The organism is Thermohalobaculum sp., assembly GCF_058622915.1.
The window spans coordinates 1-44,375 of sequence record NZ_JBZSYN010000056.1 but is presented as its reverse complement, the minus strand read 5'-3'; the positions used below and the strand labels follow the sequence as shown (position 1 = coordinate 44,375).

At 69.8% G+C, this 44,375-nt stretch carries 46 protein-coding genes and 1 pseudogene; 32 read left to right on the top strand and 15 right to left on the bottom strand.

Annotated features, from left to right (window positions below):
• The 8 genes and pseudogenes from AC32QD_RS04970 to AC32QD_RS04935 all read left to right on the top strand — a co-directional run.
• A partial coding sequence (locus tag AC32QD_RS04970) for a winged helix-turn-helix domain-containing protein (RefSeq protein ID WP_492009378.1) occupies positions 1-494 on the top strand: 494 nt, incomplete at its 5' end.
• A 294-nt stretch (positions 495-788) separates the two neighbouring features.
• On the top strand, positions 789-1,304 hold the full coding sequence (locus AC32QD_RS04965) for a hypothetical protein (protein WP_492009377.1): 516 nt from the start codon (positions 789-791) through the stop codon (positions 1,302-1,304).
• 224 nt (positions 1,305-1,528) lie between these two features.
• The gene (locus AC32QD_RS04960; RefSeq protein WP_492009376.1) at positions 1,529-2,623 is read left to right on the top strand and encodes an ABC transporter ATP-binding protein; all 1,095 of its coding nucleotides are present in this window, start codon (positions 1,529-1,531) and stop codon (positions 2,621-2,623) included.
• Between the two features lie 121 nt (positions 2,624-2,744).
• Positions 2,745-3,890, top strand: a complete 1,146-nt coding sequence (locus AC32QD_RS04955) for an extracellular solute-binding protein (RefSeq protein WP_492009375.1) — start codon at positions 2,745-2,747, stop codon at positions 3,888-3,890.
• Between the two features lie 79 nt (positions 3,891-3,969).
• Positions 3,970-5,271, top strand: a complete 1,302-nt coding sequence (locus AC32QD_RS04950; protein WP_492009374.1) for an ABC transporter permease — start codon at positions 3,970-3,972, stop codon at positions 5,269-5,271.
• A gap of 19 nt (positions 5,272-5,290) precedes the next feature.
• Positions 5,291-6,136, top strand: a pseudogene (locus AC32QD_RS04945) (ABC transporter permease); the annotation flags it as partial.
• 7 nt (positions 6,137-6,143) lie between these two features.
• Positions 6,144-6,905 carry a hypothetical protein gene (locus AC32QD_RS04940; protein WP_492009373.1) on the top strand — a complete coding sequence of 254 codons (762 nt, stop codon included), beginning with the start codon at positions 6,144-6,146 and terminating at the stop codon, positions 6,903-6,905.
• 146 nt (positions 6,906-7,051) lie between these two features.
• Positions 7,052-7,681, top strand: coding sequence for a DUF1523 family protein (locus tag AC32QD_RS04935; RefSeq protein WP_492009372.1), 630 nt, complete (start codon positions 7,052-7,054; stop codon positions 7,679-7,681).
• On the opposite strand, the gene AC32QD_RS04930 is transcribed toward AC32QD_RS04935, so the two are convergent.
• The gene (locus AC32QD_RS04930; RefSeq protein WP_492009371.1) at positions 7,659-8,306 is read right to left on the bottom strand and encodes a transglycosylase SLT domain-containing protein; all 648 of its coding nucleotides are present in this window, start codon (positions 8,304-8,306) and stop codon (positions 7,659-7,661) included. The two genes, AC32QD_RS04935 and AC32QD_RS04930, sit on opposite strands and share 23 nt — an antisense overlap.
• A 97-nt stretch (positions 8,307-8,403) precedes the next feature.
• Complete coding sequence (locus AC32QD_RS04925; protein ID WP_492009370.1) at positions 8,404-9,288, bottom strand: AEC family transporter; 885 nt, start codon at positions 9,286-9,288, stop codon at positions 8,404-8,406.
• 76 nt (positions 9,289-9,364) lie between these two features.
• Here AC32QD_RS04925 and hspQ point away from each other — a divergent pair, with 76 nt between their 5' ends.
• The 3 genes from hspQ (at position 9,365) to AC32QD_RS04910 (ending at position 11,080) form a co-directional block, all read left to right on the top strand.
• Positions 9,365-9,724 (top strand): heat shock protein HspQ, encoded by a 360-nt coding sequence (gene hspQ, locus AC32QD_RS04920; protein ID WP_492009369.1) that lies wholly within the window; start codon positions 9,365-9,367, stop codon positions 9,722-9,724.
• A gap of 59 nt (positions 9,725-9,783) precedes the next feature.
• Positions 9,784-10,125: a DUF2794 domain-containing protein gene (locus tag AC32QD_RS04915; protein ID WP_492009368.1), complete on the top strand. Its 342-nt coding sequence runs from the start codon at positions 9,784-9,786 to the stop codon at positions 10,123-10,125.
• An 82-nt stretch (positions 10,126-10,207) separates the two neighbouring features.
• The gene (locus tag AC32QD_RS04910) at positions 10,208-11,080 is read left to right on the top strand and encodes an SDR family oxidoreductase (RefSeq protein WP_492009367.1); all 873 of its coding nucleotides are present in this window, start codon (positions 10,208-10,210) and stop codon (positions 11,078-11,080) included.
• Here AC32QD_RS04910 and ygfZ read toward each other — a convergent pair.
• Entirely contained in the window at positions 11,068-11,886 is an 819-nt protein-coding gene (ygfZ, locus tag AC32QD_RS04905) for a CAF17-like 4Fe-4S cluster assembly/insertion protein YgfZ (protein ID WP_492009366.1), read from the bottom strand. The two genes, AC32QD_RS04910 and ygfZ, sit on opposite strands and share 13 nt — an antisense overlap.
• A 95-nt stretch (positions 11,887-11,981) precedes the next feature.
• On the opposite strand from ygfZ, the gene AC32QD_RS04900 reads away from it, so the two are divergent.
• From AC32QD_RS04900 to AC32QD_RS04875, 6 genes are all read left to right on the top strand, one after another.
• Positions 11,982-13,202, top strand: coding sequence for a multidrug effflux MFS transporter (locus tag AC32QD_RS04900; protein WP_492009365.1), 1,221 nt, complete (start codon positions 11,982-11,984; stop codon positions 13,200-13,202).
• Between the two features lie 9 nt (positions 13,203-13,211).
• On the top strand, positions 13,212-13,904 hold the full coding sequence (locus AC32QD_RS04895) for a TIGR04283 family arsenosugar biosynthesis glycosyltransferase (RefSeq protein ID WP_492009364.1): 693 nt from the start codon (positions 13,212-13,214) through the stop codon (positions 13,902-13,904).
• A gap of 190 nt (positions 13,905-14,094) precedes the next feature.
• Positions 14,095-15,642, top strand: a complete 1,548-nt coding sequence (locus AC32QD_RS04890) for a TrkH family potassium uptake protein (protein ID WP_492009363.1) — start codon at positions 14,095-14,097, stop codon at positions 15,640-15,642.
• Positions 15,643-16,188: 546 nt separating this feature from the next.
• On the top strand, positions 16,189-16,503 hold the full coding sequence (locus AC32QD_RS04885) for a DUF1127 domain-containing protein (RefSeq protein WP_492009362.1): 315 nt from the start codon (positions 16,189-16,191) through the stop codon (positions 16,501-16,503).
• Between the two features lie 154 nt (positions 16,504-16,657).
• Positions 16,658-18,028 carry an amidohydrolase family protein gene (locus tag AC32QD_RS04880; protein ID WP_492009361.1) on the top strand — a complete coding sequence of 457 codons (1,371 nt, stop codon included), beginning with the start codon at positions 16,658-16,660 and terminating at the stop codon, positions 18,026-18,028.
• 87 nt (positions 18,029-18,115) lie between these two features.
• Positions 18,116-18,733, top strand: coding sequence for a cation diffusion facilitator family transporter (locus AC32QD_RS04875; protein ID WP_492009360.1), 618 nt, complete (start codon positions 18,116-18,118; stop codon positions 18,731-18,733).
• 81 nt (positions 18,734-18,814) lie between these two features.
• Here AC32QD_RS04875 and AC32QD_RS04870 read toward each other — a convergent pair whose 3' ends face one another.
• Positions 18,815-21,004 (bottom strand): polysaccharide biosynthesis tyrosine autokinase, encoded by a 2,190-nt coding sequence (locus AC32QD_RS04870; RefSeq protein ID WP_492009359.1) that lies wholly within the window; start codon positions 21,002-21,004, stop codon positions 18,815-18,817.
• Positions 21,005-21,527: 523 nt separating this feature from the next.
• Between AC32QD_RS04870 and AC32QD_RS04865 the strand changes: the two genes are divergently transcribed.
• On the top strand, positions 21,528-22,118 hold the full coding sequence (locus tag AC32QD_RS04865; protein WP_492009358.1) for a TIGR04282 family arsenosugar biosynthesis glycosyltransferase: 591 nt from the start codon (positions 21,528-21,530) through the stop codon (positions 22,116-22,118).
• On the opposite strand, the gene AC32QD_RS04860 is transcribed toward AC32QD_RS04865, so the two are convergent.
• Together AC32QD_RS04860 and AC32QD_RS04855 are read right to left on the bottom strand one after the other, a co-directional pair.
• A complete protein-coding gene (locus tag AC32QD_RS04860; protein WP_492009357.1) occupies positions 22,109-22,693 on the bottom strand; it encodes a hypothetical protein in 585 nt (194 codons plus the stop codon). The two genes, AC32QD_RS04865 and AC32QD_RS04860, sit on opposite strands and share 10 nt — an antisense overlap.
• Positions 22,694-22,765: 72 nt before the next feature.
• Positions 22,766-23,257 (bottom strand): RidA family protein, encoded by a 492-nt coding sequence (locus AC32QD_RS04855; protein WP_492009356.1) that lies wholly within the window; start codon positions 23,255-23,257, stop codon positions 22,766-22,768.
• 254 nt (positions 23,258-23,511) lie between these two features.
• On the opposite strand from AC32QD_RS04855, the gene acs reads away from it, so the two are divergent.
• Positions 23,512-25,458, top strand: coding sequence for an acetate--CoA ligase (gene acs, locus AC32QD_RS04850; RefSeq protein ID WP_492009355.1), 1,947 nt, complete (start codon positions 23,512-23,514; stop codon positions 25,456-25,458).
• A 129-nt stretch (positions 25,459-25,587) separates the two neighbouring features.
• On the opposite strand, the gene AC32QD_RS04845 is transcribed toward acs, so the two are convergent.
• The 3 genes from AC32QD_RS04845 to AC32QD_RS04835 form a co-directional block, all read right to left on the bottom strand.
• Positions 25,588-26,886 (bottom strand): tetratricopeptide repeat protein, encoded by a 1,299-nt coding sequence (locus AC32QD_RS04845; protein WP_492009354.1) that lies wholly within the window; start codon positions 26,884-26,886, stop codon positions 25,588-25,590.
• 136 nt (positions 26,887-27,022) lie between these two features.
• Positions 27,023-27,436 carry a VOC family protein gene (locus tag AC32QD_RS04840; RefSeq protein WP_492009353.1) on the bottom strand — a complete coding sequence of 138 codons (414 nt, stop codon included), beginning with the start codon at positions 27,434-27,436 and terminating at the stop codon, positions 27,023-27,025.
• 6 nt (positions 27,437-27,442) lie between these two features.
• Positions 27,443-27,919 (bottom strand): hypothetical protein, encoded by a 477-nt coding sequence (locus AC32QD_RS04835; protein ID WP_492009352.1) that lies wholly within the window; start codon positions 27,917-27,919, stop codon positions 27,443-27,445.
• 150 nt (positions 27,920-28,069) lie between these two features.
• Here AC32QD_RS04835 and AC32QD_RS04830 point away from each other — a divergent pair, with 150 nt between their 5' ends.
• Positions 28,070-28,702: a class I SAM-dependent DNA methyltransferase gene (locus AC32QD_RS04830; RefSeq protein WP_492009351.1), complete on the top strand. Its 633-nt coding sequence runs from the start codon at positions 28,070-28,072 to the stop codon at positions 28,700-28,702.
• A gap of 242 nt (positions 28,703-28,944) precedes the next feature.
• Here AC32QD_RS04830 and ahcY read toward each other — a convergent pair whose 3' ends face one another.
• Entirely contained in the window at positions 28,945-30,336 is a 1,392-nt protein-coding gene (gene ahcY / locus AC32QD_RS04825) for an adenosylhomocysteinase (RefSeq protein ID WP_492009350.1), read from the bottom strand.
• A gap of 160 nt (positions 30,337-30,496) precedes the next feature.
• Here ahcY and AC32QD_RS04820 point away from each other — a divergent pair, with 160 nt between their 5' ends.
• Entirely contained in the window at positions 30,497-31,090 is a 594-nt protein-coding gene (locus tag AC32QD_RS04820) for an HD domain-containing protein (RefSeq protein ID WP_492009349.1), read from the top strand.
• Positions 31,087-32,025, top strand: a complete 939-nt coding sequence (locus AC32QD_RS04815) for an NUDIX hydrolase (protein WP_492009348.1) — start codon at positions 31,087-31,089, stop codon at positions 32,023-32,025. The genes AC32QD_RS04820 and AC32QD_RS04815 overlap by 4 nt, the downstream gene beginning before the upstream one ends.
• 63 nt (positions 32,026-32,088) lie before the next feature.
• Here the strand turns inward: AC32QD_RS04815 and AC32QD_RS04810 are convergent, their stop codons facing one another.
• The 3 genes from AC32QD_RS04810 to folP form a co-directional block, all read right to left on the bottom strand.
• Positions 32,089-32,427: a hypothetical protein gene (locus AC32QD_RS04810; protein ID WP_492009347.1), complete on the bottom strand. Its 339-nt coding sequence runs from the start codon at positions 32,425-32,427 to the stop codon at positions 32,089-32,091.
• Between the two features lie 95 nt (positions 32,428-32,522).
• Positions 32,523-33,866, bottom strand: a complete 1,344-nt coding sequence (gene glmM, locus AC32QD_RS04805; RefSeq protein ID WP_492009346.1) for a phosphoglucosamine mutase — start codon at positions 33,864-33,866, stop codon at positions 32,523-32,525.
• A gap of 30 nt (positions 33,867-33,896) precedes the next feature.
• Positions 33,897-34,931, bottom strand: a complete 1,035-nt coding sequence (gene folP, locus AC32QD_RS04800; protein WP_492009345.1) for a dihydropteroate synthase — start codon at positions 34,929-34,931, stop codon at positions 33,897-33,899.
• A gap of 159 nt (positions 34,932-35,090) precedes the next feature.
• On the opposite strand from folP, the gene AC32QD_RS04795 reads away from it, so the two are divergent.
• From AC32QD_RS04795 to AC32QD_RS04770, 6 genes are read left to right on the top strand one after another with little or no spacing between them, the layout of a single operon-like run.
• The gene (locus AC32QD_RS04795; RefSeq protein ID WP_492009344.1) at positions 35,091-36,143 is read left to right on the top strand and encodes an NAD(P)/FAD-dependent oxidoreductase; all 1,053 of its coding nucleotides are present in this window, start codon (positions 35,091-35,093) and stop codon (positions 36,141-36,143) included.
• Complete coding sequence (locus tag AC32QD_RS04790) at positions 36,143-36,454, top strand: 2Fe-2S iron-sulfur cluster-binding protein (protein ID WP_492009343.1); 312 nt, start codon at positions 36,143-36,145, stop codon at positions 36,452-36,454. The genes AC32QD_RS04795 and AC32QD_RS04790 overlap by 1 nt, the downstream gene beginning before the upstream one ends.
• Positions 36,455-36,470: 16 nt before the next feature.
• On the top strand, positions 36,471-36,788 hold the full coding sequence (locus tag AC32QD_RS04785) for a DUF2849 domain-containing protein (RefSeq protein ID WP_492009342.1): 318 nt from the start codon (positions 36,471-36,473) through the stop codon (positions 36,786-36,788).
• Between the two features lie 11 nt (positions 36,789-36,799).
• Positions 36,800-38,461: a nitrite/sulfite reductase gene (locus tag AC32QD_RS04780; protein WP_492009341.1), complete on the top strand. Its 1,662-nt coding sequence runs from the start codon at positions 36,800-36,802 to the stop codon at positions 38,459-38,461.
• Positions 38,445-38,963, top strand: coding sequence for a DUF934 domain-containing protein (locus AC32QD_RS04775; RefSeq protein ID WP_492009340.1), 519 nt, complete (start codon positions 38,445-38,447; stop codon positions 38,961-38,963). Before AC32QD_RS04780 ends, AC32QD_RS04775 begins: the two co-directional genes overlap by 17 nt.
• A gap of 19 nt (positions 38,964-38,982) precedes the next feature.
• Positions 38,983-39,786 carry a phosphoadenylyl-sulfate reductase gene (locus tag AC32QD_RS04770; protein ID WP_492009339.1) on the top strand — a complete coding sequence of 268 codons (804 nt, stop codon included), beginning with the start codon at positions 38,983-38,985 and terminating at the stop codon, positions 39,784-39,786.
• Between the two features lie 186 nt (positions 39,787-39,972).
• Here AC32QD_RS04770 and AC32QD_RS04765 read toward each other — a convergent pair whose 3' ends face one another.
• Positions 39,973-41,175, bottom strand: coding sequence for a pyridoxal phosphate-dependent aminotransferase (locus AC32QD_RS04765; protein ID WP_492009338.1), 1,203 nt, complete (start codon positions 41,173-41,175; stop codon positions 39,973-39,975).
• 153 nt (positions 41,176-41,328) lie between these two features.
• Entirely contained in the window at positions 41,329-42,276 is a 948-nt protein-coding gene (locus AC32QD_RS04760; RefSeq protein WP_492009337.1) for a DMT family transporter, read from the bottom strand.
• Positions 42,277-42,423: 147 nt separating this feature from the next.
• On the opposite strand from AC32QD_RS04760, the gene AC32QD_RS04755 reads away from it, so the two are divergent.
• The 4 genes from AC32QD_RS04755 to AC32QD_RS04740 form a co-directional block, all read left to right on the top strand.
• Entirely contained in the window at positions 42,424-42,828 is a 405-nt protein-coding gene (locus AC32QD_RS04755; RefSeq protein WP_492009336.1) for a helix-turn-helix domain-containing protein, read from the top strand.
• A gap of 34 nt (positions 42,829-42,862) precedes the next feature.
• Entirely contained in the window at positions 42,863-43,816 is a 954-nt protein-coding gene (locus AC32QD_RS04750) for an ROK family protein (protein ID WP_492009335.1), read from the top strand.
• The gene (locus AC32QD_RS04745; RefSeq protein WP_492009334.1) at positions 43,813-44,073 is read left to right on the top strand and encodes a succinate dehydrogenase assembly factor 2; all 261 of its coding nucleotides are present in this window, start codon (positions 43,813-43,815) and stop codon (positions 44,071-44,073) included. The genes AC32QD_RS04750 and AC32QD_RS04745 overlap by 4 nt, the downstream gene beginning before the upstream one ends.
• Before the next feature lie 25 nt (positions 44,074-44,098).
• Positions 44,099-44,375, top strand: a 277-nt coding sequence (locus AC32QD_RS04740; RefSeq protein ID WP_492009333.1) for an NAD(P)-binding domain-containing protein, incomplete at its 3' end; no start/stop codon positions are given.

Here is a 44,375-nt window from a genome sequence, read left to right as displayed (position 1 = left end):
TCCGGTCGCGACCCGCCACCCGCGACCTGCCGGTGATCATCGTCACCGCCCGCGGCGAGGAGGAGGACCGCGTGCGCGGGCTCGACATCGGGGCGGACGACTACATGACCAAGCCGCTCTCGGTGGCCGAGCTCGGGGCCCGGATCAAGGCGGTGCTCAGGCGCGTCCACCCCGCGGTTGCGGGCGACGTGGTGCGCTTCGGCGACATCCATCTCGACCGCGAGGTGCGCCGCGTGAAGCGCGCGGGGCGCGAGATCCGGCTCGGGCCGACCGAGTTCCGCCTGCTCGAATGCCTGCTCGAGCGCCCCGGCCGGGTGTTCAGCCGCGAGCAGCTGCTCGACCTGGTCTGGGGCCGGGAGGTCTATGTCGATGCGCGCACCGTGGACGTGCATGTCGGCCGCTTGCGCAAAGCGCTCAACAGGCCCGCCCAGCGCGACCCGATCCGCACCGTCCGCGCCGTGGGCTACGCCCTGGACGAGACCTATACCGGCTGAGGCGGCCGGCAGCTTCACGCTTTTTTACCCCCGTTCGAATATCATCGCGCCCGCGGCCGCAAGGCCGCGACGAGCGGAACGGGTGGCCCGAGGCTGGGGCTGCCTCGCGCCCGTCTGCAACCAAGAAAAGCACAATGCTGCAGGGACCGGGGAGCGTCCGTCGGAAGCTTCTCCCGGGAAGCTTCCTCGGGCCGAAACCCTGGCCCGGAAGGGGGCAAGATGACAGCCGAGATGGCAGGGAAGGCTGCAGTCGGTGGCGTCTGGGCGACGCTCAGGCGCCTGAAGGAGCAATGGATGCTCATCACGTTCTTCGCCGGGGCCGCGATCTGGGCCCGCGATACCTATCACGAGTTCGCCGCACTGCCCGCGATGGTCCGCGAGCAGACGCGCGGGCTCGCCGCGCTCGAGGCCACGGTGACGCGGCTCGAGGGCAAGGTGACGCGGGGCCTCGCGGCTGACCGTTCGCCGGTGCTCGGCTTTCCGGGCAACCGGCATTCGGTGGACGATGCCGCGCGGGGGGCCTGGACGGTGCTGCACTGGCGGCCCGTCAGCGCCCTGCGCGGCGACTGCGTGCCCGGTGCGTTGGCCGCCTGGATGGTCGACGCAAAGGGCACCTGGTTTGCGGCGCAGACTGCGCTGGCACCGATGCCGGCGCTCAAGGGCGAGCAGAACCTCGCCTTCCGCCTTCGGGTCGATCCCGGGATGACGCCGGGCCGCGCCCGGGCGATGGTGCAGGTCACCTTCGACTGCGGCGACCACCGGCAGGTGGAGACCGCGCCCTGGCTGCAGTTCCGCGTGCTGGCCGACTGAGCGCGCGCCTGACCAAGACCTTGCGGACCGGCCTGGCCGGTCCGCTTTTTCTATTCGGCCACGGCGGATGTGTGCGCGATTCCAGCCCGTTAGGACAAGGTCGCTGACCTGTTGCGTCGCGAATGGCAGACGATTCGCCGTAAGCGGGACTTGTATCCGGTGAAAGTTCTGTGCTTAGGTCCGGCTAGGTACGGAGAAGAAAAAGCAAAACTGCGGGGGAGCGCATGACCGCCGATTCCGCCAATGGCGCCTTCGTCGAATTCGAGCGCGTCCAGAAGAGCTACGATGGCGAGACGCTGGTCGTCAAAGATCTCAACCTCGGCATCGGCAAGGGCGAGTTCCTGACGATGCTGGGCCCCTCGGGCTCGGGCAAGACCACCTGCCTGATGATGCTGGCCGGCTTCGAGACAGCCACCCATGGCGAGATCAAGCTGGGCGGGCGCGCCATCAACAACATCCCGCCGCACAAGCGCGGCATCGGCATGGTGTTCCAGAACTACGCCCTGTTCCCGCACATGACGGTGGCGGAGAACCTGGCCTTCCCGCTCGAGGTCCGCAAAATGGGCAAGGCGGATATCAAGCAGAAGGTGCAGAAGGCGCTGGACATGGTGCAGATGGGCGCCTTCGGCGGCCGGCGGCCGGCGCAGCTCTCGGGCGGCCAGCAGCAGCGCATCGCCTTGGCACGGGCGCTGGTGTTCGAGCCCGACCTCGTCTTGATGGACGAGCCGCTCGGCGCGCTCGACAAGCAGCTGCGCGAGCACATGCAGTTCGAGATCAAGCACCTGCACCAACGCCTGGGCGTCACCGTGGTCTACGTCACCCACGACCAGACCGAGGCCCTGACCATGTCGGACCGCATCGCCGTCTTCGACGACGGGCGCATCCAGCAGCTGGCGGACCCGCCCACGCTCTACGAGAAGCCGGAGAACGCCTTCGTCGCCCAGTTCATCGGCGAGAACAACAAGCTGTGGGGCACCGTGACCGAGGTCAACGGCGAGGTCGCAGGTGTCGACCTGGGCGGCAATATCCGGGTCCAGGCCAAGGCGGTGCGCTGCGGTTCGGCCGGTGAGAAGACCATGCTCTCGATCCGGCCCGAACGCGTGATCCTCGGCGACGAGTCGGCGCCCAACCTGATGGAAGGCAAGGTGGTCGAGCTGATCTATCTCGGCGACCACATCCGCTGCCGGATGGAAGTGGCCAGCAACGACGAGTTCATCGTCAAGGTTCCCAACAGCCACGCCCGCGCGGCGCTCCAGGTGGGGGCGACCACACCGATCGGCTGGGTCACCGATGATTGCCGCGCGCTCGACGCCCGTTGAGGCAGGCGCGCGGCCAAAGATCGGCGGGCTCCGGAGGCGGAGCCACCGTGTAACCGGCCCGGCCTTTCGCGGTGCCGGGTCAGTGGAGCCGGGGCAACCCGGCGGAATCAGGGAGGAGAAGATGCTTCCAAGGATCACCGTGTCGGTCATCGGCGCGCTGGCTGCCGCCGTGCTGATGCACGCGTCGCCGGCCAGCGCTGCCGATTCGGGGCCGAAGTGCCCCCAGGGTAACTACCAGCTGACCATCGTTTCCTGGGGCGGCGCCTACGAGAACAGCCAAAAGAAGGCGTATTACGAGCCCTACATGAAGGCCTGTCCCAACGTGACGATCGTGCAGACGAGCGCCTCGAACGAGGCGGTTGCCAAGATGCGCGCCCAGGCCGAGGCCGGGAACGTCACCTGGGATATCGTCGACGCCGTGATCTCGGACGCGATTCGTGCCTGCGACGAAGGTCTCGCGATGGAGATCGACATCAACAAATGGGCCAAGCCGGCGCCCGACGGCACCCCGGCCAAGCAGGACTTCGGCAATACACTGCAGTCGCCCTGCTTCATCCCCGAGATCGTCTACTCGACGCTCATCGGCTATCGCACCGACGTGAAGGACTGGCACGGCAAGACGCCGAAGGACATCTGCGCTTTGTTCGACACCAAGGACTTCCCGGGCAAGCGCAGCCTCGAGAAGCGGCCGATCAACAACCTGGAGTGGGCACTGGCCTGCGCCGGCGTGCCGCGCGACAAGATCTATGACGTGCTCGGCACCGATGCGGGCCTCGCCAAGGCGTTCAAGGAGCTGGACAAGATCAAGAAGGACACGATCTGGTGGTCGGCCGGCGCCGAGACGCCGCAGCGGCTCGCCGACGGCGAGGTTGTGATGGGCTCGACCTACAACGGCCGCATCTTCAATGCCGCAGTGGTCGACAAGCAGCCGATCGCCACGCTGTGGGACATGGAGATGATGGATCTCGACGGCTGGATCATCCCCCAGGGCGTCAAAAAGAAGGATCTGCCGGCGATCAAGTCGTTCATCCGGTTCGCCACGGACACCCAGCGGCTGGCCGACCAGGCCCAGTACATCTCGTACGGCCCGGCCCGCGCCTCGTCGCAGCCCCTGGTCGGGTACAGCAAGGTGTTCAAGATCGACATGAAGCCGTGGATGCCGACGAACCCGGAGAACGCGAAGACCGCCTTCCACTATGACTACAAGTGGTGGGCAGATCATCGCGACGATCTCGACGCCAAGTTCCAGGCCTGGCTGATCCAGTAAGGACCTGAGTGCGACCGGCGGGGGCGCGGCCGCGCCCCCGCTCTCCGGCCCGCCGGGCCGACCGGAAGGGAGTGGTGCGATGACCAGTGCGGACGTGACCGGTGGCACGGCGGCGGGCGGCGAAGGGCCTACGCAGGACAGCGGGCCGCTGCGGGCCGCGGACGGGACACCGCTGCGCGTCAGCCTGGCGCGGGCGCTGCGCCGCGAGAAGATGCGCGCGCTGTTGCTGATCGCGCCGCTGCTGCTGTTCATCGTTCTCACCTTTCTCGCCCCGATCGCGGACATGCTGTTCCGCTCGGTCCAGAACACGATCGTGCCGGAGACCCTGCCGAAGACTGTCGCCGCGCTCTCGAACTGGAATCCGGACAGTGGCAAGCTTCCGAGCGAGAAGGTTTACGCCGCGCTGCATGACGACCTCGTGCAGGCCGCCAAGGACAAGACCAATACCAAAGTGGGAACGCGCCTGAACTATGAGTCCTCGGGCATGTCCAGCCTGTTCCGCAAGGTGCGACCGGTCGAGCGGATGACGCCCGGCAACTACAAGGAGCAGTTCATCAAGGTCGACAAGGGCTGGGGCAAGATCGGCACCTGGCGGGTCATCAAGCACTTCGACGGCTACTATACCGCCGGTTACTTCCTCGACGCGATGGACCTGCACTACGGGCCGAACGGTCTCGAGCAGAAGCCGGCCTTCGAACGCATCTATCGCAAGCTGTTCGCGCGCACCTTCATCCTCTCGGTGCTGATCACCGTGCTGTGCATGGTGCTGGGCTATCCGGTGGCGTGGCTTCTGGCGAACCTGCCGCTGAGGACCTCGAACCTGTTGATGATCATGGTGCTGCTGCCATTCTGGACCTCTCTGCTGGTGCGCACCTCGGCCTGGATCGTGCTGCTGCAGCAGCAGGGCGTGATCAACGATATCCTGGTCAAGATCGGGCTGGTCAGCAACGACCACCGACTGCAGATGATGTTCAACGCCACCGGAACGGTGGTGGCCATGACGCACATCCTGCTGCCGTTCATGATCCTGCCGCTCTACTCGGTGATGAAGACCGTGCCGCCGGCCTATGTCCGTGCGGCGAAGTCGCTGGGCGCAACGAACTGGACCGCGTTCTGGCGGGTCTACTTCCCGAACACCGTGCCCGGCATCGGGGCCGGCTCGATTCTCGTCTTCATCCTGGCGGTCGGCTACTACATCACGCCGGAACTGGTCGGCGGCACCTCGGGCATCTTCATCTCGAACCGGATCGCATACAATATCTCGACCAGTCTTAACTGGGGGCTGGCGGCGGCGCTGGGCGTGATCCTGCTGTTCGTCGTGATGATCCTCTACTGGGTCTACGACCGCATGGTCGGCGTCGCCAACGTGAAGCTCGGTTAGGAGGAAGACGATGGCCGCGCTGCCGCCATATGCAACCAAGGGCGAGGTCGCCTGGTATTACGGGTTCCGCGTGATCTGCGCGCTGGTCTTCCTGTTCCTGATCCTGCCGATCATCGTCATCATCCCGCTGAGCTTCAACGCCGAGGACTACTTCACCTTCACCGCGAAGATGCTGGCGCTGGATCCGTCGGGCTACTCGCTCAAGCACTACCGGGACTTCTTCACCAACCCCAGCTGGCAGCAGGCGCTGTGGAACTCGGTCCGCATCGCGCCGATGGCCACTCTGCTCGCCACCAGCCTGGGCACCGTCGCGGCGATCGGCCTGAGCCAGAGCCACGTGCCCTATCGCGGCGCGATCATGGCGACGTTGATCTCGCCGATGATCGTTCCGCTGATCATCTCGGCGGCCGGGATGTACTTCTTCTACTCGCGCATCGGGCTTCAGGGCACCTATTGGGGCGTCGTGCTCGCTCATGCGGCGCTGGGCACCCCATTCGTGATCATAACGGTGACGGCGACGTTGGTGGGCTTCGACCGATCCTTGGTGCGCGCCTCGGCCAGCCTGGGGGCCGGGCCGGTGACCACCTTCTTCCGGGTGCAGATGCCGCTGATCATCCCCGGCGTCATCTCGGGCGCGCTGTTTGCCTTCATCACCTCGTTCGACGAGGTCGTCGTCGTGCTGTTCGTCGGCTCGGCGGCGCAAAGGACCTTGCCCTGGCAGATGTTCACGGGGCTGCGAGAGCAGATTTCGCCGACCATTCTGGCGGTGGCAACGATCCTGGTGACGATCTCGATCATCATGCTGACCACGCTGGAGCTGTTGCGGCGCCGGTCCGAGCGGATCAGGGGGATGTCGCCCGGATGAGGGCGGGATGATCCTTCGCCTTGCGGCGCTGGCACTGCTGCTCACGCTGATCGCCCGACCCGCTGAGGCAGCCTGCCCGGCGGCGGGCGGAGGGCTCCTGTTCCACAGCTGCTGGGGCGCGGCGCGCATCTCGCTGAAGCTTTTGCCCGACGACCTGCCGCTGTCCCGGCCCCCGGCCGAAGGGCTGCGGCTGGTGGTAACAGGGACCTACACAGGCACCGGGACGCGGACGAGCGGGGCGCACAAGCCCGTGGGCCTGTTCCTGCGCCGGGGCGAGGTGATCAACCGCAACCTCGCGCACATGGACGGGGTTCTGGTGATCGATCCCGAAAGCGGTCAGCCCGATCTGCAGCACCGCGAGCGGGTGCGCCTTGGCGCAACCGTCTATGATCTGCGCGAGCTGGACCAGCGCAGCGCCTTCATCAAGGCGGCCGCCGCGCGCGGCCTCTCCGTGATGCAGAGCCATCTGCTCATCTCAGACGGCCAGGTCGACGTGACGCAGCAGGAGAGCGCGCCGGCCCATGTCCGGCGCTTGCTGTTCGCCAATGCCGATGGCTTCGGGGTGTGGCAGACGCCGGTGGCGATGACGCTGCGCGACGCGGCTGTTGCGATCGACGCGGCGCTTGCGCCCGACATGGCGATCAACCTCGACATGGGTTCCTACGACTTCTGCCGGCGCACCCAGGCCGGCGCCGAGACCAACTGTGGCGCGCTTTCTCCCGAGGCGACGGGAAAGCTGTCGAACCTCTTGTTGCTGACCCTGCGATGAGCGGGCCGAGGCATCGCGAAAGTCCGCCGTTTGCGCCGGGCAATCCCGGCCCCTAGATTGCCGGGCGAGAAGGAGCGACCGATGCATACAAGGCAGCTGCGAGTCCTATCGGCGCGATTGCGCGCGATGGGCCGGGGGTGTCCCGCATGACGCTGGGCCGCGTGAAGATCGCAGTCTGGATCGTGGCGCTCGCGGTGGTCGCGGGGTTCCTCGACTACAACCTGCCCCAGCGCGACGTGGTCCGGATCGTCGGCACTGACGTGGTGCGCCAGGACGTGCAGGCGACCGACGCCCAGGGCAAGCCGGTCACCCGCAGCCGTGACGTGCGGTTCATCTATGCCAAGACGCCCGGCGGCGCCGCCAGGGTCTATCGCAACGAGGACACCGGCTGGGGCTGGCCACCCTATTTCAAGTTCGACACGGCGGATCTCGCGGCGAAGGCGAGCGACCTTGCTTCGACCGCGGACAAGCCAAAATGGGTCGTGCTGCGCCATTACGGCTGGCGCATCCCGATGTTCTCGATGTACCCCAATGCCCTGTCCTTACGGCCGGCCACCGGCCCGCACGAGAAGCTGTTTCCCTGGTTCGACCTGATCGTGGTGACACTCCTGGTGCTGGCCGTGCTGCTCGCCTGGCGGCTGCTGGTCCTGGCCTTCCACACCCATGTCGACCCGGCGGTGGATGAGATCGAGCGGCGCATCGACGAGCGCTCGGGCCGCGTGCGCCGCGCCGCCAGACGCAGCCGGCGCTGGGTTAGGCACCACCTCGGGGTGTGAGAAGCGCAGCATAGGTGCCGGGGCAGTTGCGCAGCTGGCCGCGGTAGTGCGCGGCCTGGTCTGCGACCCGGCTGGCCACGGCCTGGATCGCCGGGTTGTCCCGCCAGGCGCCGCGCAGGAAGCCGGTGTGGCCTTCGTGATAGGCGATGTAGTGGCTGAAGGCGTCGAACTTCGAGACGCCGTCCATCTGCACCGTCTTGGCCATGTACCAGCCGACGAAATCGGCCGCGTCCTTGAAGTTGTCGCGGTCGGCGCTGCGGTTGCCGGTGTCGCGCCGGTACCAGTTCCAGGTGCTGTCGATGGCCTGCGGATAGCCGTAGGCCGAGGAGGCGCGCCCCGCCGGGATGAAGCCCAGCGTATAGCGCTCGGGCGGGCGCGCCTGGGCGCGGAAGCGGGACTCGTACCACAGGATCGCCATCTGCACCTCGATCGGCGCGCCCCAGCGCAGGGCCGAGGCGACGACCGCATCGCGCCAGTCGGGGCGCTGCTCGAAGATGGCGCAGATGTCGTTGACGGCGCTGGGCGGGCCCTTCGGCGCCGACGAGCACGAACTGACCAAGAGCGCCAGCAACACGGCGCCCACAACCGGCCGCAACGCAGGATTGAACTGCCCGAACGCCTTCACTGCCCCAGCTTCGTCCGCCTGTTACGATCTCTGCCCGATGTTCATCTTTTCCAACAGGATAGCAGAAAAACTTCGAGCAGGGGAGCAAAATCTTTGGTTAAAGCAGCAAGGCGAGGGCGACGGGCACGGCAACGGCCGCGATGAGGGTTGAGATCACGACGGCACCGGCGATGCTCTCGGGCTCGGCACGGTAGCGCTCGGCCAGCAGATAGCTGGTCACCGCCACCGGCATGATGAGCTGCAGAACCAGGCTGCCGCGCGCCGCGCCGTGCAGCCCGAAAGCCCAGGCGATGGCGACGGCGACCGCGGCGGCCGCGGCCAGTTTTGCCAGCGAGAACTGCATGGCGCGCCCTACCTCGCTGACCGAGAGGTTGGCAATCGAGAACCCCAGCGTCAGCAGCATTGCCGGGATGGCGATCTGGCCCGCGAGGTCGAGCGAGTTCAGCGCCCAGGCTGGAACCTGCCAGCCCTCGAAGGCGAACAGCCCGCCCAGCACCGCGCCGTAGACCAGGGGCTGCTTGAGCACGTGGAGCAGCTGGCCCGTGCCGGCCACCACGTAGACCCCGACGGTGAACTGCAGGATTGCCATGATGGCGAAGACCACGATGGCGAAGGCCAGCCCGGACTCGCCATAGGCGAACAGCGCCACCGGCAGGCCGATATTGCCTGTGTTGCCGAAGGTGCCGGGCACCAGGAAGGTGCGCAGCCGCCATCCCGCGGCGCGCAGGCCGAGGCCGAGCACGAGCCCGAGCGCCGCATAGGCTGCCAGCGCCGCCAACGCGATGTCGCGAAAGGCGTTCGGGTCGATCTTCACCTTCACCAGCACGGCGAAGATCAGGCACGGCATGGAGAAGTTCACCGCGAGCCGGGTGACGAACTCGAGGTCGAAGTTCAGCTTCAGCCGCCCCCAGACATAGCCCGCAAGGGCCACCAGGAAGACCGGCGCGATAACCTGGAGAACCTGCAGAAACTGCTCGACCATGCCCCTCGTCCCGCGTCGAAATCGCACCGTGCCGCAATATGGACACTGTGCTATGTTCGCGATAGTAGGCACGGCCATGAAATGTCAGGACAGAGGATACCGCGAGGTGCTGCGGGCGCAGGCGAAATTCCGGATCGGCCAGGTGGTGCGCCACCGCATCCACCCCTTCCGCGGGGTGATCATCGACGTCGATCCCGAGTTCGCCAACACCGAGGAATGGTGGCTGTCCATTCCCGAGGAGGTGCGCCCGCGCAAGGATCAGCCCTATTACCACCTGCTGGCCGAGAACGAGACCAGCTACTACATGGCCTATGTCTCGGAGCAGAACCTCGAGGCGGATCAGTCGGGTGACCCGGTCGAGCACCCGGATGTGCCGGACTATTTCGTCGAGCTGCAGGGCGACCATTACACCATGCCGCCGGAGCGGCATCACTGAGACCGGCGCCGCGCAGTTCGTGCTTGCAATCCGCGCGAGGCGAATGTCATCCTGTTGTCATGAGCTTCGAGCGGATCTTCCCGAGCCTCGGCGGCGCGCGCCTCGCCGAGGTCACATTCGATCGCCGTGAGCTCGCATTGATCCTGGACGTCTATGGCCGGATGGTCGCCGCGGGCGACTGCCGCGACTATGCCATCGACCATCGTCGCGACCGGGCGGTATTCTCGATCCTGCGCGGGTCGAGCGAACAGCCGGTCTACCGGGTCGAGAAGGCCCGCGGCGAGGGCCAGCTTCCGGGGTACTCGGTGGTCGGCATGGACGGGCGCATCCTCGAGCGCGGGCGCGATCTGCGCCGCGTGCTGCGGGTGCTCGAGCGCAAGCTGATCCGGCTGGTGCAATAGCGCAATGCTTGGCCAAGTGCCTGGGCGCCGCCGAGGGCGCGACGCCGGCGATTGCGTCGCCTGGGCCGGCTTGAGGTGACGGATGCCGGTTCTGCTCTGCATCGGATATGGCTATTCGGCCCGGGCGCTGGCGCGGCGGCTGATCCCGAAAGGCTGGCAAGTGATCGGCACCACGCGCCAGCGCGACGGCGTCGAGGCGATCCGCGCCACGGGGGCTGAAGCGGCGCTGTGGCCGCCCGCGCGTTGCGGGCGCGTGCTTGATCTCGCCACCCATGTGCTCATCTCGGCCCCGCCGGGCGAGGGCGGCGACCCGGTGCTGATGCATTGCGCCGGGGCGCTCTCGGCGCGGTCCGAGGAGTTCGACTGGCTCGGCTATCTCTCCACCGTCGGGGTCTACGGCGACCGGGGCGGCGCCTGGGTGGACGAGACCTCCGAATGCCATCCCGAGACGACGCGCGGCAAGGCGCGGGTCGCCGCCGAGCAGGAATGGCTGGGCTACCGGCACGACACCGGCCTGCCGGTGCACGTCTTCCGCCTCGCCGGCATCTACGGGCCCGGGCGCGGCCCGTTCGCCAAGGTGCGCGCCGGGACGGCGCGACGCATCGTCAAGTCGGGGCAGGTGTTCAGCCGCATTCATGTCGAGGACATCGCCCGCGTGCTCGAAGCCTCAATCATCCGGCCGCATCCGGGCGCCATCTACAATGTGTGCGACGACGAGCCGGCGCCGCCCCAGGACGTGATCGCGTATGCGGCCGAGCTTCTCGGCGTGCCGGTGCCCCCGGAGGTGCCCTTCGCGGAGGCCGATCTCTCGCCCATGGCGCGCTCGTTCTACGCCGAGTCCAAGCGCGTCTCGAACGCGCGGATCAAGAACGAGCTGCGGGTGGAGCTGGCCTATCCCAGCTATCGCGAGGGCCTCAGGGCGCTGCTCGACGCCGAATCCGGTCACCCTTCGTAGATCACCCGGGCCGCGCCGGCCGCGAGCGGTCCGCGGGCGCGGTCAAGGCGCAGGTGCGCCAGCCCATGCCCGCCTTCCTGGGTGAACAGCGTTCCGGCTGGCTTGCCGTCCGCCGTCACCGGAGTGCCCGGCGGGGCCACGCCCTCGACGCGCACCCGCACCAGACGGCGGCGCAGCTCGGTCTTGTGCTTCATGCGTGCCGTGACCTCCTGCCCGACGAAGCAGCCCTTGCGCAAGTCGACGCCATTCAGCGCCTCGAGGTTTGCCTCGAGGATGAAGGTCTCCTCGGGGACCAACTCGACACCGGACTCGGGGACCACGTGCTCGATGCGCAGCCTGCGCCAGGCCGCGCGCGAAATCGGGGTAACGCCGGCTGCCGCCATCGCGGCGGTTGGATCGGCCGCATAGAGGCGCCATCCGAGCGCGGGGCTGCGCGGGTCGCGGACGACGAGCCCGTCGCCTGCGGCGGGCGCGCCGTCGCCGCCCCAGGCCAGAGCGACGCCAAGTCCCGCTGCGCCGACGATGCGCGCGTCGCGGCGCAGGCTGTACAATTTCAGCCGCTGCGCCAGCGTTTCCGCGCTGGCCGAGGGCGTGTCGATCAGGATCGCGCCGCCCGGCGCTTCGACCAGGAAGAAGTCGAACAGATACTTGCCCTGCGGCGTGAGCAGCGCCGTGTACAGCGCCCCGCCACGCGACAGTTTCTCGATGTCGCTGGTGACGGTGTTCTGCAGCACGCTTCGCGCATCTCGTCCGTCCATGCGCAGGACGCTGCGCTCGGTATCGACGAAGCCTTGCAGTTCGGTCATCCTTGCCTTCCGTTTCTGTCCCTGCCTCAAATATAGGCATCGCGCGGCGAGCGTCACGCCGCTATAAGGCCGCGTTCGTTGACGGATCGATAGCCATGAGCCTGCCCAGCCCCGCCGAGCGCGCCGAGGGACGCGCGCCGCCCGGCTTCGTCGTGTTCCTCGCGCTGATGACCTCGGTCGTCGCGATGACCATCGACGCGGTCTTGCCGGCGCTCGATTCCATTGGCACCGATCTCGGCTTCGCCAGTGCCAACGAAGGGCAGCTCGTGGTCATCACGGTGTTCCTCGGCATGGGGCTTTCGCAGGTGGCCTATGGGCCGCTGGCCGACAGCATCGGCCGCAAGCGCACGGCGATGCTGGGCTGGGCGGTGTTCACCGCGGGTACCCTGATTGGCATGTTCGCCACCACGCCCGAGGCCATGTTCGCCGGCCGTTTCCTGCAGGGGCTGGGCGCCGGGGGGCCGCGGATCGTGGCCATGGCGGTGGTGCGCGACCTCTACGAGGGCCGCCCGATGGCGCGGATCCTGTCGCTGGTCATGACCGTGTTCATGGTGGTGCCGATGTTCGCGCCGCTCTTGGGCCAGTGGGCCGAGATGCTGGCCGGCTGGCGCGCGATCTTCGGGCTCTATCTGGCGATGGCGCTCGTCTCGGGCGGCTGGTACGCGCTCGCCGTGCCCGAGACCCTGAGCGCGGAGCAGCGCCGGCCGCTGAGCCCGCGGCCGGTCATCGCCGCGTTCGCGGAGGTGCTGGGGACGCGTCCGACCATGCTGTACACGTTTGCGGCGGCGCTGGTGTTCGGGGCCTTCGTGGTCTACCTCTCGACGGCGCAGCAGGTGCTGGGGGATGGCTACGGGCTGGGCCGTCTGTTCCCTTGGGCCTTCGGCGGGCTGGCCTTTGCCTTCGCGCTGGCCAGCGTCGGCAACAGCCGGCTGGTGATGCGGGTGGGCATGCGGACCCTGGTGCGGCTGGCGCTGATGCAGATGATCGCGGTCGGTGCCGTGGCCACGGTGATCGCGCGTGGCGACGGGTTGCCGCCGTTTTGGGTGTTCATGGGCCTGATGGCGCTGATCTTCTTCTCGGTCGCGGTTCTGTTTCCCAACCTGAGCGCGCTGGCGCTCGACTCGCTGGGCCATCTGGCCGGCACGGCGGCTTCGGTCGTGAACACGATCTCGATGCTCGGGGCGATGCCGGTGGGATACGTGATCGCGCAGTCCTATGACGGCTCGGTCGAGCCGCTGTTCCTCGGCTTCGCGGTGCTGGGCGCCGGCGCGCTGGCCCTGGTCGAGCTGGCCGAGCGCGCCCGCGCGGCAGCCTGAGGCTCGCGGATGCGCGCGCCGGTCTCGGTGGTGATCCCGACGCTGGAGGCGGCCGGGCGGCTCGCGCCATGCGTCGACGCGCTGGCGGAAGGCCTGATGGCGGGCGTCGTGCGCGAGCTGGTGTTCGCCGACGGCGGCTCGTCGGACGGGATCGCCGAGGTCGCAGAGGCGCTGGGGGCGCGGCTGGTCACGGCGCCGCGGGGGCGGGGCATGCAGCTTGCCGCCGGGGCGCGGGCGGCGCGCGGAGAATGGCTGCTGTTCCTGCACGCCGACACCGTGCTGGCGCCCGGTTGGTCCGGCGTCGTGCTGTCCCATATCGGCGCGCGGCCGGGACAAGCCGGCTATTTCCGTCTGCGCTTCGACCGCGCCGGGCCGGGGCCGCGGCTGGTGGCTGCCTGGGCCAACCTGCGATCGCGGTTCCTCGGGCTGCCCTATGGCGACCAGGGACTGTTGCTCAGCCGCTCGGTCTACCAGGCCGCGGGCGGCTTTCCCGACATCCCCCTGATGGAGGACGTGGCGCTTGCCCAAAGGCTGGGGCGCGCGCGGCTCGCGCCGCTGCCGTGCGATGCTGTCACCTCGGCCGAGCGATACGCTGCCGCGGGGTGGCTCAGACGCGGGGCGCGCAATCTCTCGACGCTGGCGCTCTACCTTCTCGGAGTGGCGCCCGAGCGGCTGGTCCGCCGTTACGAGCGGGGCGGCTAGAGACCGGTCGCGATCCTGTCTCCGAGATGCTTGGCATGGCGCGCGAGACGGGATCCTTGCCCGCGCGGCGCTTGTCTTGGTGGCGCGGCCTTGGCTGGGCGGCCTCCTCGCCTTCGGCCAGCGGAGGTCGTCCAGCCGCCAAGCCCGCCGGCTATCTGGATCGATTGCTGTTGCCAGCAGCCCGGAGCCTGTGAAGAATGCGCTCCTGCCGCGCGCTCGCGAAGCGACGCGCGGCAGTCTGTTGCGGGGATCATCGAAGCACTGGGACGGGAAGGTGTCGATGCAGCGCGACTCGTTGCGATTCGTCACGTTTATCAATGGGATGCTGCTCCTTGTCCTCGCGTCCGCCATGCTGATTCCGATGCTGGTAGACGCTGTGAGCGGCAACCCGGACTGGCTGACATTCGCGACCTCGGCGGCCCTGACCGGGTTGTCCGGCGGCTGCCTTGCGATCATCTGCCGCGCGCGGGACTGGCGCGTCGAGCGGCGCGCCGGCTATCTGCTGACCGTGACGGCGTGGCTGACGATCTGTGCTTTCGCTTCGGTGCCGTTCGTGCTCTCGAGCCTGCATCTGGGCATTACCGATGCCGTCTTCGAGACCATGTCGGGCCTGACCACGACCGGATCGACGGTGCTCGTCGGGCTCGATCGCATGCCGCCGGGAATCCTGCTGTGGCGCTCGCTGCTTCAGGGCATCGGCGGTGCGGGCATCGTGGTAACCGCGATCGTTCTGCTGCCGGCGCTCGGCATCGGCGGCATGCAGCTCTTCCACACCGAGTCGTCCGATATCTCGGGCAAGCCGACCTATTCCGTCTACGAGATGGCGGTGCTGACCGTGGGGGTCTATGTCGCCCTGATTGCAGCCTGCGCCGTCGCCTATGCGATTGCCGGCATGAGCGCCTTCGACGCGATCAATCATGCCCTAGCGACGATTTCGACGGGCGGCTTCTCGACCCACGATGCGTCGATGGGATACTTTCATTCGCCGGCGATCGAGGTTGTCGGCATTGTTTTTATGGTGAGTGGTGCTGTTCCGTTGATCTGGTATGGGGTGTTGTTAACGCGGCCGCGCGGGTCGATCGACCAGGAACGCCAGGTGCCGGCGCTCCTGGGGATCCTGGCGGTGTTCGTGGGGCTGGTCACGCTGTGGAACGTGCTCGAAAACGGCATGCCGGTCTGGACCGCGCTGCGGGTCTCGGCGTTCAATGTCACCTCGGTTCTCACCGACACCGGCTTTGCCTCGGCCAACTATTCTGCCTGGGGCAGCTTCGCCGTGGGCATGTTCTTCGCGCTGATGTTCGTCGGCGGCTGCGCCGGCTCGACCTCGGGCGCGATCAAGATCTTCCGCTGGCAGCTTCTGGTCTCGGGCGTGAGCCACAACCTCAAGCTGGTGCTCTCGCCCAACCGGACGCTGGCGATCCGTTTCGGCGGGCGCCGCGTCGAGGACGACTCCATGCGCTCGGTGCGCAATTTCTTCTTCATGTACCTGATGACGTTCATGATTCTCTCGGCGATGGTGATGGCGACCGGGCTCGATTTCCTCTCCTCCACCAGCGCCGTCGCGCAGGCGATGGCGAATGCGGGTCCCGGCCTGGGGCCGGTGGTGGGACCGGCCAGCACCTTCGCCTCGGTCTCCGTCGCGGCGAAGTGGATCCTGACCGCGGCCATGCTGCTGGGCCGGCTCGAGCTTTCCACGGTCTATGTGCTGTTCCTGGCCGAGTACTGGAGCTGGCGCTGAGCGCGGAGCGCCGGGGCGATGCCCGACGGCGCCGGACCGGCTTCCTCTGTGCCCCTTGGTCGCTGCCCGGTCTTCCCAAGCCTCTCCCGGGCCTCTGCCGGTCTCTCCCGGTCTCTCCGGGCGCGGGCCGGAGGCGGCGGCGACCGCCCCGGCCAGCCGAGGGGGCGCGTTAGCGCCTGCTAACGCCGTTAACGCGGGGGGCCGTGTTAATAACGGTTGGCAGCAAATCCGTTAATCCTACGAAAGTCGCGCGCGACGCCTGCGCGGCCTGAAAGACGGTTAACTCTTATAGTCGGACTGTAGGAGTTAACGGGTCCGGCGCGGACCCCCCCGAAGCGCCAGCCGCGGCGCGCGACTCATGCCAAAAGCGCAAAGCTGGATTGCCTTGCGCCGCAGTTCTCCGGCTGCCGCCGCGAGCTTATCTACTGCATTGCAACAAATCCTGGTGCGCCGCGCCAGACGGGCCGGTCCCGCCCAGACGGGCCGATCCCGCAAGGGGGCGCATCGCTGACGGCCACGGGCCGTCGATACGAACGGAGACTGACCATGAACATGAGACACACCTGGAGTTATGCCACGCCAACAGCACCGCAGCAGGCGCCGCGCCGGGGACCTGCCGACGTCCTGGGCGATTCGATCCTCGGGGTCGGGCACGCGGTTGCCACCGCCTTCGCCCGGCACGCCGCGCGCGTGCGGCGAGAGCGCCGGGCGCGCGAGACCTATCGCGAGCTCAGCCGCCTGAGCGACCGCGAGCTCAACGACATCGGCCTCTTGCGCGGCGAGATCGCGACCATCGCGGACGCGGTGACCTCGCAGCCGCCGCGTACCGGGGTAACGCTCGCCGATCTTCGCGGCAGTTGAGCGGCCGGGCCGGCGGCCCCTCCCCCGCGACATTGCACTGGCTGATCCGCCGCGGCCGGGCTAGGGTTCCGGTGCCACCGGTTCCCAGCCCCGCGACGGTCCGCCAGTGCCCTCCGCAGCCGCGAAAGATCCTGCCGAGCAAGGCCCCGAGCCCGTGGACCTTCTGGTGCGCGCGGGCTTCGTCTATCCGGTCGACGGCACGCACGAGGTGATCCCGGACGGCGAGGTCGCGGTGCGCGAGGGCCGCATCGTGCATGTCGGCCCCGCCCGGGCCGGCCGCTGGGCGCCGCGCGAGCGCATCGAGCGGCCCGGCCAGGCGCTGCTGCCTGGCTTCGTCAACTGCCATTGCCACACGGCCTCGACCGTGTTTCGCAGCCAGACCGATGACGGCGCGGGCGGGGCTGCGCTCTACACCATCGCCTTTCGCGGCGAGGGGCGGGTCTCGGCCGACGACTGGCGCCGGCTTGCGGTGCTCGGCTGCGCCGAGATGATCCGCGCCGGCATCACCACGCTCAACGACTTCTGGTACGCCCCCGACGCCATGGCCGAGACGGCGCTGGCCACCGGGCTGAGGCTGGAGCTGGCCACCGAGATCGTCGATGTGGACAAGGCGCGGCTGGCCCGGGGCGACTACCGCCGCGACGCGGCACTGGGAGAGCGCCGCCTGCGCCAGGGCGCGGATGTCGTGCGGCGCTGGCACGGGGCAGGGGACGGCCTGATCACGGCGCGCCTGGGGCCGCACGCGGCCGACACCTGCTCGGGCGGGCTGCACCGCGAGGCGGCGGCCGAGGCGCGGCGCCTGGGCGTCGGGCTGCACTGCCATGTCGCCCAGTCGCCCAGCGAGGTCGAGACGATCCGCGCCGCGCACGGGCTGGGGCCGGCGGCGTGGCTGGCCGAGCTGGGCGTGCTCGGCCCCGACTGGGTGCTGGCGCATCTGACCTTCGCCGACGCGCACGACCGCGCGGCGGTGGCCGAGAGCGGTGCGGGCTATGCGCATTGCGCCACGATCTATCCGCGCCGCGGCGTCTACCCCGATCTGTGCGCCATCCGGGGTGCGGGAATCCGCACCGGACTGGCCACCGACTGGATGCTCAACGACCCGTTCGAGGCGATGCGCGGCGCGCTCAATGCGGTGCGCCTGCGCGAGCGCCGCCACGACGCCCTGACCACGGCGCAGGCGCTGGAGCTGGCGACCGCGGGGGCGGCCGAGGCGATGGGGATGGGCGCGCGGATCGGCCGGCTGACGCCGGGGCGCGAGGCCGACATGATCCTGGTCGACCTGGACCGGCCGCACCTGCAGCCGTTCTATGGCGGCATCGCCTCGCTGGTCTATTACGCCCGCGCCGGTGACGTCTCGACCGCGATCGTGCGCGGCCGCGTGGTGATGCGCGATGGCGAGATCCCCGGAATCGACTGCGCCCAGGCCCTTGCCGCGGTCAGGGTGCGGGCGCCGCACTGGGGCGCGCTGATGCGCGAGCTCGGCGGCCTGAGCCACCTGCCGCACTGTCCCTGCGGGGCCCATTGAGGGCTGGCTTGCCCTGGGGCTGCTTGTGGGCGCGAGCGACGGTATACGCGGGCAGGGAAGCAGCCGGGCGAGGGAGCGCCGAGGACCTTGATTGCATCGAGCCAAGCACAGCTTCATCGGCGGGCCTTGCGCCTTGAATGGTTCAGCGTCTGTTGGAACGTGGTCGAGGCCGCCGTGGCGATCGGCGCCGGGCTGATCGCCGGCAGCACGGCGCTGGTTGCCTTCGGGTTCGACAGCCTGATCGAGATCGTGTCGGCGGCCGGCCTGCTGTGGCGGCTGTACCGTGCCACGCCCGGCGCCGCGGCGGCCGAGCACGGCGCCGCCGAGCGAAAGGCGCTCTATGCCGTCTCGGCCACCTTCTTCGCGCTTTGCGCCTATGTGCTCTATGGCGCGCTCTCGAGCATCGCGCTGCGGGAGGCGCCCGAGCAGTCGCTCGTCGGTCTGGTTCTGGCCTGCGCGTCGCTGGTGGTGATGCCGATGCTGGCCCGGGCCAAGACGCGAGTCGGGCGCCGGATCAACAGCCGCGCGCTCGAGGCCGACGCGGCGGAGACCTGGGTCTGCGCCTGGCTCTCGTTCTCGCTGCTGCTGGGCGTGGGCCTGTATTCGGCGTTCGGCTGGTGGTGGGCCGATCCGCTGGGCGCGCTGCTCATGGTGCCGGTGATCTTGTGGCAGGCCCGGGAGACCCTTTCGGAGGCCCGCGAGTAGGCTGTGACGCGGTGCCCCGCCGCTGTCCCTGCCCGGCGGACCGGGGCGCCGCGGGTCCGGCCGGCGCGATCGCAGGTGAGGCTAGGTGTAGCTGCCGCCGTAATAGCCGTACTGCTCGGAACCGCTTGCCTTCATGCGGTTCAGCACCAGCCCGCCGACCTCGACATTGACGTGGCGCAGCGCCTCGAGCCCGGCGCGCACCATGCGCAGCTTGGTGGCGTTCCAGCGCACGAGATAGACGATCGCGTCGGCGTGCTGGGCGACGATGCGCGTGTCCGACACGGCCAGCACGGGCGGCGTGTCGATGACGATGATGTCGTAGACCCGGCGCATGTCGCTCAGGAACGACACGAAGCGGCGCGACCCGAAGATGTCGCCCGCGGTCACGCTTCCCTCGTCGGCGAAGAGGATGTCCATCTGGGCGGGCTCGTCATGGACGATCGCCTCGTCCAGGGACGCGGCCCCGCTCAACAGCGACAGAAGACCGACCGGTTTGTCCGAGTGGAAGAACTGGCTCAGCGTGCGATGGCGCAGGTCGGCGTCGATCAGCAGCACGCGCTTGCCCGACGCCGCGTTGGTCTGGGCCAGGGCCGCCGACAAAGTGCTCTTGCCCTCGCCCGGCACCGATGAGGTGGTCATGATCACCTGCGGCGGCGCGTCGATATTGGACAGCTGCAAGGTCGTGCGCAGATTTCGGACGGCTTCCGCTGCCGGGGAGGCGGGCTTTTGAATGATGTGCCTGAGTGGTCCGTCGGGGCGGCGTGAGCGCGCCTCGGGGATGATTCCGATCACCGGCAGCCCGGTCGCCGCTTCCAGCTGTTCCGACGACTCGATGGTGCTGCGCAGCGATTGCGAAAGGAAGGCAATGAACAGGCCGACGAGGGCGCCGAAGACGCCTCCCGCCCCCAACGCCAGAGCCTTGTGCGGATGCGAGGGCGCGAGCGGAACCTTGGCCGCGTCCAGGATCCGCGCGTCCGCCTGCTGCACGCCCTGCTGCACCGAGATATCCTTCATGCGCGCCAGGGTGTTCTCGTAGATGAGCTTGTTGGCTTCGGCGTCGTGCTGGAGCTGATTGAGCTTGACGAAATCGCTGGAGTTCGTCTGCAGGTCCGACTCGAGGCTGGTGATGCCGTCCTTGAGCGAGGCGATCTGCCGCTGCACCCGATCGACGTCCGCTCCGAGCTGCCGGACGCGCTGCTCGAACACCGCGGAGAATTGCTCCCTCAGGGCGGTATTGCCACCCTGCGCCAGCTGCCCGGCGAGGCTGCTGAGCCGCGAGTCCACGGCAAAGCTCGCCAGTTCGTCGAACTTGTCCTGCGCGCGCAGGGTCTCCAGGCGATCAATGCGGGCATGCAGCTGTGTCGCCTTGTCGGTCTTGGACGCCAGCTCGTCTTTCAGGCGCTTCAGCTTCTCGATTTCCAGAGCCAGGCCCTGTTCCGTCATGACCGTCGATTTGGCGGAATAGTTCCGGACCTTGCTTTCGGACGCCTGGAGCTGATTCTTCAGTTCGGCAACGCGCTTGCCGAGCCAGACCAGCGCATGGTCCCCCGCGACGAGCTTGTCGTCCCGTTGCTGCGTGATGTAGAGCTGCGCGATCTTGTCGGCGATGCGTGCCGCCTTTGGCCCGCTGTCCGCCGCCACGGAGACCTCAATTGCGTAGGTGTCGGACACCAGGTGCACGTCGAGCAGCTGGCCGAGGATGTCGACCGCGACCGCGCGCGGACCCTCGGTCGCGGGAGGAGCACCGGACTTCTTGCCCGAACCGAACGTCTTGTCGATCAGATTGCTGATGTGATTTTCGACGTAATTGTACCCGGTCCAGTCCTTCCACGCCGGCTTGGGGCGGAGTCCGGGATTGAATTCAGGGTCCTTGGTCAGCGACAAGGTGTCGACGACATGGCCGAGCAGCGTGCGCGACTCCAGCACCAGCACTTCGGTGTTCATGGTCTGGAAATCGGTCGACAGTCCCGGAACCACCTCCTGCAGGTTCAGCAGGTTTTGCTGCTTCGGCGTGATGACGAGATTTGCCGTCGCCGTGTAGAGGGGTGTCGCAGTATAGGCGTAGACCCCGGCGAGCAGGAGGAACGCGGCCATGCACGCCAGCACCGTGCCCTTGCGCGACGACACGACCCGCAGAAGCGTCGCGAAATCGATCTCGTCGCCGTCGCCCGATTTAATCGGCGCGTGCACCAACTGGGATTTGCGGACCGGAACTCGCAGCCGACGATCCTCGGCGTCGGGCGACGAGCCGTCCTGGGAGTGAAGGTTCAATCTGCCGGTCCATCCCTTTGAAGTTGAACGTACGCGCACGTCTAGAACAAATTTGGATTACGTGAGACGTGCCAATGCGTCAACTCAGATTTGATTTGGCCTGCTGCGGTGCGAGAGACCATGTTGCCCGCGGCGGCGCGGCCCGAGCCGCCTTGACGCAGGGTCGATCGCATGGGCAACTTTCGGCACGTCTTGCGAAGCTGCTCAAGATGAAATGTGCCGCCTTTCCCTCGTGCACGTCATTACCGGCCCCGGCCCGATACACGGAGGTCCGTCGTATTGTGTGCCGCAACTGTGCGACTCGCTGCATGCGCTCGACGTCGCGACCCGGTTTGTGACGGTCGAGGAGCCCGATAGGCCGGACGCCGCAAACATCGCGGCATCTGCGAACGCTTTGGCGCGGCGGAGCGTCCGTCCTTCATGCAAGCGGACCGAGCGCCTCGAGCCGGGCCGGCCGGGCGGGCCGGACGGGGCGCAGTCCTTGCAGGCGGGGCGATACGCGCCCGCCCTGTGGTGAGATCCGGTGCAGCGCACGCTGGTCGTCTTCCTCAAGGAGCCGCGGCCCGGGCGGGTCAAGACGCGGCTGGCGCGCGGCCTCGGCCCGGTCGGGGCCGCATGGTGGTTCCGCCGCCAGGCGGCACGGCTGATCCGCGCGGTCGGGCGCGATCGCCGCTGGCGCACCGTGCTGGCCGTGACGCCGGACCGCGCCGGGCTGGCCAGCCGCGTCTGGCCGCCGAGGCCGGCGCGCTGGCCGCAGGGGCCGGGCGATCTGGGGGCGCGCATGGGCCGGGCCTTCGCCGCCATGCCGCCCGGCCCGGTGTTGATCGTCGGCGCCGACATCCCGGGCGTGAGCGCGGCGCACATCGCCCAGGGCTTTCGCCTGCTCGGCCGCAACGAGGCCGTGCTCGGCCCCGCCGTCGACGGCGGCTACTGGATGATCGGGCTGAGGCGCGGCGCGCGCGCCACCCCGGCCGGCCTGTTCCGCGGGGTCCGCTGGTCCTCGCCGCATGCGCTCGCGGACACGCTGCGCACGCTGGCGCCGCTCGAGGTCGGCTTCGCGCCGACGCTGGCCGACGTGGACGAGGCGGCGGACCTCGGCCCGCCTCACGCGTGACCGATCACCATGCTCTGGGCGCCGGTGCGGGCCAGGGCCTGCACCAGCTCGGTGACGCAGGCCACCGGGGCCGAGCCGAAGTCCACGGTGAGCGACCAGCCGCCGCTCACCCGGCGCGGCCCACCGATGCTGTGCACGGCGCCGAGCAGCTCGGGCGCCAGCTCGGTGTGCCGGCTGAGGAACCATTCGAGGAACCAGCTGCGCAGCGGCGTCCAGTTCAGCTCGGCCTGCGCCGCGCGCAGCGTGACCTCGGCCGCCTCCCAGCGGAAGGTCCCGATCTCGGCGGAGAACCCGTCCGCGGTGCGGACCACCGTGGCATCGCCCGGCGGGCCGAGCCGGCTCTCGACGCGGCAGAACAGGGTGCGCCCGCCCTCGGCCAGCGACAGGTCGGCGCGGCGCGGCAGCCTGAGCGGGCCGCTGCGGATCACCCGGGTGGCGGCGTCGCGCCGCTCGGGCTCGGGCTCGACCTCGGCCCCGGCATCCAGAGCGCGCGCCATCGCCTCGAGGATGGCGGCGACCGAGCGGTCGCGCGGATCCTCGACGAGGCGCGTCAGGATGAGGTTGGGCGTGGTCATCGATGTGGCCCGGCTGCTGCGTCTCTCCCCGCTAGGATGGCACGTTTCGGCCCGCTTGCCAGTGCCGTGATGTCACGCGATCTCGAAGATGCCTTCCACCTCGACCAGGGCGCCGCGCGGCAGCCCGGCGCAGCCGACGGCCGAGCGGGCGTGTCGCCCCGCCTCGCCGAACACCTGCCCCATCAAGGCCGAAGCGCCGTTCACCACCATCGGCTGCTGCGCGAAGGTGCCGTCGGAGTTGACGTATCCGGCGAGCCTGACGACGCGGCGCACCCGGTCGAGCTCGCCCGTCGCCGCCTTCACCTGCGAGATCAGGTTGACCCCGCAGATGCGCGCCGCCTCGATTGCCTCGGCGAGCTGCGAGCCGGGAGCGGGCGGGCCCTCGGAGTGGTCGGCGGCGGAGAGCTGACCGGCCATCACCCGGTCGCCGCCGAGCGGAAGCTGGCCGGAGACGTAGAGCAGGCTGCCCACCTGCACATAGGGCACGTAGTCCGCCAGCGGCGCCGCCGGCGCCGGCAGCAGGATGCCCAACTCCTCGAGCCGCGCCTCGATTTCTCCGGCCATGATTCGCTTCTCCCTCTTCGCTGTTGGACCGTGGCCGAGTATCGGGGCTCGGCCGCCTGACCGCAAAACCGAAATCGCCCATGGCGGCGAATTCTGCGCAGTGGCCTTGCATGGGAACCGATCTCCGGCCAGATTGAGGGCCGGAAAATCCCGCGCTGCGCAAAGCGTTGCACGGATGGTGGGCGCAGCGGCGCCCCGCCCTAGGTTTCCGTCAAAGAATGGCCATCGAAGCAAGCGCTGGCTGGGAGGAAAGCATGAACGAGGCTCACACGCATCCCGTCCCCGAGAAGGTGAAGGCGCGCGCCCTGATCGACAAGAAAAAGTATCAGGAGATGTACCGCGCCTCGGTCGAGGACCCGGAGGCCTTCTGGCGCGAGCACGGCAAGCGGCTCGACTGGATGAAGCCGTACTCGAAGGTCAAGAACACCTCGTTCGCCTTCGAGAACGTGTCGATCAAGTGGTTCGAGGACGGCACCCTGAACGTCGCGGCCAACTGCATCGACCGCCACCTCGACAAGCGCGGCGACAAGACGGCGATCATCTTCGAGCCCGACGACCCCTCGGCCCAGGCCAAGCACATCAGCTTTCGCGAGCTGCATGGCGAGGTCTGCCGCTTCGCCAACACGCTGAAGAAGCTGGGCGTGGCCAAGGGCGACCGGGTGATCATCTACATGCCGATGATCCCCGAGACGGCCTATGCCATGCTGGCCTGCACGCGCATCGGCGCGGTCCACTCGGTGGTGTTCGGCGGCTTCAGCCCGGATTCGCTGCGGACCCGGGTCGAGGACTGCGGCGCCAAGCTGGTGATCACCGCCGACGAGGCGCCGCGCGGCGGAAAGCGCACGCCGCTCAAGGCCAACACCGACGAGGCCATCGCCAAGCTTGCCGGCGTGAAGACCCTGGTGGTGCAGCGCACCGGCGGCAAGGTCGCCTGGGACGCCGGCCGCGACACCTGGTACCACGAGGCCGCGAAGGACGTCCCGACCGACTGCCCGGCCGAGGAGATGGGGGCCGAAGACCCGCTGTTCATCCTCTACACCTCGGGCTCGACCGGCAAGCCCAAGGGGGTGCTGCACACCACCGGCGGCTATCTCGTCTATGCCTCGATAACCCACCAGTACGTGTTCGACTGCCACGAGGACGACGTCTACTGGTGCACCGCCGATGTCGGCTGGATCACGGGCCACAGCTATATCGTCTACGGGCCGCTGGCGAACGGCGCCACGACGCTGATCTTCGAGGGCGTGCCGACCTGGCCCGACGCCTCGCGCTGCTGGCAGGTGTGCGACAAGCACAAGATCAGCATCTTCTACACCGCGCCCACGGCGCTGCGCGCCCTGATGGGCAAGGGCGACGAGTGGGTGGACAAGTGCGACCTGTCGAGCTTGCGCATCCTCGGCACGGTCGGCGAGCCGATCAACCCGGAGGCCTGGGAGTGGTACTACCGCGTGGTCGGCAAGGGGAAGTGCCCGATCGTCGACACCTGGTGGCAGACCGAGACCGGCGGCATCCTGATCACGCCGCTGCCCGGGGCCACCGACCTCAAGGCGGGCTCGGCGACGCTGCCCTTCTTCGGCGTGCAGCCCGCCGTGCTGGAGGCCCAGTCGGGCGAGGAGATCAAGGAGACCGAGTGCTCGGGCGTGCTGGCCATGAGGGACTCCTGGCCCGGCCAGATGCGCACCGTCTACGGCGATCACGACCGCTTCATCGAGACCTACTTCACCCAGTACAAGGGCTACTACTTCACCGGCGACGGCTGCCGCCGCGACGCGGACGGCTATTACTGGATCACCGGGCGCGTGGACGACGTGCTGAACGTGTCCGGGCACCGGCTGGGCACGGCCGAGGTGGAGTCGGCGCTGGTCGCGCATCCCAAGGTGGCCGAGGCCGCGGTGGTCGGCTATCCGCATCCGGTCAAGGGGCAGGGCATCTACTGCTATGTCACGCTGATGGAGGGCGCGGAGTACACCGACGCGCTGCGCGACGAGTTGCGCAAGTGGGTCAGGAAGGAGATCGGCCCGATCGCCTCGCCCGACCTGATCCAGTGGGCGCCGGGGCTGCCCAAGACCCGCTCGGGCAAGATCATGCGCCGGATCCTCAGGAAGATCGCCGAGAACGACCAGTCGAACCTCGGCGACACCACGACGCTGGCCGATCCCTCGGTGGTCGAGCACCTGGTGGAGAACCGGCAGAACCGGTAGCGCGGCGCCGCCCGAACGCGCCCATTGGCCCCGGCCGCGACGCCGGGGCTGTGGCGGTATCCGTCGGCAGATATCTGCGGCAGGACAGCGCCCGCCTGCCGCGCCCCCCTGCCGCGCCCCCCTGCCGCGTCACCCCATGATCAGGTCGGAGGCGATGGAGATGCGCCGGCCTCCGCCCTCAAAGGGGATGGTGCGGTGCCAGAAGAACGAGGGAAACAGCACCAGAAGCCCGGGTTGCGGGCGGATCAGCATCACCTCGGGCTCCGCGGGTGCGGTGAAGGGCGGCGCAGGCCGCCCGAACTCGATGTCGCCGCCCTCGCCCGCGTCGGGCAGCTGCACGTAATAGACGCCGCTGAGCACGCCGCTTGGATGGTTGTGCGAGTCCTGGTAGCCGCCGGTGTCGAGCACGGTGGCCCATGCGTCCAGGTGTCCCGGCGCCGAGCGGCGCGGACAATAGGGGTGCCGGGCGCGCTCCGGGTCGGCGAAATAGGCGTCGATCGCGCCCCGGATCATCCCTTCCAGCACCGCGATCGGGCCGCTGTCGGGGCCGATCAGCTGACCCGTGTGGCCGCCGCCCCGCGTCGTCCTGCCCAACGGGTCGGCCATCAGGGTCGGATGATTGACCGCGTGATCGGCGAGCGCGCGGTTGAAGGCGGCCATGTCGCTGTAGCCGGGGGCCGCGGTGAACTGCCTGGTGGCGATCAGAGCGTCGTGATCGAAGATCCGCGCCGCGTCCTCGCGGCGGCCGAGCGCGACCAGCGCCGAGCCCTTGAGCGCGAGCGTGCGGGCATCGCGCGGCGCAAGCCTGAGCGCCTCGTCGTAATGCGGCAATCCGGCCTCGGGGCCATGCACTTCGTGCAGGACGACGCCCAGATGGGTGTGCAGCGACGCCCGCCCGGGCGCCAGCTTCAGGGCTTGCCTAAAGCAGGCGATGGCCTTTTCCGACTCTCCGATCTCGTGCAGCGCGCCGCCCAGATTCGATTGGATCTCGGGATCCCTCGGCGCCAGCGACGCCGCCTTGCCGAAGGCGTCGACGGCGTCTGCCAGGCGATGCTGGCGCTGGCGCACCACGCCCAGTCCGGCGTGGGCGTCGACCAGCCGGGGGTCGGCCTCGGCGGCCTTGTGGAAACAGTCGCCCGCCTCGTCGATGCGGTCGGCGCGCAGCATCAGGATGCCGAGGTTGAGCAAGGCCGGGACAACGGCGGGGTCGATTTTCAGGCAGCGCCGGTAGGTCTCGATGGCGGCGGATTCATCCCCGGTCATGAGCTGGACCTGGGCCAGGTCGGCCAGGTAGCGCACCGAGGTTGGCTCGCGGGCGGCGGCGCTTTCGAGCATCGCCCGCCCCTCGGCGAGCTGGCGCCGCTGGATTGCCTGGATGCCCGAGCGATGCAGCGTCGCCGCGTCCGCCCCTGTCTTCGAACCTGTCAAGGCAACCCTCCATTGGGCGTCGTCGCACGACCCGGTTGCGCGGCCCGGCGTGCCGGCCTCTCGCACGCCGTCGCCCGGACAGTCTTCTGGGCGGGCGAACCGGTGTCAATCGGCTTCGGGCCGCGCCGCCGCCGGGCTAGAGGCCCCAGATGCGCGGCTCGGCAAATTCAAGCGAGTTGCCCGCCGGGTCGCGGAAATAGATCGAGCGCCCGCCCTGGGGCCATTCGAAGGCGCTCTCGATCGCAACGCCGTGGTTGGTCAGCTGCCCAACCCAGCCGTCCATCTCGGCGGCGCTGGCGGCGAAGCAGACATGGCCCGCACCGTCGGTACCGTGCGGCGGCACCGGCAGGCTGGCGTCGGGCGGGGGCGGCTGGCGCGTGGCCGAGGGCCGGAACAGGAGCAGCACCTGGCCCGCGGCGCGGAAGAAGACGTGCCGGCCGGGGACCTCGGCGAAACGCTCGAGCCCCAGCACGTGCTGATAGAAATCCGCCGTCTCTTCCAGGTTCTCGGCGTAGAGCGCCGTCTCCAGGATCCCTATCGCGCCGGCCATCGGTTGCTACCTCTCGAGCGTTCCCTGCCAGTGCAGCACCGCGCGCCAGTCCGGGCCCTGGAACAGCGCCCTGGTGGTGCCGCCCCCGGTCATGCGGGCATATTTGCCGGTGCCGTCGATCACCTTCCAGATATCCCCCCTGGGCCCGTTCTCGTACCACAGCGCCCAAGTGTCGCCGTCGTGGTCCATCACCTGACACAAGCCGGTCTCGATGCCGGGCTTGCCGTCGGCGCCGATGATCAGCGAGCCGGTGCAGTCCACCGGCGAGAGATTGACCGGGCTCTTGGCGTTGTCGTCGAGCAGCACCCCCTTGGACTCGACGCGCATCACCTTGCCGCCGTTGGCGAGGTCGGTCGTCCGGGCGGGGCCGCTGACGAAGGTCACGGTGCCCGAGGCATGCTCGGTGGTGGTGGCGCCTGCGGGCGCGGCGATCAGCGGCAGGGCAGCGGCGAGGGCGAGGGCGAGGGGGGTCCGGCGGGTCACGGGGGCTCCTTTCCCGATGCACGGCCCTGCGCGCCGGTCGGCGCAGGGCCGAAATCCGCGCCATCCTGCCAGAACGCAGCTGCGCTGACGAGGCAGGGCTTACGGCCTCGGGCCGCCTGCGCTACTGTGGCGCAGGCAGGGAGGCGGCGCATGACATCGAAGGGCACGGACAGGCTGGAGGGCGCCTACCGGCTGAAGACCCCCGACGACAATGCCGGCTACTACCGCGACTTCGCCGAGACCTATGACAGCGAGTTCGCGGCCGGGCTGGGCTATGTTTATCCGCGCGAGGTGGCGCGGGTCTTCCGCGCCGAGGCGGGGCCCGGCAACAGCCCCGTGCTCGACATCGGCGCGGGCACCGGGCTGGTGGCCGAGCACATCGGCGAGGGGCCGGTGGACGGCATCGACATCTCGCCCGAGATGCTCGCCAGGGCCGAGGCGAAGGGGCTCTACCGCCGGCGCATCGTCGCCGACCTGACGCGGCCGCTCGACATGCCCGAGGGCAGCTATGGCGGCTTCGTCTCGGCGGGCACCTTTACGCATGGCCATGTCGGCCCTCAGGTGCTGGACGAGCTTTTGCGCGTGGGCCGGCCCGGGGCGCTCTACTGCATCGGCATCAACCTCGCCGTGTTCGACGGCGCGGGCTTCGGCTCGGCGTTTGCCCGGCTGGTGGCGGCGGACCGGGTGACGCCGCTCGATTTCCGCGAGGTGCCGATCTATGAGGGCAAGGCGCACGAGCACGCCGCGGACCGTGGCGTGGTGGCGGTGTTCAGGCGGCTGTGAGGCGGGCGGCCGGGGACCGGGCGGGCGTGCGCGCTGGACGGTGTGCACATTGCACAAAAGCGTAAGCCATTGATATAAAGTGATGTTATGAATCGCCTTGCGAATGCGCACGCCTCTGCGCGCAGGCCCGGCGGGGGCCATGCCGGCTCATGCGACAGCCTGAGACGTGGCGGACGCCTGAGACGTGGCGGACGCCTGAGACGTGGCGGGCTGAAGCCCGCCCTACGCGGTCCTGGCCCCGGTCAGTACCTGTAGTGCTCGGGCTTGAAGGGGCCCTCGGGCGTGACGCCGATATAGGCGGCCTGCTCGCCGGTGAGCTCGGTCAGGTGCACGCCGAGCTGGTCGAGGTGCAGCCGCGCCACCTTCTCGTCGAGGTGCTTGGGCAGCACGTAGACCTGGTTTTCATACTGCTCGCCCCGGGTCCACAGCTCGATCTGCGCCAGCACCTGGTTGGTGAAGCTGGCCGACATGACGAAGCTGGGATGGCCGGTGGCGTTGCCCAGGTTCAAAAGCCGCCCCTCGGACAACAGCAGGATGCGCCGGCCGCCGGGGAACTCGACCATGTCCACCTGCGGCTTGATGTTGGTCCATTTCATGTTCTTCAGCGCAGCCACCTGGATCTCGTTGTCGAAGTGGCCGATGTTGCCCACGATCGCCATGTCCTTCATCGCCCGCATGTGCTCGAGCCGGATCACGTCCTTGTTGCCGGTGGCGGTGACGAAGATGTCGGTGCTCGCGACCACGTCGTCGAGCCGCACCACCTCGTAGCCGTCCATCGCCGCCTGCAGCGCGCAGATCGGGTCGGCCTCGGTCACCCTGACGCGCGCGCCCGCGCCCCTGAGCGAGGCCGCCGAGCCCTTGCCGACGTCGCCATAGCCGCACACCAGCGCGGTCTTGCCCGCCATCATCACGTCGGTGGCGCGCCGGATGCCGTCGACCAGGCTCTCGCGGCAGCCGTAGCGGTTGTCGAACTTCGACTTGGTCACCGAGTCGTTGACGTTGATCGCGGGGAACGGCAGCTGCCCCTTCTCCATCAGCCGGTAGAGCCGGTTGACGCCGGTGGTGGTTTCCTCGGTCACGCCCCGGAGCGCGTCGCGCTGCTTCGTGAACCAGCCCGGGCTCGCCGCCATGCGCCGCTTGATGCGGGCGAACAGGACCTCCTCCTCCTCCGAGCCGGGGTCCGACAGCACGTCCTCACCCGCCTCGGCGCGTGCGCCGGTGAGAATGTACATGGTGGCGTCGCCGCCGTCGTCGAGGATCAGGTTCGAGGGCGCGCCATCGGGCCACTGGAAGATGGCGTCGGTGTAGGACCAGTAGTCCTCCAGGCTCTCGCCCTTGACCGCGAACACCGGCGTGCCGCCCGCCGCGATCGCCGCGGCGGCGTGGTCCTGGGTGGAGAAGATGTTGCACGAGGCCCAGCGCACCTGGGCGCCCAGCGCCTGAAGCGTCTCGATCAGCACCGCGGTCTGGATCGTCATGTGCAGCGAGCCCGAGATGCGCGCGCCCTTCAGGGGCTTGGCCTCGCCGAACTCCGCCCGCGCGGCCATCAGCCCGGGCATCTCCGTCTCCGCAATCGCAATCTCCTTGCGGCCGTACTCCGCCAGAGAAATGTCCTTCACAACGTAGTCGCTCATGCCCTTGCTCCCCTGAGACGCGCGCCGGATCGACGGGATCGGGAGGCCAGATAGCATCGCCGGGCCTGCTCGACAATGCAGGGCGGGCCGATTAGAGAGGCGGCGGACGACGCGGGGGGCGGACGGGGCGCGAGGTGGCGAGGCGGCAAGCGGGCAAGGCATGGCGGCGCGGGCGTGGCAGCGGATGCTCTCGGGGCGCAGGCTGGACCTGCTCGATCCCTCGGCCCTCGATGTCGAGATCGAGGACATCGCGCACGGGCTGGCCCGGGTCGCGCGCTGGAACGGGCAGACCGTGGGCGACCACCCGTTCTCGGTGGCGCAGCACTCGATGCTGGTCGAGCAGCTGGTGCGCCGGCTGAAGCCCAGGGCGGGGCCGGCCGAGCGGCTGGCGGCGCTGTTGCACGACGCGCCGGAATACGTGATCGGCGACATGATCTCGCCCTTCAAGGCGGCGATCGGCCTCGACTACAAGGCATTCGAGGCGCGGCTCAGCCACGCCATCCACATCCGCTTCGACCTGCCGCCCGAGCTGCCCGCGGCAACCGAGACCCTGGTCAAGCGCGCCGACCGGCTGGCGGCCTGGTTCGAGGCGACCCAGCTCGCGGGGTTCTCCGAGGCCGAGGCGCGCAGGTACTTCCCCCGCCCGCGCTTTGCAGGCGCCGGCGATGTGGCGCTGAAGCCGCAATCGACCAATGCGGTGGAGCGCGCCTTCCTGGCGCGCTTCCGCCAGCTTTACCTGCAGGTGCGCAGGTGACCCGGCCGGTCAAGGTCGAGCTTTCGGCGGTGGTGGTCACGCTGGAGGCGGACGGGCGGCGCATGCGGCCGATGGCGCTGACGCCCCAGGGCGGCGAGGGGCGCGACCTGCCGACCGCGGCCTTCGACCCCGACCGCGACCGCACGCTGCACGAGGCGCTGGCGGGCTGGGTCGAGGCGCGCACCGGCATCGGGCTGGACTATATCGAGCAGCTCTACACCTTCGGCGATCCGCGCCGCTCGGCCGTGCGCGGGCCCGACGAGCCGCATACGGTCTCGATCGGCTACCTGGCACTGGCGCGCTGGGAGGCGGCGCGGCTGGCGAGCGACTGGACGCCCTGGGCGCACTGGTTTCCGTGGGAGGACCGGCGCGACGGCGTGCCGAGCGTGCTGGACGAGGTCATCGGGCCGGGGCTGAGCGCCTGGGCGGGCGCCGACCCGTCGCGGCACGAGCGGGTCGCGGCGCTGTTCGGCACCGGCCCCGCGGGCTGGCGCGACGAGCTGGTGCTGGAGCGCTACGAACTGCTCTACAGCGCCCGGCTGGTGCGCGAGGCCTGGCGCGATCGGGGCGAGGCGGCGCCGGCCGCGCTGCCGGCGCTGGGGGCCGCGGCGCCGCGCGACCACCGGCGCATCCTGGCCACCGCCATCGGGCGGCTGCGCGGCAAGCTGAAATACCGCCCGGTGCTGTTCGAGCTGGTGGGCGAGACCTTCACGCTGTTCGAGCTGCAACGCGCCGCCGAGGCGGTCTCGGGCGTGCTCTTGCACAAGCAGAACTTCCGCCGCATGGTCGAGCGCTCGGGGCTGATCGAGCCGACCGGCACGCACTCCACCCGGCACGGCGGGCGCCCCGCGGCCGAATACCGCTTCGGCGCCGAGGCCGCCTGGGAGCGGCGCGCCCAGGCGGTGCGCTTCGGCGGCGCGCGAAGGGGGGCGTGATTGGGGGCGTGATTGGGGGCGTGATTGGGGGCGTGATAGGGGCGCAGGGCGCGGGCCGGGGCCTCAGTCGAGACCGCCGGCGCGGGCGACCAGCATCACCATGGCTGCCACGGCCAGCGCCACCCAGACCTGGGTCGGCCAGGGCGCATTGCGCCCGAGCTTGCGCGCGCGCAGCCAGTGGAAGACCGCCTGCTCCACCGCCACGACGACCGCGGCGATGGCCGCCCAGGGGCTGGCCAGCGCCAAGAGGACCCCGGCGGCCACCGTGAGCGCGCCGCCGGCGAGCACCCAGCGCGACTCAACCGAGCGGCCCATCTGCATGGCGTTGCCGACGATGAACAGGCCGCCGATGGCCCAGACCGCGCCGATCACGCGAAGGGCCGTGGTGATGATCTCGATCATGGCGCACGCTCCGCAGGGGCTGACTGCGCCCGCCTCATAGCGGCCCGCGCGCCCGGCTTCAGCCCGGTTTTCCGCCTGTCGGAAGCGGGGCCGGCCTAACCGGCCGCACGTTCCACCGCGGCGCAGATTCCCTCCACCACCTCGGCGAGCAGGCCGGCATCGGTGCCCTCGCCCATGACGCGGATCAGGGGCTCGGTGCCCGAGTTGCGGATCACCAGCCGTCCGCCGGTGCCCAGCCGCGCCTCGCCCGCGGCGATGGCTTCGCGCACCGGCGCCGCCTCGAGCGGCCTGGTGCGGCCGTTGTAGCGCACATTGCGCAGAAGCTGCGGCACCGGCTCGAACACGTTGAGCACCTCGGAGGCGGGGCGTGCCTCGGCCACCAGCGCGTCGAGCACCTGCAGCGCCGCCAGGAGGCCGTCGCCGGTGGTGACGTAGTCGCCGAGCACGATGTGGCCCGACTGCTCGCCGCCCAGGTTGTAGCCGCCCGCGCGCATCGCCTCGACCACGTAGCGGTCGCCGACCGTGGTGCGCAGGAGCGTGATGGCGTGGCTGGCCAGCAGCCGCTCGAGGCCAAGATTGGACATCACGGTGGCGACCAGCGTGTTTTGCGCCAGCCGGCCCTCGGCGGCCCAGCGCGTCGCGATCAGGCCCATGATCTGGTCGCCGTCGATCACGCGCCCGGTCTCGTCGATCAGGTGCACCCGGTCGGCGTCGCCGTCGAGCGCGATACCGAGGCTCGCGCCGTTCTCGACCACCGCGCGCTGGCAGGCGGCGGGGTGGGTCGAGCCGCACTCGCGGTTGATGTTCTCGCCGTTGGGGCTGGTGCCCAGCCGGATCACCTCGGCGCCCAGCTCCCACAGCACCTGAGGGGCGGTGGCATAAGCCGCGCCGTTGGCGCAGTCGACCACCACCTTGAGGTCGGCGAGCGTGCGCCCGCGCGGGAAGCTGGCCTTGCAGAACTCGATGTAGCGGCCGCGCCCGTCGTCCAGCCGGCGCGCATGGCCGATGCGCGCGGGCGGCGCCAGCTCGGGCGGCTGGTCCATCAGGCGCTCGATCTCGGTCTCAACCTGGTCGGAGAGCTTGAAGCCGTCGGGGCCGAACAGCTTGATGCCGTTGTCCTCGAACCGGTTGTGCGAGGCGGAGATCATCACGCCCAGATCGGCGCGCACCGAGCGCGTGAGCATGCCCACCGCCGGGGTGGGCATGGGCCCGAGCTGAACCACGTCCATGCCGACCGAGGTGAAGCCCGCGGTCAGCGCCGTCTCGATCATGTAGCCCGAGCGCCGCGTGTCCTTGCCGATCACCACGGTGTGCCGGTGCTCGCCATTGGTGAAATGGCTCCCCGCCGCCATGCCGAGCCGCAGGGCAACCTCGGCGGTCATGGGCCAGGCGTTCGCCCGGCCGCGAATGCCGTCGGTGCCGAAATAGCTGCGGCTCATCTTGGGCCCCTCAACGTCCCCTCGCACGCGTCACTGCTCGATGGCGATCGCCCGCCACACCTCCAGCGCCTGCCGCGTCTCGGCGACGTCGTGGACGCGCAGGATCTGCACCCCGTGCGCCAGGCCGCACAACCCGGCCGCCACCGAGCCCGAGACCCGCTCGCGCGCCTCGGACACGCCGGAGAGCACGCCGATGAAGCGCTTGCGCGAGACGCCGAGCACCAGCGCGCAGCCCAGCCCGTGATAGAGCGAGAGCCGGCGCAGCAAGGCCAGATTGTGCCCCAGATTCTTGCCAAATCCTATCCCCGGGTCGATTGCGATGCGGGCGCGGGGGATGCCGGCCGCCGCCATGGCGGCGAGGCGCAGCTCGAGGAAGTCGTAGACGTCGAGCAGCACGTCGGCATAGCGAGGGTTGTCCTGCATGGTGCGCGGGTCGCCCTGGGCATGCATCAGGCAGATCGCCGGGGCCCTGGTCGCCACCGCGGGGCTGGCGGGGTCGTGTGTCAGCGCCGAGACGTCGTTGAACATCTTGGCGCCGGCCGCCAGCCCCTCCCTGGCGATCGCGGCCTTGCGCGTGTCGACCGACACGGGAACCGGGCAGCCGGCGGCGATCAGGCCCTCGATCACCGGCAGCACGCGCTCGCGCTCCTGCCCGAGGGGGACCGGCTCGGACCCGGGCCGGGTGGATTCGCCGCCGATGTCGAGGATGTCGGCGCCGGCCTCGGCCAGCGCCAGGCCGTGCGCCACGGCGGCCTCGGCGTCGGGCAGCAGGCCGCCGTCGGAGAAGCTGTCCGGGGTGACGTTGACCACCCCCATGATGCGCGGCCGGGCGAGGTCGAGGCCTGCCAGCGGGGGGCGCGGCGCCGAGATCAGCGCCATGGTCTCGGCCTCCTCGGGGCAGAGTACCTCGGCGGCGGCGGCGGGGATGATCTCGGGCTCCTCGCCGCGGCGCAGGAGCTCGACCTCGGCGAACCCGAACAGGCCCCCGGCCAGCGGCCGGGCGTCCGGCCGCGATGGCGGGCAGGGGATCGGTCGCAGATAGGCACGGCGCGGTCTGCTCGACATTGAGGCCGCATAGCGCAGGGGGAGCGAGGGAGCAACGGTTATATTAAACATACAAAACATGTTAATTATGCCGACATAAAATTTTTTGGTGTGGATTATTGCTTTGCACAGGTGCTCGCGCTATTTCTGCCCCAACACGTCGTGTCGGAGTGAATCGCGATGAGCCCTGCCGAGTTCGTCTCGCCGCTGAAGAGCCAGGAAACCGACGTCCTGATCGTCGGGGCCGGCCCCGTCGGGCTGTTCGCGGTGTTCGAGCTGGGGCTTCTGGGGCTCAGGGCGCGGCTGATCGACACGCTGGATCGCCCCGGCGGGCAGTGCGCCGAGCTCTATCCGGAGAAGCCGATCTACGACATCCCGGCCTGGCCGCGAATCAGCGGCCAGGAGCTGGTCGACCGGCTGATGCAGCAGATCGCCCCGTTCGAGCCCGACTTCCGCCTCGCGCAGCGGGTCGAGCGGCTGGGCAGGCGCGCCGACGGCCGCTTCGAGCTGGTCACGGATGCAGGCGAGGTGCACGTCGCCCCGGTGGTCTTCATCGCCGCCGGGGCGGGCTGCTTCACGCCGCGCAAGCCGCGGGTCGAGGGGCTGGCGCCCTATGAGGGCCGGTCGCTTTTCTATGCCGTGCGCCGGCGCGCCGATTTCGAGGGCCGCGACGTCGTCGTCGTGGGCGGCGGCGACTCGGCGCTCGACTGGACGCTCGACCTGCTGCCCTCGGTGCGCTCGATGACGCTGGTGCACCGGCGCGCGAGCTTCCGCGCCGCGCCGCACGCGGTCGCGGCCATGGAAGCGGCGGTGGCCGCAGGCCGCATGCGCTTCGTGCTGGGCGAGCTCGACCGGCTCGACGGTGCGGACGGCCGGCTCGCCGCCGTCACCGTGCGGGGCAAGGACGGGACCGCCACCATCGCGGCCGACCGGCTGCTGACCTTCTTCGGGCTCAATATCGAGCTCGGGCCCATCGCCCAATGGCAGCTCGCCCTCGAGGACGGCAAGCAGGTGCGCGTCGACACCCGGGCGTTCCAGACATCGACGCCCGGCGTCTTCGCCATCGGCGACATCAACTCCTATCCCGGCAAGCTGAAGCTGATCCTGTCGGGCTTCCACGAGGCGGCGCTGGCGGCGCAGGAAGCATTTCGCCTCGCAAGGCCTGACGAGAAGCTTCGATTCCAGTACACCACCTCTTCGTCCGAACTTCAGAAGAGGCTCAAGGTGGCTTGATGGCTGTGTTTCATGTGACGACCAGATCGGGAGAGACCCATACGCTCGAAGGCATCGACGGCTGGCGCCTGATGGAGATGCTCCGCGACTACAAGATGGGGGTCGAGGGGCTGTGCGGCGGGATCTGCGACTGCGCGACCTGCCATGTCTATGTCGACCCGGACTGGGTCGGCCGCCTGCCTCCGCCGCGCGAGGAGGAGGAGGAGAAGCTCGACGAACTGCCCACCTGGCACGAGAGCTCGCGCCTGTCGTGCCAGATCATCTGGAGCGAGGAGCTCGACGGTCTGAAAGTCACCGTCGCGCCCGACTGAAGGAAGGACCGCAGCGATGGCCAGGGAATTCGTGCCGGTCGTGCTGACCGCCAACGACCTCGTCGAGGGCGACAGCGTGTTTCGCGGCTCGTGCGGCTGGGTGCGCGAGGTGGCGCGGGCGCGCGTCGCCATGACCGAGGCGGAGGCTGCGGCACTCGAGGCCGAGGCCGAAGCCGCGGTGGCGCGCAACCTGGTCGTCGGGCTCTACCGGGTCGAGGTGTCGCTTGAGGGCGGCGCGCCCGAGCCCGTGCTGCGCCGCGAGCGCATTCGGGCCAGCGGCCTTCCCACCATCGCCGTCGGTCCCGCCGAGTGGCGCGAGCGCGTGGCGGCCTGAGGAGACGCGCGATGTATCGCTATGACGAGTTCGACCACCGCTTCGTCGCCGAGCGCGTCGCCGAGTTCCGCGACCAGGTCGAGCGCCGCCTGTCGGGCGCGCTGACCGAGGACGAGTTCAAGCCGCTCAGGCTGATGAACGGGCTCTACCTGCAGCTGCATGCCTACATGCTGCGGGTGGCGGTGCCCTACGGCACGCTGGACGCGCGCCAGATGCGCAGGCTGGCCGGGATCGCCGAGCGCTGGGACAAGGGCTATGGCCACTTCACCACGCGGCAGAACATCCAGTTCAACTGGCCCAAGCTGCGCGACGTGCCCGACATCCTCGATGCGCTGGCCTCGGTCGAGATGCACGCCATCCAGACTTCGGGCAACTGCATCCGCAACGTCACCGCGGACCCGCTGGCCGGTGTCGCGCCGGGCGAGGTCGAGGACCCGCGCATCACCGCCGAGGCGATCCGCCAGTGGTCGAGCCTGCACCCGGAGTTCGTCTTCCTGGGACGCAAGTTCAAGATCGCGGTGATCGGCACCGAGGAGGACCGCGCGGCGCTGGCGATCCACGACATCGGCATCCGCGTCGTGCGCGACGCGGCCGGCGAGGTCGGCTACCGGCTCTATGTCGGCGGCGGGCTGGGGCGCACGCCGATGCTGGCCAGGGAGCTGCGGGCGTTCCTGCCCAAGCGCGACCTGCTGCCCTATCTGGAGGCCGCGCTCAGGGTCTACAACCTGCACGGCCGGCGCGACAACAAGTTCAAGGCGCGCATCAAGATCCTGGTGCACGAGATCGGCATCGAGGCGTACCGCCGCCAGGTCGAGGAGGAGTTCGCCCGCATCGACCGCGAGCGCGTGGCCCTGCCCGAGGGCGAGCTGGCGCGCATCGCCGCCTATTTCGCGCCGCCCGCGCTGCCCGCGCGCGAGGCGGCGCCGGTCGAGCTCGAGCGCATGCGCACGCTCGACGCCGGCTTCGCCGCCTGGGTGGGGCGCAACACGCACTCGCACCGGCTGCCCGGCTATGCCGCGGCGACCGTCTCGCTCAAGCCGGTCGGCGGCGTGCCCGGCGACATCACCGCCGAGCAGATGCGCGTGGTCGCCGAGCTGGCCGAGGCGCATTCGGCCGGCGAGATCCGCGTCACCAACGAGCAGAACCTGGTGCTGCCCAACGTCGCCGAGGCCGATCTCTACAAGGTCTATCGCGGGCTGGCCGCGATCGGGCTCGATGCGCCCAACCGCGGGCTGGTGACCGATATCGTGGCCTGCCCGGGGCTGGACTACTGCACCCTGGCCACGGCGCGCTCGATCCCGGTGGCGCAGGCGATCTCGAAGCGCTTCGCGGCGCCCGAGCGCCAGGCAGAGATCGGCCCGCTGGCGATCAAGATCTCGGGCTGCATCAATGCCTGCGGCCATCACCACGTGGCGCATATAGGCATCCTCGGCCTCGATAAGGCGGGGGTGGAGAGCTACCAGGTCACGCTCGGCGGCGACCCGGCGGTCACCGCGGCGCTCGGCGCCCGCACCGGGCCGGGCTTCAGCTACGACGAGGTGGCGGACGTGGTGGAGACCATCGTCGATACCTATCTGGGGCTGCGCGAGAGCCCAGCCGAGACCTTCCTCCAGGCCTATCGCAGGGTCGGGATGGACCCCTTCAGGGAGGCGCTCTATGCCGAAGCTCATTGACGCGAACGGACGTGTCGGGGATCGCTGGACGGTGGTCGGGGCCGACGAGCCGCTGCCCGCCGCGGGCGCGGTGATCGTGCCGCTCCAGCGGCTGGACGAGGCCGTGGCGACCGGGCTCGAGGTCGGGGTGCATATCCCCAACGACGCCGACCCGTTCCGGCTGCGCCCCTATTTCGCGCGGCTGGCGCTGGTCTCGGTCGACTTCCCCACCTTCTCCGACGGGCGCGGCTTCTCGCTCGGCCATCGTCTGCGCAGGCTGGGCTTTGCCGGCCGGCTGCGCGCCGCGGGGCACGTGATCGCCGACCAGTTCGCCTATCTCCTGGCCTGCGGCTTCGACGAGCTGTTGCTGCGCGCCGACGTGGCGGCGCGCCAGCCGGTCGAGCACTACCTGGCGGCGCTCGGGCGCATCTCGGCGGGCTACCAGCGGGGCATCCGCGGGCGGCGCTCGATCCTCGAGGCGCGCCGGGCCCGCGGCGCGGGCGCGGAGGCGGCGCCGCAGTGACGGGCGCCCGGATCGTGCCATGAGACAGCCGCGAAGCTACCCCGAGCCGACGCCCGAGCCGGTCTTCGGCGTGATCCCGCAGACCCCGTTCCGCCGGCTCAGCCCGCACGGCAACGCGCTGGTGCTAAACCGGGTGCATGGCGAGAGCGCGCCCGAGGTGCTGCTCGACGACGTGATCGGGCAGCAGTACCCGGGCGCGGCGGCGCTGGTCTCGTCGTTTGGGGCGGAGTCGGCGGTGCTGCTGCACATGGTGGCGCGCATCGACCCCGCCACCCCGGTGCTGTTCCTTGAGACCGGGATGCTGTTTGCCGAGACGCTGGCCTACCAGCGCGAACTGGCCGCACGGCTGGGCCTGAGCGACGTGCGGCTGATCCGGCCTCAGGCGGGCGACCTCGCCGCCGACGACCCGGACGGCACGCTGCACCGCGAGAACCCAGACGGCTGCTGCTTCCTGCGCAAGACCCTGCCGCTGCGCCGGGCGCTGGCGCCGTTCGGCGCCTGGATCACCGGCCGCAAGCGGGTGCAGGCGGCGACGCGTGCGGCGCTTGAGCTGTTCGAGGAGGACCGGCAGAACGGGCTTTTGAAGGTCAACCCGCTGGCGCACTGGGACGGCGCCATGATCCGCGCCTACATGGAGCGCCACGGCCTGCCGCGGCATCCGCTGGTGGCGCGCGGCTATGCCTCGATCGGCTGCGCGCCGTGCACGACCCCGGTGGGTGCCGGCGAGGACCCGCGCGCGGGGCGCTGGCGCGGTGCCGGCAAGGTCGAATGCGGCATCCATTTCGACGGCGAGAAATGGGTGCGCGGCGGCCCCGGCGCCTGAGCCCTGGCCGCGTCCGAATGTGGACGGGGGTCAAGGCATTGAAATCATTGAAGATCCGAAATGGACGTGCTGGGGGCGGCGCAGGTCGCGCCCGCCCTTTGCCGCTGTGCCGGCCCTGAGCCGGGATGCCCTTCGCATGGTGCCACGAGGCCTCGGCTCAAGGCCGGGGCCGTGCTGTTGGCTCGCTCAGCGCAGCGCGGCGCAGAAGCGCTGGATGCGGGCGCAGGCGTCCTCGAGCTGGTCCTCGGAGGTGGCGTAGGAGACGCGGAAGTTGGGGCTGAGCCCGAAGGCGGCGCCGAACACGGCGGCCACCCCTTCCGATTCGAGCAGCGCGGTGCAGAACGTCTCGTCGTCCTCGATCACCGTGCCCTCGGCCGTGCGCTTGCCGATGCAGCCTTGGATCGAGGGATAGACATAGAAGGCGCCCTCGGGGGTGGGGCACTCGATGCCGGTGGCCTGGTTGAGCATGCTCACCACCAGGTCGCGCCGGTTCTGGAAGGCGCGGCAGCTGTCCTCGATATAGTCCTGCGGGCCGGTCAGCGCCTCCAGCGCCGCCCACTGGCTGATGGTGCAGGGGTTCGAGGTCGACTGCGACTGCACCTTGCGCATGGCGCCGATCAGCGGCTCGGGGCCGCCGGCATAGCCGATGCGCCAGCCGGTCATGGCATAGGCCTTGGAGACGCCGTTGACCGTGAGCGTGCGCTCGTAGAGCCCGGGCTCGACCTGGGCGGGGGTGCAGAACTCGAACGGCGGATAGGCGATGTGCTCGTACATGTCGTCGGTCATCACCCAGACCTGGTCGTGGCGCATCAGCACGTCCGTCAGCGCCTTCAGCTCGGCCCGCGTGTAGCCCGCGCCCGAGGGGTTCGAGGGCGAGTTGAAGATCAGCCACTTGGTGCGCGGCGTGATCGCGGCCTCGAGGTCGCGGGCGGTGAGCTTGAAGCCGGTCTCGAGCCGGGTCTCCACGACCACCGGCTTGCCGCCGCCCAAGAGCACCATGTCGGGGTAGCTGACCCAGTAGGGCGCGGGGATCAGCACCTCGTCGCCGGGGTTCAGCGTGGCCACCAGGGCGTTGAAGAGCACCTGCTTGCCGCCGGTGCCGACCGAAACCTGGGAGGGCTTGTAGTCGAGCCCGTTCTCGCGGCGGAACTTGTCGCAGATCGCCTTCTTCAGCTCGGGGATGCCGTCGGGCGCGGTGTACTTCGTCTTGCCCGCGTCGATCGCCTTCTTCGCCGCCTCCTTGATGTTGGCCGGCGTGTCGAAGTCGGGCTCGCCGGCGCTGAGCGCGATGACGTCGCGGCCGGCGGCCTTGAGCTCCATCGCCTTGGTCTGCATGGCGATGGTGGGCGAGGGCTTCACGCGGGCGAGGGTGTCGGAGAGGAAGGCCATGGATCGGCTCCCGGGGGCGAAGGTTGGGAATATCCGGGCGTTCTACGCGCGCATCTCGGCGGCGGCAAGGGATTCGCGGGGGCCGGGCGGGGCGGCCAGCCCCTGCAGGTCCCCGATCGGACATGGAGGAGACGGGGTGCCCGGGCCGCAGGCTCAGCGGCGCCTGGCGGCGACGATCGCCGCGGCGCGTCGCCGCATCCTGAGCACGCGCCCGTCGATCACCGCGAGCCCGGCGGCGATGAGCGCGAAGCCGGCGAGCGCATGGGGCTCGAGCGGCTCGCCCAGGAAGACGACGCCCAGGGTGACCGCGATCGGCGGGATGATCAGCGTGCACAGCAACAGGTTGCCCGCCCCGGCCATCGCCAGCACGCGGTAGTAGAGCAGATAGGCCCCCGCCGTCGCCACCACGGCACAATAGGCAAGCGCGGCCCAGGTGGACGCGGCGAGGTCGAGGCTGGGCACGCCATCGAGGGCCAGCGCCAGCGGCGCCATGATGAGCGTCGAGCCGGTCAGCATGCCGGCCGCCGCCACCATCGGCGGGTGGCCGCTGAGCCAGCGCCTGGCCCAGGCCCCGCCCAGCGCGTAGCTCAGCGCCCCGCCGAGCACAGCCCAGGTGCCGAGCGCCTGCGGGTCGAGCGCCGCCAGCCGCCCCGGCCCCTTGATCGCCACCACGCCGGCGAAGCCGAGCGCGACCCCCGCCAGCCGGCGCGCCGTCAGCCGCTCGTCGGCGAAGCAGGCCGCGGCGACCAGCACCCCGAACACGGCGGTCATGGCGTTGAGCATCGCGGCGATGCCGGTGCCGGTCTGCGCCAGGCCCCAGGCGATCAGGGTGAAGGGAATCGCGTTGTTGAGGCAGCCCATGACCAGGAAGGCGCCCCAGGCGGCGGGCCGGCGCGGCACCGGCAGCCGCCGCGCCGCGACCATCAGCCACAGCACCAGCGCGCCGCAGCCGACCCGGTAGAGCACCACCGTGACGGGCCCGAGACCGCGCTCGGCGACGGCGATGGCGAAGAAAACGCCGCCCCAGATCAGGGATAACAGCAGCAGCTCGGCCCAGGCCCGGGTCGACAGGTCGATTCCTGTTCTGCTATGGTCGGCCACGCGTTCGCCCCCGTTGGCTGAAATACGACATACATTTGCGCTGACGCTCGATCCGGCACCACCCGGATCCTGCGATCCCGCGTAGCGATCCACCGCATGCCGCTCTGCGCGCATTGCCGCGCGACAGCAAGGGAGAAACCCCTGGAGATGATCGAGGAGGAATTCGTGATGGAGGACTACAGCGAGGCCGCCGCAACCTTCGGCGACCGGCTGACCCTGGCCCGCGAGGCGCAGGGGATGGGCCAGGAGGAGCTCGCCCGCCGCCTCGGCATCCGCCTCCAGACGCTGAGGAACTGGGAGGACGACCGCTCCGAGCCGCGCGCCAACCGGCTGCAGATGCTGGCCGGCGTGCTGGCCGTCTCGATGGTCTGGCTGCTCACGGGCGAGGGCGATGGCGGGCCGGCCGTGCGCGCCCGCGACACCAGGAACATCTCGGGCGAGCTGTCGGCGCTTCTGGGCGAGATCCGCGAGCTCAGGGTCGCCAACACCAAGGCCAACAACCAGCTGGCCAAGCTGGAGAAGCGGCTGCGCGAGATGGCCGAGATCGCCTGACCCGGCGCCCGGTGCCAGCCGGCTGGCCGTGCCCATGCGAATCGGCGTCGACCTCGGGGGCAGCAAGATCGAGGCGGTCGCGCTCGGCCCCGACGGCGCGGAGCGGGCGCGCCTGCGCATCCCCAGCCCGAGCGCAAACTATGACGACATCGTTGGCGAGACCGCCGGCCTGGTCGCGGCCGTGGAGGCGCGCGCGGGGGGGCGCAAGGGGGGGTGCGCGGCCGCCGTGGGCATCGGCATCCCCGGCTCGCTGTCGCCGGCCACGGGGCTGGTCAGGAACGCCAACTCGGTGGTGCTGAACGGGCGCGCGCTGGACCGCGACCTGGCGCAGGCGATCGGCCGGCCGGTGGCGGTGGAGAACGACGCCAACTGCTTCGCGCTGGCCGAGGCCGTGGCCGGCGCGGGGCAGGGCGCCCAGGTCGTGTTCGGCGTGATCCTGGGCACCGGGGTCGGCGGCGGCATCGTCGTCGGCGGCCGGCTGATGCGCGGCACCAACCTGATCGCCGGCGAGTGGGGCCACAACCCGCTGCCCGCGCCCGGCGCGGACGAGCGGCCCGGGCCCGCCTGCTATTGCGGAAGGCGGGGCTGCATCGAGACCTGGGTCTCGGGGCCGGGGCTTGCGGCCGACCACGCGCGGGCCGGCGGCGAGCCGCTGGACGCGCGCGAGATCGCGGCGCGGGCAGGACAAGGGGACGGCACAGGGGACGCCACAGGGGATGCGGCGGCGCAGGCGACGCTGGAGCGCCACCTAGCGCGGCTGGCGCGGGCGCTGGCCGGCGTGGTGAACCTGCTCGACCCCGACGTGATCGTGCTTGGCGGCGGGCTGTCGAAGCTGGACCACCTCTATGCCCGGCTGCCCGCGGCGATGCGCCCGCATGTGTTCTCCGACGTGTTCAGGACGCCGGTCTTGCGCAACCGGCTGGGCGACAGCGCCGGCGTGATCGGCGCGGCCTGGCTCGATCCCCGGCCGGCGGAGGCGGGGGCGTGAGCGAGGACCGCGCGACGCGGCTGAGGCGGCTGCGCCTGCGCAGCTGGCGCCGCGGCATCCGCGAGATGGACCTGATCCTGGGCGGCTTCGCCGACGCCGAGCTCGGCGGGCTCGACGCGGATGCGCTGGATGCCTATGAGCACCTGCTCGAGCTGCCGGACTGGGAGCTCTACGCCTGGGTCACCGGCGCCGAGGCGCCGCCGGCCGCGCATGAGCCCTTGATCCGCCGGCTCGCCTCGTTCCACAACATCGCCTGAGGGGCGCAACGGGAGGAGACCGGACATGGCGAAGATCGGCTTCATCGGTCTCGGCAACATGGGCTTGCCGATGACGCGCAACCTGCTCAAGGCCGGGCACGAGGTGACGGGCTTCGACCTTTCGGCGCCGGCGCTGAAGGAACTGGAGAGCGCCGGCGGCCGCCGCGCCGCCAGCGCCGCCGAGCTGGCCCGGGGCGCTGAGGCCGTGGTCACCGCTCTGCCCGCGGCGCCGCATGTGCGCGGGGTCTATCTGGGCGAGGACGGCATCCTGGCGGCGGCCGGCAAGGGCACGCTGTTCATCG

What these genes read in the sequence shown, in the direction of transcription:
- AC32QD_RS04965 (WP_492009377.1), top strand. Translation starts at nt 789, where the DNA reads ATGCTCATCACGTTCTTCGCCGGGGCCGCGATCTGGGCCCGCGATACC.
- AC32QD_RS04960 (WP_492009376.1), top strand. Translation starts at nt 1,529, where the DNA reads ATGACCGCCGATTCCGCCAATGGCGCCTTCGTCGAATTCGAGCGCGTC.
- AC32QD_RS04955 (WP_492009375.1), top strand. Translation starts at nt 2,745, where the DNA reads ATGCTTCCAAGGATCACCGTGTCGGTCATCGGCGCGCTGGCTGCCGCC.
- AC32QD_RS04950 (WP_492009374.1), top strand. Translation starts at nt 3,970, where the DNA reads ATGACCAGTGCGGACGTGACCGGTGGCACGGCGGCGGGCGGCGAAGGG.
- AC32QD_RS04940 (WP_492009373.1), top strand. Translation starts at nt 6,144, where the DNA reads ATGATCCTTCGCCTTGCGGCGCTGGCACTGCTGCTCACGCTGATCGCC.
- AC32QD_RS04935 (WP_492009372.1), top strand. Translation starts at nt 7,052, where the DNA reads ATGACGCTGGGCCGCGTGAAGATCGCAGTCTGGATCGTGGCGCTCGCG.
- AC32QD_RS04925 (WP_492009370.1), bottom strand. Translation starts at nt 9,288, where the DNA reads ATGGTCGAGCAGTTTCTGCAGGTTCTCCAGGTTATCGCGCCGGTCTTC.
- hspQ (WP_492009369.1), top strand. Translation starts at nt 9,365, where the DNA reads ATGAAATGTCAGGACAGAGGATACCGCGAGGTGCTGCGGGCGCAGGCG.
- AC32QD_RS04915 (WP_492009368.1), top strand. Translation starts at nt 9,784, where the DNA reads ATGAGCTTCGAGCGGATCTTCCCGAGCCTCGGCGGCGCGCGCCTCGCC.
- AC32QD_RS04910 (WP_492009367.1), top strand. Translation starts at nt 10,208, where the DNA reads ATGCCGGTTCTGCTCTGCATCGGATATGGCTATTCGGCCCGGGCGCTG.
- ygfZ (WP_492009366.1), bottom strand. Translation starts at nt 11,886, where the DNA reads ATGACCGAACTGCAAGGCTTCGTCGATACCGAGCGCAGCGTCCTGCGC.
- AC32QD_RS04900 (WP_492009365.1), top strand. Translation starts at nt 11,982, where the DNA reads ATGAGCCTGCCCAGCCCCGCCGAGCGCGCCGAGGGACGCGCGCCGCCC.
- AC32QD_RS04895 (WP_492009364.1), top strand. Translation starts at nt 13,212, where the DNA reads ATGCGCGCGCCGGTCTCGGTGGTGATCCCGACGCTGGAGGCGGCCGGG.
- AC32QD_RS04885 (WP_492009362.1), top strand. Translation starts at nt 16,189, where the DNA reads ATGAACATGAGACACACCTGGAGTTATGCCACGCCAACAGCACCGCAG.
- AC32QD_RS04860 (WP_492009357.1), bottom strand. Translation starts at nt 22,693, where the DNA reads ATGACCACGCCCAACCTCATCCTGACGCGCCTCGTCGAGGATCCGCGC.
- AC32QD_RS04855 (WP_492009356.1), bottom strand. Translation starts at nt 23,257, where the DNA reads ATGGCCGGAGAAATCGAGGCGCGGCTCGAGGAGTTGGGCATCCTGCTG.
- acs (WP_492009355.1), top strand. Translation starts at nt 23,512, where the DNA reads ATGAACGAGGCTCACACGCATCCCGTCCCCGAGAAGGTGAAGGCGCGC.
- AC32QD_RS04840 (WP_492009353.1), bottom strand. Translation starts at nt 27,436, where the DNA reads ATGGCCGGCGCGATAGGGATCCTGGAGACGGCGCTCTACGCCGAGAAC.
- AC32QD_RS04830 (WP_492009351.1), top strand. Translation starts at nt 28,070, where the DNA reads ATGACATCGAAGGGCACGGACAGGCTGGAGGGCGCCTACCGGCTGAAG.
- ahcY (WP_492009350.1), bottom strand. Translation starts at nt 30,336, where the DNA reads ATGAGCGACTACGTTGTGAAGGACATTTCTCTGGCGGAGTACGGCCGC.
- AC32QD_RS04820 (WP_492009349.1), top strand. Translation starts at nt 30,497, where the DNA reads ATGGCGGCGCGGGCGTGGCAGCGGATGCTCTCGGGGCGCAGGCTGGAC.
- AC32QD_RS04810 (WP_492009347.1), bottom strand. Translation starts at nt 32,427, where the DNA reads ATGATCGAGATCATCACCACGGCCCTTCGCGTGATCGGCGCGGTCTGG.
- glmM (WP_492009346.1), bottom strand. Translation starts at nt 33,866, where the DNA reads ATGAGCCGCAGCTATTTCGGCACCGACGGCATTCGCGGCCGGGCGAAC.
- folP (WP_492009345.1), bottom strand. Translation starts at nt 34,931, where the DNA reads ATGTCGAGCAGACCGCGCCGTGCCTATCTGCGACCGATCCCCTGCCCG.
- AC32QD_RS04795 (WP_492009344.1), top strand. Translation starts at nt 35,091, where the DNA reads ATGAGCCCTGCCGAGTTCGTCTCGCCGCTGAAGAGCCAGGAAACCGAC.
- AC32QD_RS04790 (WP_492009343.1), top strand. Translation starts at nt 36,143, where the DNA reads ATGGCTGTGTTTCATGTGACGACCAGATCGGGAGAGACCCATACGCTC.
- AC32QD_RS04785 (WP_492009342.1), top strand. Translation starts at nt 36,471, where the DNA reads ATGGCCAGGGAATTCGTGCCGGTCGTGCTGACCGCCAACGACCTCGTC.
- AC32QD_RS04780 (WP_492009341.1), top strand. Translation starts at nt 36,800, where the DNA reads ATGTATCGCTATGACGAGTTCGACCACCGCTTCGTCGCCGAGCGCGTC.
- AC32QD_RS04775 (WP_492009340.1), top strand. Translation starts at nt 38,445, where the DNA reads ATGCCGAAGCTCATTGACGCGAACGGACGTGTCGGGGATCGCTGGACG.
- AC32QD_RS04770 (WP_492009339.1), top strand. Translation starts at nt 38,983, where the DNA reads ATGAGACAGCCGCGAAGCTACCCCGAGCCGACGCCCGAGCCGGTCTTC.
- AC32QD_RS04765 (WP_492009338.1), bottom strand. Translation starts at nt 41,175, where the DNA reads ATGGCCTTCCTCTCCGACACCCTCGCCCGCGTGAAGCCCTCGCCCACC.
- AC32QD_RS04755 (WP_492009336.1), top strand. Translation starts at nt 42,424, where the DNA reads ATGATCGAGGAGGAATTCGTGATGGAGGACTACAGCGAGGCCGCCGCA.
- AC32QD_RS04750 (WP_492009335.1), top strand. Translation starts at nt 42,863, where the DNA reads ATGCGAATCGGCGTCGACCTCGGGGGCAGCAAGATCGAGGCGGTCGCG.